At 72.0% G+C, this 56,141-nt stretch carries 52 protein-coding genes and 1 riboswitch (1 of these 53 running past the window's edge); of the genes, 33 read left to right on the plus strand and 19 right to left on the minus strand.

The window, feature by feature from the left end:
- Positions 1-204 precede the first annotated feature (204 nt).
- The 3 genes from AB0316_RS20635 to AB0316_RS20645 form a co-directional block, all read right to left on the minus strand.
- A complete protein-coding gene (locus AB0316_RS20635; protein ID WP_366275100.1) occupies positions 205-519 on the minus strand; it encodes an AzlD domain-containing protein in 315 nt (104 codons plus the stop codon).
- Positions 516-1,292 carry an AzlC family ABC transporter permease gene (locus AB0316_RS20640; protein ID WP_366275183.1) on the minus strand — a complete coding sequence of 259 codons (777 nt, stop codon included), beginning with the start codon at positions 1,290-1,292 and terminating at the stop codon, positions 516-518. Before AB0316_RS20640 ends, AB0316_RS20635 begins: the two co-directional genes overlap by 4 nt.
- A 95-nt stretch (positions 1,293-1,387) precedes the next feature.
- The gene (locus AB0316_RS20645) at positions 1,388-2,053 is read right to left on the minus strand and encodes a GNAT family N-acetyltransferase (protein ID WP_366275102.1); all 666 of its coding nucleotides are present in this window, start codon (positions 2,051-2,053) and stop codon (positions 1,388-1,390) included.
- Between the two features lie 102 nt (positions 2,054-2,155).
- On the opposite strand from AB0316_RS20645, the gene paaA reads away from it, so the two are divergent.
- The 10 genes from paaA (at position 2,156) to AB0316_RS20695 (ending at position 11,410) form a co-directional block, all read left to right on the plus strand.
- Positions 2,156-3,205: a 1,2-phenylacetyl-CoA epoxidase subunit PaaA gene (gene paaA / locus AB0316_RS20650; RefSeq protein ID WP_366275104.1), complete on the plus strand. Its 1,050-nt coding sequence runs from the start codon at positions 2,156-2,158 to the stop codon at positions 3,203-3,205.
- Positions 3,202-3,510, plus strand: coding sequence for a 1,2-phenylacetyl-CoA epoxidase subunit PaaB (gene paaB / locus AB0316_RS20655; RefSeq protein ID WP_366275106.1), 309 nt, complete (start codon positions 3,202-3,204; stop codon positions 3,508-3,510). Before paaA ends, paaB begins: the two co-directional genes overlap by 4 nt.
- Positions 3,507-4,289: a 1,2-phenylacetyl-CoA epoxidase subunit PaaC gene (paaC, locus tag AB0316_RS20660; RefSeq protein WP_366275108.1), complete on the plus strand. Its 783-nt coding sequence runs from the start codon at positions 3,507-3,509 to the stop codon at positions 4,287-4,289. Before paaB ends, paaC begins: the two co-directional genes overlap by 4 nt.
- Entirely contained in the window at positions 4,286-4,795 is a 510-nt protein-coding gene (gene paaD, locus AB0316_RS20665) for a 1,2-phenylacetyl-CoA epoxidase subunit PaaD (RefSeq protein WP_366275110.1), read from the plus strand. The genes paaC and paaD overlap by 4 nt, the downstream gene beginning before the upstream one ends.
- A complete protein-coding gene (gene paaE, locus AB0316_RS20670) occupies positions 4,796-5,953 on the plus strand; it encodes a 1,2-phenylacetyl-CoA epoxidase subunit PaaE (RefSeq protein WP_366275112.1) in 1,158 nt (385 codons plus the stop codon).
- A gap of 206 nt (positions 5,954-6,159) precedes the next feature.
- On the plus strand, positions 6,160-6,975 hold the full coding sequence (locus tag AB0316_RS20675; protein WP_366275114.1) for a thymidylate synthase: 816 nt from the start codon (positions 6,160-6,162) through the stop codon (positions 6,973-6,975).
- 28 nt (positions 6,976-7,003) lie between these two features.
- Positions 7,004-7,483 carry a dihydrofolate reductase gene (locus AB0316_RS20680; protein WP_366275115.1) on the plus strand — a complete coding sequence of 160 codons (480 nt, stop codon included), beginning with the start codon at positions 7,004-7,006 and terminating at the stop codon, positions 7,481-7,483.
- 233 nt (positions 7,484-7,716) lie between these two features.
- Positions 7,717-8,610 carry a 4-hydroxy-tetrahydrodipicolinate synthase gene (gene dapA, locus AB0316_RS20685; protein WP_366275117.1) on the plus strand — a complete coding sequence of 298 codons (894 nt, stop codon included), beginning with the start codon at positions 7,717-7,719 and terminating at the stop codon, positions 8,608-8,610.
- A 66-nt stretch (positions 8,611-8,676) separates the two neighbouring features.
- A complete protein-coding gene (locus AB0316_RS20690) occupies positions 8,677-10,362 on the plus strand; it encodes a ribonuclease J (RefSeq protein ID WP_366275118.1) in 1,686 nt (561 codons plus the stop codon).
- A gap of 1 nt (position 10,363) precedes the next feature.
- Complete coding sequence (locus AB0316_RS20695) at positions 10,364-11,410, plus strand: endonuclease/exonuclease/phosphatase family protein (protein WP_366275119.1); 1,047 nt, start codon at positions 10,364-10,366, stop codon at positions 11,408-11,410.
- Between the two features lie 10 nt (positions 11,411-11,420).
- Here AB0316_RS20695 and AB0316_RS20700 read toward each other — a convergent pair whose 3' ends face one another.
- Positions 11,421-12,848, minus strand: coding sequence for an aminotransferase class V-fold PLP-dependent enzyme (locus AB0316_RS20700; protein WP_366275121.1), 1,428 nt, complete (start codon positions 12,846-12,848; stop codon positions 11,421-11,423).
- 36 nt (positions 12,849-12,884) lie between these two features.
- Positions 12,885-13,011: riboswitch (SAM riboswitch) on the minus strand.
- A gap of 106 nt (positions 13,012-13,117) precedes the next feature.
- Positions 13,118-14,401 carry a hypothetical protein gene (locus tag AB0316_RS20705; RefSeq protein ID WP_366275122.1) on the minus strand — a complete coding sequence of 428 codons (1,284 nt, stop codon included), beginning with the start codon at positions 14,399-14,401 and terminating at the stop codon, positions 13,118-13,120.
- Positions 14,402-14,516: 115 nt separating this feature from the next.
- Between AB0316_RS20705 and AB0316_RS20710 the strand changes: the two genes are divergently transcribed.
- A complete protein-coding gene (locus AB0316_RS20710; protein ID WP_366275124.1) occupies positions 14,517-17,444 on the plus strand; it encodes a DNA translocase FtsK in 2,928 nt (975 codons plus the stop codon).
- 17 nt (positions 17,445-17,461) lie between these two features.
- Here the strand turns inward: AB0316_RS20710 and AB0316_RS20715 are convergent, their stop codons facing one another.
- From AB0316_RS20715 to kdpF, 6 genes are read right to left on the minus strand one after another with little or no spacing between them, the layout of a single operon-like run.
- Positions 17,462-18,139, minus strand: coding sequence for a response regulator transcription factor (locus AB0316_RS20715; protein WP_366275125.1), 678 nt, complete (start codon positions 18,137-18,139; stop codon positions 17,462-17,464).
- Positions 18,136-20,955: a DUF4118 domain-containing protein gene (locus tag AB0316_RS20720; RefSeq protein ID WP_366275126.1), complete on the minus strand. Its 2,820-nt coding sequence runs from the start codon at positions 20,953-20,955 to the stop codon at positions 18,136-18,138. The genes AB0316_RS20715 and AB0316_RS20720 overlap by 4 nt, the downstream gene beginning before the upstream one ends.
- Positions 20,956-20,972: 17 nt before the next feature.
- Complete coding sequence (gene kdpC / locus AB0316_RS20725) at positions 20,973-21,554, minus strand: potassium-transporting ATPase subunit KdpC (RefSeq protein ID WP_366275127.1); 582 nt, start codon at positions 21,552-21,554, stop codon at positions 20,973-20,975.
- A 5-nt stretch (positions 21,555-21,559) separates the two neighbouring features.
- Positions 21,560-23,740 carry a potassium-transporting ATPase subunit KdpB gene (gene kdpB, locus AB0316_RS20730; RefSeq protein ID WP_366275129.1) on the minus strand — a complete coding sequence of 727 codons (2,181 nt, stop codon included), beginning with the start codon at positions 23,738-23,740 and terminating at the stop codon, positions 21,560-21,562.
- Positions 23,737-25,383: a potassium-transporting ATPase subunit KdpA gene (gene kdpA, locus AB0316_RS20735; protein WP_366275130.1), complete on the minus strand. Its 1,647-nt coding sequence runs from the start codon at positions 25,381-25,383 to the stop codon at positions 23,737-23,739. The genes kdpB and kdpA overlap by 4 nt, the downstream gene beginning before the upstream one ends.
- Positions 25,383-25,469 carry a K(+)-transporting ATPase subunit F gene (gene kdpF / locus AB0316_RS20740; protein WP_366275185.1) on the minus strand — a complete coding sequence of 29 codons (87 nt, stop codon included), beginning with the start codon at positions 25,467-25,469 and terminating at the stop codon, positions 25,383-25,385. The genes kdpA and kdpF overlap by 1 nt, the downstream gene beginning before the upstream one ends.
- A 114-nt stretch (positions 25,470-25,583) precedes the next feature.
- On the opposite strand from kdpF, the gene AB0316_RS20745 reads away from it, so the two are divergent.
- The 3 genes from AB0316_RS20745 to AB0316_RS20755 all read left to right on the plus strand — a co-directional run bounded on the left by AB0316_RS20745 (position 25,584) and on the right by AB0316_RS20755 (position 30,157).
- Complete coding sequence (locus AB0316_RS20745) at positions 25,584-26,324, plus strand: ion channel (RefSeq protein ID WP_366275132.1); 741 nt, start codon at positions 25,584-25,586, stop codon at positions 26,322-26,324.
- 142 nt (positions 26,325-26,466) lie between these two features.
- Positions 26,467-27,336, plus strand: coding sequence for a polyphosphate kinase 2 (ppk2, locus tag AB0316_RS20750; protein WP_366275134.1), 870 nt, complete (start codon positions 26,467-26,469; stop codon positions 27,334-27,336).
- A gap of 43 nt (positions 27,337-27,379) precedes the next feature.
- Complete coding sequence (locus AB0316_RS20755; protein WP_366275136.1) at positions 27,380-30,157, plus strand: HAD-IC family P-type ATPase; 2,778 nt, start codon at positions 27,380-27,382, stop codon at positions 30,155-30,157.
- Here the strand turns inward: AB0316_RS20755 and AB0316_RS20760 are convergent.
- Together AB0316_RS20760 and AB0316_RS20765 are read right to left on the minus strand one after the other, a co-directional pair.
- The gene (locus tag AB0316_RS20760; protein WP_366275137.1) at positions 30,076-31,185 is read right to left on the minus strand and encodes an alpha/beta hydrolase; all 1,110 of its coding nucleotides are present in this window, start codon (positions 31,183-31,185) and stop codon (positions 30,076-30,078) included. The genes AB0316_RS20755 and AB0316_RS20760 overlap by 82 nt on opposite strands.
- Entirely contained in the window at positions 31,182-31,529 is a 348-nt protein-coding gene (locus AB0316_RS20765; RefSeq protein ID WP_366275139.1) for a hypothetical protein, read from the minus strand. Before AB0316_RS20765 ends, AB0316_RS20760 begins: the two co-directional genes overlap by 4 nt.
- Before the next feature lie 69 nt (positions 31,530-31,598).
- Here AB0316_RS20765 and AB0316_RS20770 point away from each other — a divergent pair, with 69 nt between their 5' ends.
- Positions 31,599-32,120: a helix-turn-helix domain-containing protein gene (locus tag AB0316_RS20770; RefSeq protein WP_366275141.1), complete on the plus strand. Its 522-nt coding sequence runs from the start codon at positions 31,599-31,601 to the stop codon at positions 32,118-32,120.
- An 8-nt stretch (positions 32,121-32,128) separates the two neighbouring features.
- Here the strand turns inward: AB0316_RS20770 and AB0316_RS20775 are convergent, their stop codons facing one another.
- Positions 32,129-33,175 (minus strand): AsnC family transcriptional regulator, encoded by a 1,047-nt coding sequence (locus AB0316_RS20775; protein ID WP_366275143.1) that lies wholly within the window; start codon positions 33,173-33,175, stop codon positions 32,129-32,131.
- A 187-nt stretch (positions 33,176-33,362) separates the two neighbouring features.
- Here AB0316_RS20775 and argE point away from each other — a divergent pair, with 187 nt between their 5' ends.
- Together argE and AB0316_RS20785 are read left to right on the plus strand one after the other, a co-directional pair.
- Positions 33,363-34,625 carry an acetylornithine deacetylase gene (gene argE, locus AB0316_RS20780; protein WP_366275145.1) on the plus strand — a complete coding sequence of 421 codons (1,263 nt, stop codon included), beginning with the start codon at positions 33,363-33,365 and terminating at the stop codon, positions 34,623-34,625.
- 25 nt (positions 34,626-34,650) lie between these two features.
- Positions 34,651-35,937, plus strand: coding sequence for an MFS transporter (locus AB0316_RS20785; protein WP_366275147.1), 1,287 nt, complete (start codon positions 34,651-34,653; stop codon positions 35,935-35,937).
- A 24-nt stretch (positions 35,938-35,961) separates the two neighbouring features.
- Here AB0316_RS20785 and AB0316_RS20790 read toward each other — a convergent pair whose 3' ends face one another.
- Positions 35,962-36,747 (minus strand): LLM class flavin-dependent oxidoreductase, encoded by a 786-nt coding sequence (locus AB0316_RS20790; RefSeq protein WP_366275149.1) that lies wholly within the window; start codon positions 36,745-36,747, stop codon positions 35,962-35,964.
- Positions 36,744-37,964: a dipeptidase gene (locus AB0316_RS20795; protein ID WP_366275150.1), complete on the minus strand. Its 1,221-nt coding sequence runs from the start codon at positions 37,962-37,964 to the stop codon at positions 36,744-36,746. Before AB0316_RS20795 ends, AB0316_RS20790 begins: the two co-directional genes overlap by 4 nt.
- Positions 37,965-38,001: 37 nt before the next feature.
- Here AB0316_RS20795 and rimO point away from each other — a divergent pair, with 37 nt between their 5' ends.
- From rimO to AB0316_RS20825, 6 genes are read left to right on the plus strand one after another with little or no spacing between them, the layout of a single operon-like run.
- Complete coding sequence (rimO, locus tag AB0316_RS20800) at positions 38,002-39,474, plus strand: 30S ribosomal protein S12 methylthiotransferase RimO (protein WP_366275151.1); 1,473 nt, start codon at positions 38,002-38,004, stop codon at positions 39,472-39,474.
- A complete protein-coding gene (gene pgsA, locus AB0316_RS20805) occupies positions 39,471-40,172 on the plus strand; it encodes a CDP-diacylglycerol--glycerol-3-phosphate 3-phosphatidyltransferase (protein WP_366275152.1) in 702 nt (233 codons plus the stop codon). Before rimO ends, pgsA begins: the two co-directional genes overlap by 4 nt.
- Before the next feature lies 1 nt (position 40,173).
- On the plus strand, positions 40,174-40,779 hold the full coding sequence (locus AB0316_RS20810) for a nicotinamide-nucleotide amidohydrolase family protein (protein ID WP_366275154.1): 606 nt from the start codon (positions 40,174-40,176) through the stop codon (positions 40,777-40,779).
- A gap of 11 nt (positions 40,780-40,790) precedes the next feature.
- A complete protein-coding gene (locus tag AB0316_RS20815; RefSeq protein WP_142183986.1) occupies positions 40,791-41,093 on the plus strand; it encodes a helix-turn-helix transcriptional regulator in 303 nt (100 codons plus the stop codon).
- 17 nt (positions 41,094-41,110) lie between these two features.
- The gene (locus tag AB0316_RS20820; protein ID WP_366275155.1) at positions 41,111-42,010 is read left to right on the plus strand and encodes a serine hydrolase; all 900 of its coding nucleotides are present in this window, start codon (positions 41,111-41,113) and stop codon (positions 42,008-42,010) included.
- Positions 42,007-43,113, plus strand: a complete 1,107-nt coding sequence (locus AB0316_RS20825) for a dipeptide epimerase (RefSeq protein ID WP_366275156.1) — start codon at positions 42,007-42,009, stop codon at positions 43,111-43,113. The genes AB0316_RS20820 and AB0316_RS20825 overlap by 4 nt, the downstream gene beginning before the upstream one ends.
- A 54-nt stretch (positions 43,114-43,167) precedes the next feature.
- Here AB0316_RS20825 and AB0316_RS20830 read toward each other — a convergent pair whose 3' ends face one another.
- Entirely contained in the window at positions 43,168-44,769 is a 1,602-nt protein-coding gene (locus AB0316_RS20830; RefSeq protein WP_366275158.1) for a DUF3352 domain-containing protein, read from the minus strand.
- Between the two features lie 154 nt (positions 44,770-44,923).
- On the opposite strand from AB0316_RS20830, the gene AB0316_RS20835 reads away from it, so the two are divergent.
- The 3 genes from AB0316_RS20835 to AB0316_RS20845 all read left to right on the plus strand — a co-directional run bounded on the left by AB0316_RS20835 (position 44,924) and on the right by AB0316_RS20845 (position 47,289).
- Positions 44,924-45,190, plus strand: a complete 267-nt coding sequence (locus AB0316_RS20835) for a DUF3046 domain-containing protein (RefSeq protein ID WP_366275159.1) — start codon at positions 44,924-44,926, stop codon at positions 45,188-45,190.
- A gap of 222 nt (positions 45,191-45,412) precedes the next feature.
- Positions 45,413-46,462, plus strand: coding sequence for a recombinase RecA (recA, locus tag AB0316_RS20840; protein WP_366275161.1), 1,050 nt, complete (start codon positions 45,413-45,415; stop codon positions 46,460-46,462).
- 2 nt (positions 46,463-46,464) lie between these two features.
- Complete coding sequence (locus AB0316_RS20845) at positions 46,465-47,289, plus strand: regulatory protein RecX (RefSeq protein WP_366275162.1); 825 nt, start codon at positions 46,465-46,467, stop codon at positions 47,287-47,289.
- An 82-nt stretch (positions 47,290-47,371) separates the two neighbouring features.
- Here AB0316_RS20845 and AB0316_RS20850 read toward each other — a convergent pair whose 3' ends face one another.
- Positions 47,372-47,977 (minus strand): YceI family protein, encoded by a 606-nt coding sequence (locus tag AB0316_RS20850; RefSeq protein ID WP_366275164.1) that lies wholly within the window; start codon positions 47,975-47,977, stop codon positions 47,372-47,374.
- A gap of 196 nt (positions 47,978-48,173) precedes the next feature.
- Between AB0316_RS20850 and miaB the strand changes: the two genes are divergently transcribed.
- Genes miaB through AB0316_RS20875 form a run of 5 tightly spaced genes read left to right on the plus strand, consistent with a single transcriptional unit; the run spans position 48,174 to position 52,867 of the window.
- Entirely contained in the window at positions 48,174-49,742 is a 1,569-nt protein-coding gene (gene miaB, locus AB0316_RS20855) for a tRNA (N6-isopentenyl adenosine(37)-C2)-methylthiotransferase MiaB (protein WP_366275166.1), read from the plus strand.
- 42 nt (positions 49,743-49,784) lie between these two features.
- The gene (def, locus tag AB0316_RS20860; RefSeq protein ID WP_366275167.1) at positions 49,785-50,444 is read left to right on the plus strand and encodes a peptide deformylase; all 660 of its coding nucleotides are present in this window, start codon (positions 49,785-49,787) and stop codon (positions 50,442-50,444) included.
- A 50-nt stretch (positions 50,445-50,494) separates the two neighbouring features.
- A complete protein-coding gene (gene miaA / locus AB0316_RS20865) occupies positions 50,495-51,457 on the plus strand; it encodes a tRNA (adenosine(37)-N6)-dimethylallyltransferase MiaA (RefSeq protein ID WP_366275169.1) in 963 nt (320 codons plus the stop codon).
- A 1-nt stretch (position 51,458) separates the two neighbouring features.
- Positions 51,459-52,310, plus strand: coding sequence for a diaminopimelate epimerase (dapF, locus tag AB0316_RS20870; protein ID WP_366275171.1), 852 nt, complete (start codon positions 51,459-51,461; stop codon positions 52,308-52,310).
- Positions 52,311-52,321: 11 nt separating this feature from the next.
- Entirely contained in the window at positions 52,322-52,867 is a 546-nt protein-coding gene (locus AB0316_RS20875) for a GNAT family protein (protein ID WP_366275173.1), read from the plus strand.
- 152 nt (positions 52,868-53,019) lie between these two features.
- On the opposite strand, the gene AB0316_RS20880 is transcribed toward AB0316_RS20875, so the two are convergent.
- A complete protein-coding gene (locus AB0316_RS20880; protein WP_366275175.1) occupies positions 53,020-53,631 on the minus strand; it encodes a methyltransferase in 612 nt (203 codons plus the stop codon).
- Between the two features lie 123 nt (positions 53,632-53,754).
- Here AB0316_RS20880 and hflX point away from each other — a divergent pair, with 123 nt between their 5' ends.
- Both hflX and AB0316_RS20890 read left to right on the plus strand, forming a co-directional pair.
- Positions 53,755-55,254: a GTPase HflX gene (gene hflX, locus AB0316_RS20885; RefSeq protein ID WP_366275177.1), complete on the plus strand. Its 1,500-nt coding sequence runs from the start codon at positions 53,755-53,757 to the stop codon at positions 55,252-55,254.
- A gap of 76 nt (positions 55,255-55,330) precedes the next feature.
- Positions 55,331-56,141, plus strand: the 5' portion of a protein-coding gene (locus AB0316_RS20890) for a GNAT family N-acetyltransferase (RefSeq protein ID WP_366275179.1). 302 nt of this gene lie beyond the right edge of the window; 811 of the gene's 1,113 nt are visible here — the first part of the coding sequence; it begins with the start codon at positions 55,331-55,333; the stop codon falls past the right edge of the window.

A 56,141-nucleotide genomic window follows, 5' to 3' on the forward strand; every position in this document is an offset into this window, starting at 1 on the left:
GATCAAACGCTGCCTCAAGCGCTACATCGCCAGAGACCTCTTCCGAACCCTCGAACACCCACCCGCAACCACTTGACGATCCATAGGAGCGTCGCCTTCTTCTGCGCGTTCCGGCCCGTGCGCGCCCCAGCCGGGGCACGGAGAACGACGTCATCGGCGCGAGGAGCGCGCTCAGGCCTACCCGACCTCAACCCCCGCTGAAGGTCAGCCCCAGCCGAAAGCCCGCAGCAGCGCTGCGGTCCCTGCGCCGAGCACGACGACCACGATGAACGGTGCACGCAGCAGGAGCGCCACGACGGCCACGCCGACAGCGGCCACGCGGGCATCGAGGGTCAGGCCACCGCCGGACACCGTGAAGGTCTGGGTCGCGATGAGGGCGGCGAGCAGGGCCACGGGCAGCGCGGCCGTGACGCGCTTGACCCGAGGGTGCGCGAGCACGCTTGCCGGCACGAGGTAGCCGGCGAGCTTGAGCCCGAACGCGATCGCCGCCGCGACGAGGATCGCCGTCCACAGCGTCATCGGGCATCTCCTTCCTCGGGGACCCGGGTGTCGAGCCGGCCCTCCCCGGCCTCAGGGACGCCGGCCGCCGCCATCCCGGATGCGTCGCCGCGGGGTCGGCGCCAGGCCAGGACGGCGGCGAGCGCGGCCACGAGGACGGGCACTCCGGCCGGGAGGTTCGGCGACAGGACGACGGCGACGACGGCGGCCAGCGCCGCGATGGCAACGGCGTCGCGGCTGCGCAGGCGCGGCCAGAGGAGGGCGGTGAACGCGGCGCATGCCGCGGCGTCCAGCCCGTACCGGCGCGGATCGCCGACCGCGTTGCCGAGCAGGGCCCCGGCGAGCGTCGTGAGGTTCCAGAGTGTGAAGACGGAGGCGCCGGTGAGCCAGAAGCCGAGTCGCGAGGCGCGCACGTCGTCCTGGGACACGGCGACCGCCGTCGACTCGTCGATCGTCAGCTGTGCCGCGGCGATGCGGCGGATGCCGCGGACGCCGAGGAGCTGGGTCAGCTCCAGGGCGTAGAGGCCGTTGCGGACGCCCAGCAGCGACGAGGCCGCGATCGCGGCGGGGGCGGCCTGCAGACCGTTCGCGACGATCCCGACGAACGCGAACTGCGAGCCACCGGTGAACATCAGCAGCGACAGGGCCATCGCCTGCCACACGTCGAGCCCGGCTGCCACGGCGAGGGCCCCGAAGCTGATGCCGTACGCGCCGGTGGCGATGCCGACCGACAGCGCCTCCCGCACGACGAGCCGACGCGAGCCGCGGGGGAGGGCGCTGTCGATCCCGCGCATGGCGCTGGTGGTGGCGCTGGTGGTGGCGCTGGTGGGACCGGTGGCGCGCTCGGGGCCGGCGGGTGGGTCGGGGTCAGCTCCGGCGGACGCGTGGGTCACGGGCTCTCCGGCTCGACCGACGCGGCCAGGCGCAGCTCACTGACGGTACGGCCGTCGGCGTCGACGACGCGCTCACGGTGCGCGCCGTCGGGCTCCATCCCGGCGTCGGTGAGGAAGGCACGCACGGCGTCCTCGGAGGCCAGCAGCCAGGCGGTCAGGTGGTCGCGGCCTCGGGCGCGGGCGGTGTCGACGACGGCGTGGAGCAGGCGCGAGCCGTGGCCCTGGGACCGGGCGTCCGGGTGGACCGCGAGGACGAGCAGCTCCGCGGTCGTGTCACCCGCGTCGGGGTCGCTGGACGCGCCGACCGCGGCGAACCCGACGACCTGCTCGCCCGCGCAGGCGACGAGGAGCACGCCGTCGCCGGCCGCCTCGCCCTCGAGGCTGGCCCGCCAGGCGTTGGTGAACACGCGCGGTTCCAGCTGCTCGAGGACCTGCGGCTCCAGCACGCCCGCGTAGGCCTGCCGGAAGACGACCGCCTGCACGAGACCGACGGCCGGCGCGTCCGAGGTGCGGGCCACCCGGACGCTGGCGTCCGCGACCGGGCCCAGGCCGTCGGCCTGGTCGTGCACGTGGTCATGCCCGTGTTCGTGCGCGTGCCCGTGGCCGTGCCCGTGGCCGTGGTCGTGCGGGTGTCCGTGGGGGGCGTGCTCGTCGTGTGCCACCTCGGCATCCTCTCAGGCCCCGGGGCGCGGCCGATGCGGGCGCCTCGCGGGGCAGCAGCCCCGGCTTTGGACGCCTCCCGTAGCATCTCGCATACTGGACCCATGTATGGCAACGACGTCATCGACCCGAGGCAACCGCTGAACGCGGCCGAGACCGACGCGTACGACGCGGCCACGGCGCACGACGACCAGCGCGATGCGATCGGGGACGACTTCGATGCCCTCATCGCGGCCGACCAGCGCATCGAGCCGCGCGACGCGATGCCCGAGAAGTACCGCCAGACGCTGATCCGCCAGATCGCCCAGCACGCGCACTCCGAGATCATCGGCATGCAGCCGGAGGGCAACTGGATCACCCGTGCGCCGTCGTTGCGCCGCAAGGCGATCCTCATCGCCAAGGTGCAGGACGAGGCGGGCCACGGGCTCTACCTCTACAGCGCCGCCGAGACCCTCGGCATCGACCGGGCCGAGCTGCTCGACCGGCTGCACGACGGGCGGCAGAAGTACTCCTCGATCTTCAACTACCCGACGCTGACCTGGGCCGACTGCGGCGCCATCGGCTGGCTCGTCGACGGTGCGGCGATCATGAACCAGGTGCCGCTGTGCCGCTGCTCCTACGGCCCGTACGCCCGGGCGATGATCCGCGTGTGCAAGGAGGAGTCCTTCCACCAGCGGCAGGGCTTCGAGATCCTCTGGACGCTGATGCGTGGCACCGAGGCGCAGCGCGAGATGGCGCAGGACGCCGCGAACCGCTGGTGGTGGCCGGCGCTCGCGATGTTCGGGCCGCCCGACACCGGCGAGGCCGCCAAGGGCGGCCACACCGAGCAGTCGATGGCCTGGGGCATCAAGCGCTTCAGCAACGACGACCTGCGCCAGAAGTTCGTCGACATGATGGTGCCGCAGGCCGAGAAGCTCGGCATCGTGCTGCCCGACCCGCAGCTGCGCTGGAACTCCGAGCGTGGCCACTACGACTTCGGTGAGGTCGACTGGGACGAGTTCTGGCGCGTCCTGCGCGGCGACGGCGCGTGCAACGCCGAGCGCATCGCCCACCGCCGCCGCGCCCACGAGGACGGCGCCTGGGTGCGCGAGGCCGCCAACGCGTACGCCGCCAAGCAGGCTTCCAGGGACCAGCAGAAGGAGAGTGCCGCGTGACCGACGCAGCCGGGAGCGCGACCGAGAAGAGCTGGCCGCTCTGGGAGGTGTTCGTCCGGGGCAAGCGCGGCCTCTCGCACGTGCATGTCGGATCGCTGCACGCGCCCGACGCGGAGCTGGCGCTGCGCAACGCCCGCGACCTCTACACCCGCCGACAGGAGGGCGTGTCGATCTGGGTCGTCAAGGCCGACGACATCACGGCGAGCAGCCCGGCCGAGAAGGACTCCTTCTTCGACCCGGCGGCCGACAAGATCTACCGCCACCCGACGTTCTACGACGTGCCCGAGGATGTCGAGTACCTGTGACGACACCCACCAGCCCGGCCACGGTCCAGCGGTCGTCTGCCGCCTACCTGCTCGGTCTCGCCGACGACGCCATGGTCTACGCCCAGCGGCTCGCCGAGTGGATGACGAACGCCCCGCAGATCGAGGAGGACATGGCGCTCGGCAACATCGCGCTCGACCTCCTCGGACAGGCCCGCGCCCTCTACCCGTACATCGGCTCCATCGACGGCAGCGGCCGCGGCGAGGACGACTTCGCGATGCAGCGCGACGAGCGCAGCTGGCGCAACGTCCACCTCGTCGAGCAGGAGCGCGGTGACTTCGCCGACGAGATGGCGCGGCTGCTGTGGTTCTCGGCGTACCAGGTGCAGCTGCACGGCTCCCTCGTCCGGTCCACCGACGAGGTCGTGGCAGGAGTCGCGGGCAAGGCGCTCAAGGAGGTGCGCTACCACCTCGACCACGCCTCGCTCTGGCTCGTGCGCCTCGGCGACGGCACCGACGAGTCCCACCGGCGCATGCAGGCCGCCCTCGAGCGCGTGCAGCCCTACCTCGCCGAGCTCTTCGACGACGACGAAGCGTCGGCGCTCGCGGCCGAGGCCGGGGCCGGGGTGCTGCCCTCGACCCTTCGTGACGAGGTCGTGCACCGGGTCTCCGGCGTCGTCGAGCAGGCGACGCTCAGCCTGCCGGAAACGTCCACGTGGCGCTCGCGCGGCGGCCGAGATGGCGTGCACTCCCGCCCCATGGGCTATCTCCTCGCCGAGATGCAGCACATCGCCCGCTCGCACCCCGGTGCCACGTGGTGAGTCCCGTGGCCACGGCAACGACGCTGGCACAGGCGATCTCGCAGATCCCGGACCCTGAGGTCCCCGTCGTCAGCATCGCCGACCTCGGCATCCTGCGGTCGGTCGACGTCGACGAGCAGGCCCACACCGTCGCCGTCACCATCACGCCGACCTACAGCGGCTGCCCGGCGATGGAGGCGATCGCGTCACGGATCGTCTTCGAGGCCGACCAGCAGGGGTATGCCGCCGACGTCCGCACGCAGCTGTCGCCGCCGTGGACGACCGACTGGATGAGCCACGAGGGCCGGGAGTCGCTGCGCCGCTTCGGGATCGCGCCCCCAGGTGCGGTGGCGGCAGGGGAGCCGCGTGGACCCGTGCCCGTCGGGATCAGCCGTCACGTCGTGACCTGCCCGCACTGCGGATCCGCCGACACCACCGAGATCAGCCACTTCGGCTCGACCGCGTGCAAGGCCCTGCGCCGGTGCAACGCGTGCCTCGAGCCCTTCGACGAGTTCAAGGCCATCTGAATGACCGACGTCACCACACCGCCCGCCACCGATCCCGTCGCGAGCGCTCCGGCTCCCGCGGCCCCGGCGCGACACCGCGCCCGCTTCCACCCCCTGACGGTCGCCTCGGTCGAGCGCCTGACCGACGAGGCCGTCGCCGTCACCTTCGAGGTGCCGGAGGGACTCGTCGAGGAGTTCGCCTTCGAGCCCGGACAGCACCTGACGCTGCGGGCGACGATCGGCGGCGAGGACGTGCGCCAGTCCTACTCGATCTGCCAGTCGCGCCGCGCCGACCCCACCGGGCGCCGGCTACGCGTCGCCGCGGCACGCGTGCCCGAGGGGCGGATGTCGACCTGGCTCAACGACGTCGTCACGGTCGGGGACGTCGTGGAGGTCATGACCCCGCAGGGCTCCTTCACCTGCCCGACCCGGCCCGGCGGCATACGCCATCACGTCGCGATCGCGGCGGGGTCGGGCATCACGCCGGTGCTCTCGCTGCTGACCTCCGCGCTCGAGGAGGAGCCCGGCTCGCGCGCCACGCTGCTCTTCGGCAACCGCCGCACGAGCTCGATCATGTTCCTCGAGGAGCTCGAGGACCTGAAGAACCGCTTCCCGGGACGGTTCCACCTCGTCAACGTGCTCTCGCGCGAGGCGCAGGACGTCGAGCTCTTCCACGGGCGTCTCGATTCCGAGCGGCTCACGACGATCTTCGACTCGCTGCTGCCCACCGCGTCGGTGGACGAGTGGTACCTCTGCGGGCCGTTCGGCATGGTCACCGGCGCCGAGGCGCTGCTGACGGGGCGCGGCGTGAATCCGCGGCACATCCACCACGAGATCTTCCACGTCGACGACGGCACCGAGCCCAAGCGGAAGGTCGTCGTCGACGCCGGCGCGCCCCCGGAGGCCACCGTCACGGTCAACCTCGACGGCCGCACCACGGTCATCCCGATGCCGAGCCGCGAGGAGACGATCCTCGACGCGACGCTGCGGGCCCGGCCCGACGCGCCCTACTCGTGCACGGGCGGCGTGTGCGGCACGTGCCGGGCGCGGGTCGTCGCGGGGGAGGTGCGGATGGACCGCAACTACGCCCTGGAGCCGGAGGAGGTCGCGGCCGGGGTCGTGCTGGCCTGCCAGAGTCACCCGGTCACCGCTGAGGTCGGCCTCGACTACGACGCCTGACGCTCGACCGGCAGCCTCGGCCCGTGTGCACCGATCGGTGTCCAGGCACCGAAAGCTGCTTACGGCGTTTCGGGGAAGACGGCGTGCGCACTATTCGGGGTCCTGGCCCCGACTGCTGCACACGGCAGGCGCGAGGCAGCTCGGAGGCGCAGTCCGGCGGCGGGGCGTGACCGGGTCTCGTCACCCACTCGGGCTACGCTTCCCACGTGCGTCAGTACCTCGACCTCCTCGACCACGTCCTGACCGACGGGCAGGAGAAGTCCGACCGGACCGGGACGGGCACGCTCAGCGTCTTCGGCCACCAGATGCGCTTCGACCTGGCCGCCGGATTCCCGGCGCTGACCACCAAGAAGCTGCACCTGCGCTCGATCATCGGCGAGCTGCTGTGGTTCCTGCGAGGCGACACCAACGTGCGGTGGCTGCAGGAGCGCGGCATCTCGATCTGGGACGAGTGGGCCGACCCCGTGACCGGCGACCTCGGGCCCATCTACGGCTACCAGTGGCGCTCCTGGCCCACGCCCGACGGCCGCCGCGTCGACCAGATCGCCAAGGTGATCGAGCAGATCCGCACCAACCCCGACAGCCGCCGGCTCATCGTCTCGGCGTGGAACGTTGCCGACGTCGACGACATGGCCCTACCGCCGTGCCACACGATGTTCCAGTTCTACGTCTCGCCGGCCGGACCCGACGGGCGCCGGCGCCTGTCGTGCCAGCTCTACCAGCGCAGCGCCGACATCTTCCTCGGCGTGCCGTTCAACATCGCCAGCTACGCCCTGCTGACGCAGATGATCGCCCAGCTCACCGACCTCGAGCCCGGCGAGTTCGTGCACACCCTCGGCGACGCGCACCTCTACCTCAACCACGTCGAGCAGGCGCGGCTCCAGCTGACCCGCACGCCGCACCCGCTGCCGACGATGTGGATCAACCCGGACAAGAAGGCGATCGACGACTTCGACCTCGACGACTTCGCGCTGCGCAACTACGTCGCCGACCCCGGCATCAAGGCCCCCATCGCCGTGTGACCCGGATGCGTCTGCGAGCCTTGGCGCCATGAGCGCGCCGCTGCCGAACGTGTCGATGATCGCCGCTGTCGCCCGCAACGGGGTCATCGGCGACGGACGCACCATGCCGTGGCACCTGCCGGAGGACCTGAAGTTCTTCAAGCGCACGACGATGGGCCACCCGATGGTGATGGGCCGGCGCACCTTCGACTCGATGGGCGCCCTCCCGGGGCGTCGCAGCATCGTCGTCACCCGCCAGCCGGACTGGAGCGCCCCCGGCGTCGAGGTCGTGCACTCGCTGCCCGACGCGCTCGCCCTCGTCGACCGGGAGGAGCAGGTCTTCGTCGTCGGCGGGGGAGAGATCTACCGCCAGGCCATGCCGTATGCCGTCCGCCTCCTCGTCACGGAGGTCGAGCAGTCCCCGGAGGGCTCCGTCACCTTCCCCGCGATCGACCCGCAGCAGTGGGTCGAGACGGCTCGCGACGCACGGCCCGGCTTCGCCTGGGTCACCTACGAGCGGCGCGGCTGACACGGCATACGGCTCGGACGAAAAAACTTCGCGGTCGGCTGTAACGCCGTCCCGGGCAGCACGATGTAGGTGGTGGCGAGGCACTACCCGGACCCCCGAGCGGGTAGTGCCTCGTTCGCATGTCCGGAGCCGTTCGGCGAGGCCGAGCCCGGCCCGGCGACCAGCCCGGAGGCGCGCTCATCCGGCGTGGGCGGCGCACCGTGCGCCCGACCGCGGGCGCTAACCTTGGGCGCATGGCTGACGCACCCGCCCTCGGACGTGTCCTCTCGGCGATGGTGACGCCCATGCGCCCCGACGGCTCCGTGGACCTCGACGCGGCCCAGCGGGTCGCCACCCACCTCGTCGACGCCGGGCACGACGGTCTCGTCGTCTCGGGCACGACGGGTGAGTCGCCGACGACCTCGGCGGCAGAGAAGGACGATCTCCTCCGGGCCGTCATCGAGGCGGTCGGCGACCGGTGCGTCGTCATCGCGGGCGCCGGCAGCAACGACACCGCCAAGAGCGTCGAGGCGGTGGGCATGGCGCAGAAGGCGGGCGCCCACGCCGTGCTCGCCGTCACGCCCTACTACAACAAGCCGCCGCAGGCCGGGCTGGTCGCGCACTTCACGGCGCTCGCCGACGCGAGCGACCTGCCCGTCATGGTCTACGACATCCCCGGCCGCTCGGGCATCGCGATCGCCCGCGAGACCTACCTGCGCATCGCCGAGCACGAGCGCATCACGGCGGTCAAGGACGCCCGCGCCGACCTGTGGTTCGCCGGTCGGCTCATGCAGGAGACCGGCCTGGACTGGTACTCCGGCGACGACGCGATGAGCCTCGCGCACTTCCTCAACGGCGCCGTCGGCTTCGTCGGCGTCACCTCCCAGGTCGCGCCGGCGGCCTACCGCGAGCTGGCCGACGCCGTGGTCGCCGGCCGCTGGGACGACGCCCGTGCGGTGCACCGGCGCCTGGTGCCCCTCGTCGACGCCGTCATGAACGTCACCCAGGGCGCCATCATGGCCAAGGCCGCGCTCGCCGAGCAGGGGCTCATCGAGTCGCCCGCCGTCCGGCTGCCACTCGTCCCGGCCGACGACGAGCAGACCGCCCTGCTGCGTGCGGCCCTCTCGACCATCACCGCTGACGGATGACCGTCCCCACGACCTACGACCGAGCCTGCGACAGGCCCGGCGGCACCACCGAATGACAGGACACCTGTGAGCCATCCCCACCCCGAGCTGACCACGCCCCCCGCCCTACCCGACAACGGCCTGCGGGTCGTCGCGCTCGGTGGGCTGGGCGAGGTCGGACGCAACATGGCCGTGCTCGAGACGAAGGGCCGCCTGCTCGTCATCGACTGCGGCGTGCTCTTCCCCGAGGACCACCACCCCGGCGTCGACCTGATCCTCCCGGACTTCAGCTACATCCGTGACCGCCTCGACGACATCGAGGCGATCGTCCTGACGCACGGCCACGAGGACCACATCGGGGCCGTCCCCTACCTGCTCAAGCTCAAGGGCGACATCCCGATCATCGGCTCCACCCTGACGCTGGCCCTCGTCGAGGCCAAGCTCAAGGAGCACCGGATCCGGCCCTTCTCGATGGCCGTCAAGGAGGGGCAGCGCGAGCAGCTCGGCGTCTTCGACCTCGAGTTCGTCGCCGTCAACCACTCCATCCCCGACGCGCTCGCGGTGTTCGTGCGCACCGAGGCCGGCACCCTGCTGCACACCGGCGACTTCAAGATGGACCAGCTGCCCCTCGACGGCCGCCTGACCGACCTGCGCGCCTTCGCCCGGCTCGGTGAGGAGGGGGTCGACCTCTTCCTCACCGACTCCACCAACGCCGACGTGCCCGGCTTCACCACGCCCGAGCTCGAGATCGCCCCGGCCATCGACAAGGTGTTCCGCCACGCCGAGCGGCGGATCATCGTCGCCTGCTTCAGCAGCCACGTCCACCGCGTGCAGCAGGTGCTCGACGCCGCCGAGAAGGCCGGCCGCAAGGTCGCCATGGTCGGCCGGTCGATGATCCGCAACATGGGCATCGCCGCCGAGCTCGGCTACCTCAAGGTCCCCGACGGGATCCTCGTCGACCTCAAGAAGCTCGACAACCTGCGTGACGACGAGGTCGTGCTCATCTGCACCGGCTCCCAGGGCGAGCCAATGGCGGCCCTGTCGCGCATGGCCAACCGCGAGCACCGCATCGACGTGGGCCCCGGCGACACCGTGCTCCTCGCCAGCAGCCTCATCCCCGGCAACGAGAACGCCGTCTACCGCATCATCAACGGCCTGATGCGCCTCGGCGCCAACGTCGTGCACAAGGGCAATGCCAAGGTGCACGTCTCGGGGCACGCCAGCGCCGGCGAGCTGCTCTACTGCTACAACATCGTCAAGCCGCGCAATGTGCTGCCCGTCCACGGCGAGTGGCGCCACATGTACGCCAACTCCCGGCTCGCCATCGCCTCGGGCGTGCCCGAGGACAACGTCGTGCTCGCCGAGGACGGCGTGGTCGTCGACCTCGTCGACGGCCAGGCCTCGATCGCCGGCGTGGTCGACTGCGGCTACGTCTACGTCGACGGAAGCAGCGTCGGCGGCGCCGACGAGGCACTCCTGAAGGACCGTCGCATCCTGCGCGACGAGGGCTTCATCACCTGTGTCGTCGTGCTGGACTCCGCCACCGGCAAGATCGCGAGCGGCCCCCAGATCACGGCCCGCGGCTTCGTCGAGGACGAGGAGATCTTCCAGCAGGTGATCCCGAAGGTCGAGCGCGCCGTCGAGGAGGCCGTGGCCAACGGCGTCCGCGACGACCAGCAGCTCCAGCAGGTCATCCGGCGAGCCGTGGGCTCGTGGGTCGGTGGCAAGATCCGCCGCCGGCCGATGATCATCCCGGTCGTGCTGCAGGCCTGAGGTGGGAGCGCAGGAGGCCGACGGCGCAGGGCTGCCCGAGCCGGTCCGTCGGCCTCGTGGTCGCCGTCCGACGCGGCCCGGCTCCCGGGTCCGTCGTGCGCTCGACCTCGCCATCGCGCTCGTCCTGGTCGTGCTCGTCGCGGTGGGTGCGCTGCGCTGGCTCGACTCGACGGCATACGTCGTCGTCGTGCTCCAGACGACCGGGCCGTTCGTCGTCGTGGGGCTGGGACTGCTCACGGTGGCCACGCTCCTGCTGCGCCGCTGGTGGATGCTGGTGCCCGTCGTCGCCGCCCTCGCGGTGGCCGCCACGGTGGCCGCGCCGGCGTTCCGGACGACGACGACACCCAAGGCCGAGCGGGCCCTGACCGTCATGGCGGCCAACACGTGGATCGGCTCCGCGAACGCCGAGCAGCTCATGGAGGCCGTGCGCTACCGCTCGGTCGACGTGCTCGTCCTGACCGAGGCGACGCCCGCGATGCTGCGCCGCCTGGACGAGGTGGGCGCGAGCGACTACTTCAGCCGCCGCGAGGGGGTCGCGCGCCCCGGCGACTTCACGGGGACCATGGTGCTCTCGCGCTTCCCGGTCACCGTGCGCGACCTCGGCGCCGACCCCGCTCGCCAGCACACGCCGAGCGTGCAGCCGGAGCTCGACGTGTCGACGCCGCGCGGGCAGGTCCGCCTCAAGGTGGCGCACCCGGTCGCGCCCCTGCCGGGCGACACCGGCCAGTGGCGCGCTGGGCTGCGCACCCTGCAGGCGTGGGTGCAGGCCGCCCCCCGTCAGGAGCCGCTCGTGCTGGCCGGCGACTTGAACGCCGACTTCGGGCACCCCGGTTTCCGCGACCTCGCCGACGGCCTCGTCGACGCCCAGCGGGCTGACGGGGACGGCTGGGTGCGCACGTGGCCGTTCGCCGGACAGCGGCTGCCCGCGTACGTCCAGCTCGACCACCTGCTGAGCCGCGGGCTGACCGTGATCGCCGCGGGGCAGGTGGCCTACAACCACGCCGACCACGCCGCGGTGTGGGCGAGCTACGCCCTGCCGGCCGGCTGAGCCGCGGCCGTCACCAGGGGCGCTCGACCTCGACGTCCCGCGGGTCGGGTCCCTCGACGACCCAGCCGGCCGACGTCCGGGTCCACGTCGCGGCGGGGCCGTGCTCCACGAGCCCTGCGACCGCGGTGATAAGGCGCTCGACGCCCTCGAGGGTGCTGCCGAGGCCGATGCTGGCCCGCACGGCAGTGGCGGGCCCCTCGCCCCACGGGTCCTCGAGGAGCTCGTCCACGAGCAGGTGGGCGCAGAACTTCCCGTCGCGCACGCCGATCCCGTGCTCGACCGAGAGCACCTGCGACACCAGGGCCGAGTCCCAGCCCTCGACCGTGAACGCGACGACGCCGACCCGGTCGCTGTCGTTCCCGAAGATCGAGAGCACCTCGACCCCCGGCACGCCATCCAGGCCGTCGCGCAGCCGGGCGAGGAGTCGGCTCTCGTGCTGCTCGATGGCCCGCGCGTGCCGTCGGAGCGTCGCGCACGCCGCCGCCAAGGCGATGGCGCCGATGACGTTGGGGCTGCCGCCCTCGTGCCGGGCGGCGCCGGTGGCCCAGGCGGTGCCGTCCTCGGTCACCGAGCGGGTGGCGCCCCCGCCGAGGAGGTAGGGGGTGCCGGCGTCCAGCCAGTCGGACCGTCCGGCCAGCACGCCGGCGCCGTAGGGGGCATACGTCTTGTGCCCCGAGAACGCGACGTAGTCGGCGTCCCACGCCGCGAGGTCGATGCGGCGGTGGGCCGAGAGCTGGGCGGCGTCGACGGCGATCCGGGCTCCGTGGGCGTGCGCGAGGTGGGCGAAGCGCGCGACGGGCCAGACCTCGCCGGTGACGTTCGAGGCGGCCGTGACGACCACGAGACGGTGCCGGGACGCGTGGTCGACGAGCGCCTCCTCGAGGAGGGCGTACGCGTCGTCGAGCGTCTGCGGAACGGGCAGCCGCACGGTTCGGGAGCGGCCCCACGGCAGCAGCGTCGAGTGGTGCTCGCTGCCGAAGACGAAGACCGTGGTGCGGCTCGGCAGCGCCTTGCTCAGCAGCGCCCAGGAGTCGGTCGTCGTGCGGGTGAAGAGAACCGTGTCGTCCGGGCGAGCGCCGACGAACGTGGCGACCTCGGCACGCGCCTGCTCGTACCACGCGCTCGTCAGGCGGGAGGCGAAGCCGGCCCCGCGGTGCACCGAGGAGTATGTCTCCAGCGCCCGGTCGACGGCCGCCTTGACCGTCTCGAGCGCGGGCGTCGAGGCCGCATGGTCCAGGTTGGCGTATGCCGTGTCGCCGTGGAGCGTGGGCACCCGCAGTCCCGCGCCGACGACCGTGGGGAGCGCCTCCACCGTGGGCACGGCGTGCAGCACACGCGTACGGACCGCCGGTGCGGGCGAGCCGCCACACGGGGTTGCCGAGGGGGCCGCGGGGACGGCGGGCGAGGGGAGGACGTGGGTCGAGGGAAGGACCGACATGGCTGTGCTCCTGGGTCGTGGGACCCACCCGGTGCGGGTCCGCGCTTGCCCACCTCGATCACGCGAACGGAGCCGAGGTCGGCCTGGTCGTCACCCGGAGCACCCCACCGCGGAGGAGGGTTGCTGGCCAGCGAGCCGGGGCTTGTCACTGGCACTCATGACCTGCGCAGGACGATAGGCGTGCGGCTCTCGCCCTGTCCACCGGTCGGTCCAGCTGTGTCGCCATCCGAGACGAGGGGGTCGGTGCCGGTCGGCGCCGGTCCGGCCGGTCAGGGCGGGCCGCCGCGGTCCGAGAGCCGACGGCGGCGCCGCACGTCGCGCACCTCGGCAAGGACGCTCAGCCCGGGTCTGTCGTTCATCGTGCGCCAGGCGGCCAGTCCGGCACCGACCAGGGCGAGGCCGGCGAGCAGGTAGGCGGCCGTCGCGCCGGTATAGGTGGGGCTGAGCGGCCCGAGGCGGAAGCGGTGGGGCAACGGCAGGAGCGCCTCGAAGGCTGCCGCGAGCAGTGGCGCGGCGGCGAGCACCAGCACGAGGACGACACGGTCGAGCGACTGGACGAGGGCGAAGGTGCGGCCGCGCACCTCGTCCTCCATGGTGAGGCCGAGCAGGGTGTAGCCGACGACCCACGCCACGCCGATCACGGCGCCCAGCAGCACGGCCAGCGGCAGGGCGGCCGCCATCGCGGGCAGCAGTGCGAGCAGCAGGATGAGGACCCCTGCGCTCGCGAGGGCGGCACCGAAGACGCGCGGGCGCGAGAAGCCGGCGAGCAGCCGCGGACCGCCGACGATCCCGGCCGCCATGCCGGTGAAGACGGCGAGGAAGAGCAGGCCGTAGCCGGGAGCGCCCGCCCCCAGGTCCGAGGCGAAGCGCGTCGCGAGACCGATGACCAACCCTCCTGCGGCGAAGGTGCCCGTCATCCCGGCGAGGAGGCCGCGCACGAACGGCCGCTCCCTGACGACGACCAGCCCGTCGGTGACCGTGCGCAGGATCGACTCACCGGCGAGCGTCTCGCCGGCCCCACGCTCCGGAAAGGTCGTGCGCCAGACGATGACGGCGCTCAGCACGAACGTCGCGCCGTTGACGTACATCGCGAGGAAGGTGCCCTGAGGGTCGAGCCCCGGCAGGAGCGAGTGCGGGGGAGCCGCGAGCAGCGACAGGCCGGAGAAGGCGACGGCCGCGACCGGCGCGGTGCCGTAGCTGCCGACGAGGCCGAGCTGGTTGGCCAGCTCGAGACGGTCGGGCGGCACAAGGCGGCGGTCGAGGCGGTCCGCGACGACTCCGGCGAGCGACCCCAGCACGACGGCCGGCGCGATGCGCAGGACGAAGACCCCCGAGACAGCGAGGTACTCGGCGACACCACCGGGCGCGAGCTCGGCGGCGAGGGCCGTCGTCGCGAGCAGGGCGAGCCAGTCGCCGAAGCTCGAGACGGTGCCGGCGGCGAAGAGGTTGCGGAAGGGGCCGATCTCGAGCAGCGCGCGCAGGCCGGCCCCTCCGGACGGTGTGAGGTCCCTGCCCGCGTCCGGTCCCTCGCTCGGGGGTGGCCCCGCGCTCACCTCTCCAGCGTAGGAGCGCCCCTCGGGCCCGGGCCTGCATCGGTGCGGACACCCATCACCCCCTGGTGCGCGTGTGACGCGTGAGTTCAGGGGTGCGGTGACGTACCGTGCCAGCATGGCGTCACGTCCCTCCACCAGCCAGCGACCGACCACCGCCGCGGCCACCCGCGCCAAGGGGTCGTCCGGCGGTGCCTCGTCACGCCCTCCGGCTGCCCGCTCCACCCGGCCCGCGCAGCGCAAGCCCGCCGCGCGCAAGCCGGCCGCCAAGGGCGCGACGAAAGCGCGTGGGGGCGGCCTGCCCTTCCCGCTCGGCGCCGTCCGCAACACCTGGATGGGCGTCTCCCACCTGGCCGGCGGGGCGGTGCGCCGCGTCGGCCACAGCGCTGCAGACCTCGAGCCGGAGCACCGCCGCGACGGGATCGGTTTCGCCCTCATCGCGCTCGCCGTCATCGTGGCCGCCCGCGAGTGGTGGGGCGTTGCTGGCACGTTCGGCGACGTCGTGCACGCCGTCTTCGCCGGCACGTTCGGGCGAGTCGCGTATGCCGTGCCGCTGGTCCTGCTCGCGCTCGGCCTGCGCATGCTGCGCGCACCCCAGGACGACGCGGCGACCAACCGCATCATCGTCGGCACGATCGCTCTGACGTTCTCGGCCTGCGGCCTGGCACACCTTGCAGACGGCATCCCGAACCCGCCCGACGGCGCCGACGGCATGCGCGCCGCCGGCGGCATCCTCGGCTTCCTCGCCTCCAGCCCGCTCGCCGCGGCCGTCTCGCCGGTCGGTGCCCTCGTGCTGCTCGTCCTGCTGGGCATCTTCGGGCTGCTCGTCGTCACGGCCACCCCGGTCGCCATGATCCCCACCCGGCTGCGGCAGCTGCGTGCCCTCGTCATCCACGACGGTCGCTACGACGAGCACGACGACGAGCCGGAGGACGCCCCGGCCGCGGCGGTCAAGCGAGCCCGCCGCAAGCCGGTCGACCTCGGCGACCGCGACGGCGACGAGGCGTTCCGCCAGGCCGCGCAGAAGGCCCTCGAGGACGAGGGGGCCGGTGGTCCCCGACCGGGGGAGAAGCGCCCGACGCCTCCCGGCCTCGTCGTCCCGCGCCCGGGTGGCAAGGGCGAGAAGGTCATCGACGCCACCGACCCGAAGACCCTCGGCGCCCCCGACACGAGCAAGGTGGGCCCGAAGGCCGAGCTCATCCCGCCGCCCATGTCCGAGCTGCCGGCCCGCGTCGAGCAGCTGAGCCTCGGCGGCGACATCACCTACCGCCTGCCCGACCAGGCCATGCTGACACCCGGCGCGCCGCACAAGACGCGCAGCGAGACCAACGACCGCGTCGTGGAGTCACTGTCGAACGTCTTCGAGCAGTTCGACATCGACGCCGCCGTCACCGGCTTCACCCGCGGCCCGACGGTCACCCGCTACGAGGTCGAGCTCGGCTCGGGCACCAAGGTCGAGCGCGTCACCGCGCTGTCGAAGAACATCGCGTATGCCGTCGCGTCGGCCGACGTGCGCATCCTCAGCCCGATCCCGGGCAAGTCCGCCATCGGCATCGAGATCCCCAACACCGACCGAGAGAACGTCGCGCTCGGCGACGTGCTGCGCAGCCACACGGCCCGCAGCAACGAGCACCCCATGGTCATGGGTGTCGGCAAGGACGTCGAGGGCGCCTACGTCATCGCCAACCTCGCGAAGATGCCGCACCTGCTCGTCGCCGGCGCCACCGGCTCCGGAAAGTCGAGCTTCGTCAACTCGATGATCACCTCGATCCTCATGCGCGCCACGCCCGAGGAGGTGCGCCTCATCCTCGTGGACCCGAAGCGCGTGGAGCTCACGGCATACGAAGGCATCCCGCACCTGATCACCCCGATCATCACCAACCCCAAGAAGGCCGCCGAGGCGCTCGCCTGGGTCGTCAAGGAGATGGACCAGCGCTACGACGACCTCGCGGCGTTCGGGTTCAAGCACGTCGACGACTTCAACAAGGCGGTGCGCGCGGGCAAGGTCAAGCCGCTGCCGGGCTCGGAGCGGCAGCTGACGACCTACCCGTACCTGCTCGTCGTCGTCGACGAGCTCGCCGACCTCATGATGGTCGCCCCGCGCGACGTCGAGGAGTCGGTCGTGCGCATCACCCAGCTCGCGCGTGCCGCCGGCATCCACCTCGTCCTCGCGACGCAGCGCCCGTCGGTCGACGTCGTCACCGGCCTCATCAAGGCCAACGTGCCCTCGCGCATGGCGTTTGCGACCTCCTCGCTCGCCGACTCCCGCGTCGTCCTCGACCAGCCCGGCGCCGAGAAGCTCATCGGCCAGGGTGACGCGCTCTTCCTGCCGATGGGCGCCAGCAAGCCGATGCGCGTGCAGGGCGCGTGGGTCAACGAGTCCGAGATCCACGAGGTCGTCAAGTTCGTCACGACCCAGCTCAAGCCCAACTACGTCGAGAACGTCACGGTCGCGGCGCCCAAGAAGCAGATCGACGACGACATCGGCGACGACCTCGACGTGCTGCTCCAGGCCACCGAGCTCGTCGTCACGACGCAGTTCGGTTCGACCTCGATGCTCCAGCGGAAGCTGCGGGTCGGCTTCGCCAAGGCCGGTCGCCTCATGGACCTGCTCGAGTCGCGCGGGGTCGTGGGCCCGAGCGAGGGCTCCAAGGCCCGCGACGTGCTCGTGCGCCCCGACGACCTCGAGCAGACCCTCGCGCTGTTGCGCGGCGAGGACGTGCCGCACCCGAACGAGCCGTCCGACGACCTCGAGGTCGCCGAGCCCGCCCAGCCGTATGCCGCGCCGCCCGTCGACATCGAGCCGCCCGACGTCTCGGCCGGCTATGCCGACGAGGCGGAGGCGGAGCCGGCTCCGGAGCCCGCGACGCAGCGCACCGCCGCGATCGTCGCCGAGCGCGGCGAGCACCGCTTCGACGACGAGACGACCGCGATGCCGACGGCGCGCTGGACGCCGGGCGACATGACGCCGACGGTCGAGGAGGACGACGAGGAGTCCGAGGACGCCTGGAACCTCACCGACCGCGGCGGCCGCGAGCGCTACTGACCGGCGCCCGTCCTCCCTCAGACGACGAAGCGGTAGCCCAGCCCCGGCTCGGTGAGCAGGTGCACGGGCCGGCTCGGGTCGCTCTCGAGCTTGCGCCGCAACTGGTTGGCGTAGACGCGCAGGTAGTTCGACTCCCGGCCGTAGGACGGGCCCCACACCTGGCGCAGCAGGTCCTGCTGGGAGACCAGGTGCCCCGGGGTGCGGCACAGGGTCTCGAGCAGCCGCCACTCGGTCGGCGTCAGGCGCACGTCGTGGCCCTCGACCGTGGCGCGCCGGTCGGCGAAGTCCAGTGTGACCCGGTCGGTGGCGACCGCCTCGATGGCACGACCGCCCTCGCCCGAGCGCCGCACCGCGGCCCGGACGCGGGCCAGCAGCTCCTCGACGCCGAACGGCTTGGTCACGTAGTCGTCGGCCCCGAGGTCGAGCGCCTCGACCTTGTCGTCCGAGTCGTGCCGGGCCGAGAGGACGATGACGGGTACCGCCGAGTCGCGGCGCACCTGCCGCAGCACCTCGACGCCGTCGAGGTCGGGCAGGCCCAGGTCGAGGATGACGACATCGGGCGCGTCCTCGAGCGCGGCCTGGACCGCGCTGCGGCCGTCGGCGGAGGTGAGCACCTCGTGCCCGTGACCGCGCAGCGCGATCGAGAGGGTGCGGAGCAGGCGCGGGTCGTCGTCGACGACGAGGATGCGGCTCACGGCGACTCCCGGCGGCCGGCATCGACGCGGCCACCGCGGTCATGGTCCGGCGTGGCCTTCGAGTGCGGCACTGGTGCTGCCCCGGCCGCGCCGGCGCCCGCTGCGCCGGTGACGTCGACGTCCTGCACGAGCAGGACGTGCTCCGAGGGTGCCGCGGGCAGCTCGACGACCATCGTGAGACCGCCGCCCGGGGTGTCCTCGGGAAGCAGCGTGCCGTGCATGACGGTCATCAGACCACGCGAGACCGCAAGACCTAGCCCCAGGCCCTCACCCCTGGGCGTGTCGCCGACACGCTGGAAGGCCTCGAAGATGCGCTCCTTGTCCTCGTCGGCGACACCGGGCCCGCGGTCCGCGATGCGCAGCTGGACCGTGTCGCGGATGCGTCCGGCCGTCACGCGCACCATCGCGCCTTCGCGGTGGCGCAGGGCGTTCTCCACCACGTTGGCGAGGACCCGGTCGAGCAGGCCCGGGTCGGCCAGGACCGGTGGCACGTCGGGGTCGAGGGCGAGCTCCACCTGGGTCGGGTTCGATGTGGTGCGCAGTGCGGTGATCACGGCGTCGACGAGGTCGACCGCCTGGGTGTGCGGGCGCACCGCGCCGGTCTGGATGCGGGAGAGGTCGAGGACGTTGCCGATGAGCCCGTCGAGCTGGTCGCTCGACTGCTCGATCGACTCGAGCAGCTCGGCCCGGTCCTCGGGCGGCAGCTCGAAGGTCGTCTGGCGCAGGGTCGACACGGCCGCCTTGATGCTGGCCAACGGGGTGCGCAGGTCGTGGGACACCGCGGCGAGCAGCGTGGTCCGGGCGGCGTTGTCGCGGGCCAGGCCCACGGCCCGGCGGGCCTGCTCGACGAGCAGCTCACGGCCGTAGAGGATCGCCGCGTGCGCCGCGTAGGCGTTGACCACCCGCTGGTCCTCGGCCGCGACGGGGTCGCCGTCGAGGAGGAGGTGGACGTCGTCGTCGAGGGCGACGTCGACGGCCCAGGCCTGCTCGGTCGGCAGCGGGGAGCCCGGGGGGAGCGCGGGGTCGGTGGACGCGATGACCTCTCCGACGACGGCTCCGGCGGCAGGGACCGTCTCCGCGCTGTCGAGGCGGGCCAGCGAGGCGGACCGCATGCCGAGGGCGACGCGGGCGCGCTCGAGGACGGCCGGGAGCGGCCGTGGCTCGGCGAGCAGGTCCCGGCTGAGGGTGGCCAGCGCTGCCGACTCGCGTTCAGCGGCCAGCGCCTGCTCGGTCCGCCGAGCCACGAGGGCGACGACCGCGGAGACCGCCATCGCGACGAGGACGAAGACGGCGAGGGCGAGGGCGTTGGGTGCATCGGCGATCGTCAGCGTCCCGCGGGGTTCGGTGAAGAACCAGTTGACGACCAGTGACCCCACGACGGCGCAGAAGAGCGCGGGCCAGATGCCTCCGACGAGGGCGCACGCGACGGTGAGGGCGAGGTAGAGCAGCAGGTCGAGGGACAGTGCGAAGCCCTGACGGGTCTCGACGAGCACGACCGTGAGGACCACGAGCCCGACCAGGGCGATGCCGAAGCCGCCGGCCACCCGGGCCCGGGGCAGCGCCCACGTGCGCCCGGTCCGCCGGGACCCGCGGCTGATCCTCGAGCCCTCGTGGGTCACGAGGTGCACGTCGATCTCACCGGAGGCGTCGGCCACCTCCGACGCGATGCTGGGGCGCAGCGCGTGCTGCCAGCGGCTGCGCCGACTCACTCCCACGACGATCTGCGTCGCGTTGACCCCTCGCGCGTGGTCGAGGATCGCGGCGGGGACGTCGTGGCCGGACACCTCGTGGAACTCCGCGCCCACGTCACGGGCGATGCGTCGCACCCGGGCGAGCTCGGCCGGGTCGGTGGTGGCCAGGCCTTCGGACGATCGCACGTGGCAGGCGATGAGCTCACCGCCGGCGACCCGGCTGGCGATACGGGCCCCGCGCCGCAGCAGCGTCTCGCTCTCGGGCCCACCCGTGACCGCGACGACCACCCGCTCACGGGCGGGCCAGGCGACCGCGATCCCCTCGTCGGCGCGGTAGCGCTCCAGGGCCTCGTCGACGCGGTCCGCGAGCCACAGCAGTGCGATCTCGCGCAGCGCCGACAGGTTGCCGATGCGGAAGTAGTTGGCGAGGGCGGCATCCACTTTCTCCGGCGCATACACGTTGCCGTGGGCGAGCCTGCGGCGCAGGGCCTGCGGAGTCATGTCGACGAGCTCGATCTGCTCGGCCCGGCGCACGACCTCGTCGGGGACGGTCTCGCGCTGGCGCACCCCGGTGATGGACTCGACCACGTCGTTGAGCGACTCGAGATGCTGGATGTTCACCGTCGAGAGCACGTCGATGCCCGCCTCGAGGATGGTCTCGACGTCCTCCCAGCGCTTCTCGTGGACCGGCGAAGCCGTCGCGCTGCCGGGATCGGTTCCGCCTACAGGTCCGGGGCGATCCCCGGGCAGGACATTGGTGTGGGCCAGCTCGTCGACGAGGACGACCTGCGGTCGGCGCCGCAGGACGGCCTCGACATCGAGCTCGGTCAGCTCGTTGCCCCGGTGGCGCACCGTGCGCCGGGGGAGCAGCTCCAGACCCTCGAGCAGCGCGGCGGTGTGGGGCCGCCCGTGCGTCTCGACGAGGCCGACGACGACGTCGGTGCCGCGCTCGCGGCGCCGGTGCGCCTCGTCGAGCATGGCAACCGTCTTGCCGACGCCCGGCGCGGCCCCGAGGTAGATCCGCAGGGACCCGCGCGGTCGGCCACGGCCGTGCACCCGGACCGGCGCGGCCTCGGACCGGTCGACAACCTCACCGGTGGTCGGCGGCTGCCCTCCTGCTGCCATGTCCTGATCCTCGCAGGTCAGTGCGCTGACGGAGCAGCGAGAGCGTCGAGGGCGAGGTTGAGCTCCAGCACGTTCACGCGCGGCTGTCCCAGGAACCCGAGCTGGCGACCGCTGGTGTGCGCGTCGACGAGGGCGCGTACGCGGGTCGGGTCCAGGCCACGGGCCGTCGCTACCCGTGGGACCTGGCTCAACGCGTACGCAGGCGACACGTCGGGGTCGAGCCCGCTGCCGGACGCGGTGAGCGCATCCGCGGGGGCGGTCCCCGGGTCCAGCCCGGCGGCCTGGGCGCGCTTGCCGACCTCGGCGGCGAGCGCGCTCCCGGAGAGGTTCGAGCCGCCGCTCGTGTCGCCCGAGTAGCCGCTCGCGGAGGGGCGCCCGTGGAACCACTGGTCGCCGGCCCACTGCTGGCCGAGCAGGCTGGACCCGACGACGGCGCCGTGGACGCGTACGAGCGAGCCGGCCGACTGGTCGCGGGCGACGACCTGCCCGACACCCAAGATCACGGCGGGGTAGAGCAGGCCGAAGAGGGCAGTGAGCACGAGCATGGCCCGCAGGGCGGCCCAGGACTGCTTGACGAAGGAGCTCAGGGTGCTGGTCACGTCGGTCACATCATTCCGGGGAGGTGGCTCACGACGAGGTCGAGCAGCTTGATCCCGAGAAACGGGGCCACGATGCCGCCCAGGCCGTAGACCCAGATGTTGCGCCGCAGCAGGGCGGTGCTGCCGACGGCGCGGTAGCGGACCCCCCTCAGCGACAGGGGAATCAACGCGATGATGATGAGCGCGTTGAAGATGACGGCGGAGGTGATGGCCGACCTGGGTGAGGCGAGGCCCATGACGTTGAGCGCGCCCAGGCCGGGGAAGATCACGACGAACATCGCCGGGATGATCGCGAAGTACTTCGCGATGTCGTTGGCGATCGAGAAGGTCGTCAGCGCGCCTCTGGTGATGAGCAGCTGCTTGCCGATCGAGACGATGTCGATGAGCTTGGTCGGGTCGGAGTCGAGGTCGACCATGTTGGCCGCCTCCTTGGCCGCGGACGTGCCGGTGTTCATCGCCACGCCGACGTCGCTCTGGGCCAGGGCAGGGGCGTCGTTGGTGCCGTCGCCCGTCATCGCGATGAGCCGACCGCCGTGCTGCTCCTGCTTGATCAGGGCCATCTTGTCCTCGGGGGTGGCCTCGGCGAGGAAGTCGTCGACGCCCGCCTCCGCCGCGATCGACTTGGCCGTCAGGGGGTTGTCCCCGGTGACCATGACGGTCTTGATGCCCATGGCCCGCAGCTGCGCGAACCGGTCACTCATACCTGGTTTGACGACGTCCTTGAGGTGGATGACGCCTAGGACGCGTGGGGCCCGGCCGGGCTCGTGCACCGCGACGACGAGGGGAGTGCCCCCGGAGGAGGCGATCCCGTCGACCACGGTCGTGACACCCGTGGCCAGCTCGCCGCCGTTGCCCCGCACCCAGCGGGCGACGGAGTCGGCCGCACCCTTGCGATAGGCGGTCCCGTCGGGGAGGTCGACGCCCGACATGCGCGTCGTCGCGCTGAACTCCACGAAGGACGCGCCGTCCCGGGGGAGTCGGTCGAGGTCGCTGCGGGCCTTGTCGTCCAGGGAGCTCGCGGCCAGCTCGACGATCGAGCGCCCCTCCGGGGTCTCGTCGGCGAGCGAGGAGATGTAGGCGGCGCGGTTGACCTGCACGCTCTCGAGCCCCGGGGCGGCCAGCAGCTCCGTGGCCCGCCGGTTGCCGAAGGTGATGGTGCCGGTCTTGTCGAGCAGCAGGGTCGACACGTCGCCGGCGGCCTCGACGGCGCGCCCGGACATGGCGAGCACGTTGTGCTGCACCAGGCGGTCCATGCCGGCGATGCCGATGGCCGACAACAGCGCGCCGATGGTCGTCGGGATGAGGCACACGAGCAGGGCGACGAGCACGACGGGCGACTGGGCCTGCCCGGAGTAGACCGCCATCGGCTGCATCGCCATCACGGCCAGCAGGAAGATGATCGTCAGCACCGTGAGCAGGATCGTCAGGGCGATCTCGTTCGGCGTCTTCTGCCGCGACGCACCTTCGACGAGGGCGATCATCCGGTCGATGAAGGTCTCGCCCGGCTTGGTCGTGATGCGCACCGTGATGCCGTCGGAGAGCACCGTGGTCCCGCCGGTGACGGCGCTCCGGTCGCCGCCGGACTCGCGGATGACCGGGGCGGACTCGCCGGTGATGGCGGACTCGTCGACCGTCGCCATCCCCTCGATGACGTCGCCGTCGCCGGGGATGACCTCGTGGGGTCGCACGACGACGACGTCACCGATTCGCAGGTCGGAGGCGGCGACCGTCTCGAGCGAGCCGTCGTCGTCGAGCCGGCGCTGGGCGGTGGTGGTCCTGCGCGCAGCCCGCAGGGTGGCGGCCTGGGCCTTGCCGCGGCCCTCGGCGACGGCTTCGGCCATGTTGGCGAAGAGCACGGTGGCCCAGAGCCAGATGGTCACGGCCCAGGCGAACCACGACGGTTGGACGAGGGCCTGGACGGTGGTCACCACCGAGCCGACCCACACGACGAACATGACGGGGCTGTGCCACACGTGTCGTGGGTCGAGCTTGGCGACGGCCTGGGGGAAGGTGGCGACGAGCTGCCGGCCCAGCTGCCCGTACGAGGTGGTGGCCCGCCCTGGACGGATCAGCTCCGCACCGGCCGGGTCACGTCGGGGGCGACGTCCGTGCCGTTCGGGGTTACCGGGCTCTTCACGCTGCGTGGGAGCGGCGCCGGCAGTGGTGGTCGTGGACGACCGGGTCATGAGAGTGCCTCCGCGAGGGGACCGAGGGCCAGCGCCGGGAAGAAGGTGAGCCCGCCGACGATGACGGCCACCCCGACGAACAGGCCCACGAAGGTGGGGGTGTGGGTGGGTAGGGTGCCCGCGGTCACCGGCCGGCGACGCTGGGCCACGAAGGAGCCCGCGAGCGCGAGCACGAGCACGATGGGGACGAAACGGCCCAGGAACATGCACAGCGCGAGCGTGAGGTTGAGGTAGGGCGTGTCGGCTGAGAGCCCGGCGAAGGCGCTGCCGTTGTTGTTGGCGGCGGAGGTGTACGCGTACATCACCTCCGTGAGGCCGTGCGGTCCGGTGGCGAGCATCTGCGACGACACGAGGGGCGCGACGATGCCGATGCCGGTGAAGACGAGCACGAGGAAGGGCATGACGAGCACGGCGAGTGCCACCAGCGTGATCTCGCGGCGCCCGACCTGCTTGCCGAGCAGCTCGGGGGTGCGCCCGACCATGAGACCGGCGAGGAACACCGCGAGGACGGCGACGAGCAGCGCGCTGTAGAGCCCGGTGCCGACACCACCGGGGGAGAGCTCACCGAGCATCATGTTGAAGAGGGCGCCGCCGCCACCGAGGGCCGAGAAGCTCTCGTGCATCGAGTCGACGGCGCCGGTCGAGGTGGCCGTTGTGCTGCTGGCGAAGAGGGCCGAGGGCCACACGCCGAAGCGCAGCTCCTTGCCCTCCATGCCGCCGAGCGGGCCCGTCGCCGCGTGCACCTCGGCCCAGGTGACGGCGGCGAGCATCAGGCACCACAGGGTCGCCATGAAACCGAGCACGGTCCAGCCCTGGCGCCGGTCGCCGACCATGACACCGTAGGTGCGCGGCAGCGAGAAGGGGATGACGAGGAGCAGGAAGACTTCGACGAGGTTGGTGAGCGGGCTGGGATTCTCGAACGGGTGGGCGGAGTTCGCGTTGAAGTAGCCGCCGCCGTTGGTCCCCAGCTCCTTGATGGCCTCCTGCGAGGCGACGAGGCCGCCCTGGACGACCTGGTGGCCGCCCGAGAGCGTCGCGACGGCCGTCGGCTCGGCAAGGTTCTGGACCACGCCGCCGAGCAGCAGCACGACGGCGGCCACCACCGCGAGGGGCAGGATGACGCGGACGAGGCCGCGCGTCAGGTCGACCCAGAAGTTGCCGAGGGTCGTGCCGGTGGAGCGCGCGAGACCGCGCACCAGCGCAACGGCAACGGCCAGCCCGACGGCGGGGGAGGCGAAGTTCTGGACGGTGAGCCCGACGGTCTGCACGAGCGGCGACGTCCCGAACTCACCGGCATACGACTGCCAGTTGGTGTTCGTGACGAACGAGACCGCAGTGTTGAGGGCCGTGTCCACGTGCATCGTGGCGCCACGGGCGAACGGCAGCACGCCCTGCAGGACGATCATGAGGAACAGCAGCGCGACCCCGACGACCGAGAACGCGACGACGGCGACGGCATACGTCGGCCACCGCTGCTCGGAAGCGGGGTCGACGCGGACGAGGCGGTAGACGAGCCGCTCTGCCGTCCAGTGCTTCTCGTCGGTGAAGACCCTCGCCATCCAGTTCCCGAGCGGCACGTGCACGATCGCGAGGGCGGCGACGAGGACGGCGATGGTGAGCAGCCCGCTGAGCGTGTCGCTCATCAGAAGCGGTCCGCGTGCAGCAGGACGTGGACGAGGTAGGCGAGCAGGCCGAGCGCCACGAGGCCCAGGAGGATGTCGGTGACCATGGGTCAGTCCTATGCCCGGCCGCGGCGGCCACCTGCGGGGTTGATGCCCGGCTGACGGGGCCTTGACGGCTTCTTGACGGCGGCCAGGCGCGGTGCCGGGATAGGCTCCCTCGCGTGACTGCGTCGCTGGAGCTGTGGCCGCCAACGCCGCGAGGGAGTGCTCCCTCGCGGCTCGACCGCGTCCGGCGCAAGATCGCCGAGCTGCCGTGCGCCCTGCTGCTCTTCGCCCAGCTGACGGCCCTGCTGACCTATCCCTTCATCGAGACCCGCGCCGTCGACGTGCGCGAGACCGGCCGTGCGGTCTTCGGCATCATCGGGCTGCTCGTGCTCTTCCTCGCGGTTCGGGCCGTGCGCGCGACGCCGGCCCTGACGTGGATCGCGGTGCTGCTCGGCGGACCGGTGGTGCTGCTCACCGTGGCCGAGGCGATCTGGCCGTTGAACGACGTCGTCGCCTTCTGGAGCGCCCTGCTTCACGCGCTCTTCTACCTCTACACGGCCTACGGCCTGATCCGCTACATGTTCGCCGACAACTGGGTGACCCGCGACGAGCTCTATGCCACCGGGGCGACGTTCACCGTGGTGGCCTGGGGCTTCGCCTACCTCTACTCCGCCGTCCAACTGGTGTGGGGCCACTCCTTCACGATCTACGGCGAGGCCGACCCGGGGACGCGCACCTGGTTCGAGCTGCTCTACCTGTCCATCACCACGATGACCTCGACCGGCCTGTCCGACATCATCGCCGTCGAGGCGCACGCTCGGGCTTTCGTCCTGCTCCAGCAGATCGTCGGCATGCTCTACGTCGCGCTCGTCGTGGCCCGCCTCGTCGGCCTCACGATCGCCCGCTTCCGCCAGTAGGGTGCTGCCCCGCCGCGGACGTATGCCGTGTGCCCGGTGAAGCGCGGACGCCGCGCCGACGCCGGGGTTAGCCTACGAAGGCGGTCGAGGTTCGAGGGGAACGCGACCGCAGACGCGACCGGCGGCATGCGGGAGGCCGGCGATGGGCAAGAAGCACAAGGGGCGGGGCGCGAAGGCGCAGGCCGCGGAACAGCAGCCGCGCGGGCCCACGGCGGACCGCGAGCGGGGCCAGCGCGGTCACAGGCTCCCGCGCCGGACCTACGAGTCCGAGCTGGCCGTGCTCCACGGGGAGCTCGTGGCCATGCAGGAGTGGGTCAGGGCGACGGGGGCCAAGGTCTGCATCGTCTTCGAGGGGCGTGACACCGCCGGCAAGGGCGGCACCATCAAGCGGCTCGTCGAGCGGGTGAGCCCCCGGGTCTTCCGCGTCGTGGCCCTGCCGGCACCCACCGAGCGGGAGCGGTCGCAGATGTACATCCAGCGGTACATCAGGCACTTCCCGGCCGCCGGCGAGGTCGTCGTCTTCGACCGGAGCTGGTACAACCGGGCCGGGGTGGAGCGTGTCATGGGCTTCTGCACACCGGCGCAGACCGACCGCTTCCTCGAGCAGGTCGCCGCGGTCGAGAAGGCGATGACCGACTCGGGGATCCTCCTGCTGAAGTACTGGCTCGAGGTCGGACCCGAGGAGCAGACCCGTCGGATCGAGAGCCGGATCCACGACCCCCGAAAGGTCTGGAAGCTCTCGCCGATGGACCTCGAGTCCTACGGCCGGTGGTACGACTACTCCCGCGCTCGCGACGCCATGTTCGCCGCCTCGGACACCCCGTGGGCCCCGTGGTTCGTCGCGAACACCGACGACAAGCGGCGCGGCCGCCTCAACATCATCAGCCACCTGCTGAGCCAGGTGCCCTACGAGCCGCTGGAGCTCCAGGAGGTCGAGCTGCCGGAACGCCAGGACGCCGGCGACTACCAGCCGCCGACCCTGCCGCCGCGCGCCATCCCCACACCGTTCTGACGGCTGGTCGTCCAGAGCCGCCCGTCGTCCCAGGGAGGAACCGATGTCCCAGAAGGTGAGTGCCGAGACGGTCACCGCCCAGCCGGAGGGGACCGTGGCCTGGTGGACCCTGACGGTCGACGAGGCCGCGCACCGGCTGGAGGTCGACGTGGCCGGGGGCCTGACGCAGGAGCAGGCGCAGGACCGCCTCGCCGCCTCCGGGCCCAACGTGATCGCCGAGGAGGAGCCGGAGCCGGTGTGGCGGCAGTTCCTCAGGCACTACGGCGACTACATGCAGATCGTGCTCGTCGTGGCGGCCGTCGTGAGCCTGCTGATCGGCGAGTGGGGCACTGCCATCGGACTCGCCCTGCTGACCCTGTTCAACGCCTGGCTGGGATACCACCAGGAGGGCAAGGCCCACGCCGCAGCATCGGCCCTCGGGGCCATGTTGCAGGCGGTCGCCAAGGTGCGCCGCGGCGGTTCCGTCCTCGAGATCCCCGCCGAGGAGATCGTGCCCGGTGACGTCGTGCTGGTCGACGCGGGTGACCGGGTCCCGGCAGACGGCAGGGTCGTCGTCGCCGCCACGCTGCAGATCGAGGAGGGAGCCCTGACCGGAGAGAGCCTGGCCGTCGAGAAGGGCACCGAGCCGCTGCCCGTGGCCGCCGTGGCGATCGGCGACCGGACGTGCATGGCCTTCATGAACACGAACGTGACCCGCGGTCACGGCGAGATCCTCGTGACCACCACGGGCATGGGCTCGGAGGTCGGGCACATCGCTCACCTGCTGGCGGGCCAGAAGGCCGAGAAGACGCCCCTGACCAAGCAGGTCGACCGGCTCACCGTCTTCATCATCGCCGCGGCGCTCTTCGCCTTCGTCGCGATCCTCGTCCTGGGGCTCGTCCAGGGCGAGTCCTTCACGGCGCTCTTCGGCATCGGCGTGGCGCTGGCTGTCGGGTCCATCCCCGACGCCCTTCCCGCCGTCGTGACGACCATCCTGTCGGTGGGGTCGGTGAACATGGCCCGCCGGCACGCGATCATGAAGGTGCTGCCCGCCGTCGAGACCCTGGGCTCCACCTCTGCCATCAACTCCGACAAAACCGGCACGTTGACCCGCAACGAGATGACCGTCCGTGAGCTGACGACAGTGGCGCACCACTACACGGTCAGCGGCGAGGGCTACGGCTTCGAGGGCCAGGTGCACCGCACCGCGGGTGACGCGGAGTCGGACCTGGACTACATCTTCTTCCCCTGTGCGCTCTGCCAGGACGCCGACATCCAGGAGGGCGCCGTCGTCGGCGACCCCACCGAGGGTGCCCTCTACGTGCTGGCGGAGAAGGGCGGCATCGACGTGCGGCAGTTCCGCCAGAGCCACCCGCGCATCGCGACGCTGCCGTTCGACTCCGACTACAAGTTCATGGCGACGTTCCACGAGATGCCCGGGGGCAATGGGCGACCCGTGGTGCGGGCCTACGTCAAGGGCGCGCCGGACGTGGTCCTGGAGCGGTCCACGAGTGCCCGGATGCCCGGGGGAGTGAGTCAGGCGCTGACCGTCGAGACCCGCGCGAAGGTCTCCGCCGAGAACGAGCGCATCGCCGCGCAGGGAAGGCGGGTCCTGGCCTTCGCCCAGCGAGAGTTCGACCCGGCCACCTTCGACCCGTCAGCCGACCTGATGCCGCTGATGCAGGATCTCGAGATGGTGGCCCTCGTCGGAGAGGTGGACCCGCCCCGGGCCGAGGCGAAGAAGGCCGTCGCGGAGGCGAAGCGGGCCGGGATCCGGGTCCGCATGATCACCGGGGACCACGCCGTCACCGCTGCCGCGATCGCCGAGGAGCTCGGCATCGAGGGCCGGACCATGACCGGCGCCGAGTTCGCGGCGCTCGACGACGAGCAGGCGGCCCGGCAGGTCGAGGAGCTCGGCGTGATCGCGAGGGTGGCTCCCGAGCACAAGGTGAGGCTGGTCGAGGTGCTCCGGCGCAACGGCCACGTCGTGGCGATGACGGGGGACGGCGTCAACGACGCCCCGGCGATCGGGGCCGCAGACATCGGCATCGCCATGGGCATCACCGGCACGGACGTCGCCAAGGGCGCCGCCAAGATGATCCTCGCCGACGACAACTTCGCCACCATCGTGGCCGCGGTCGAGGAGGGGCGGTCGGTCTACGACAACCTGCAGAAGTTCCTGCGGATCCAGATCGCGAACCTCTTCATGTTCATCCTCGCGTTCCTGGGGTCGAGCCTGTTCCGGGTCGCCGGCACCGCGCTGCTGATCCCCTCCCAGGTGCTGTGGATCCACATGGCGGTGGTGGCCCCCCTCGGCGCCGTGATGGGCCTGGACGTGGCCAACCCGGGGATCATGCACAGACCGCCCCGGCCCTCCGACGAGCCGATCATCGTCAGGTCGATGATGGTGCGGCTCCTGGTCAACGGCCTCTACATGGCTGCCGCGACCCTCGTGCTGGTGCAGATCGGCAAGACCACCTACGGCTCGCTCCAGGTCGGGCAGACCATGGCGCTGGTCGGGCTGTCCCTCATGAACGCCTTCCTCGCCCTCAACCTTCGCTTCCCCGAGGACAGCGCGTTCGGCAGCGCGACACTCTCGAACCCGAAGCTGCTGTGGGCGCTGGGCTGGACCGTTGTCAGTGCCATGCTCATCACCCAGATGCGCGTGTTGCAGGACCTCTTCGACACCGTCCCGCTGACCGGGCGGCAGTGGGCGATCGTGCTGGTCCCCGGGGTCCTGCTGCTGCTCCTCGGCGAGCTCTACAAGCTGGCGTTGCGCGCCCGTCGCGGGTCCGATGCGGTCACCGTTCCCGCCGAGGCCGGGGCGTCGCCGGTGGCCTGACGCTGCTGCGGGGCGCCCTCCGTCGCGACACCGGGGCGGGCGCGGGCCACCATCCAGGCCGTGACGCGTTCGAGGACCGCCGGCTCGACCGGCCGGCGAACGTCTTCCTTGTAGGCGCGCAGCGACGCCGGACCCGACTGGGTGCGCAGCACGTGTGAGACGTCCGGTGCGCACCAGGTGTCGATGGGGCCCGGGACGAGCGCGGCGACGACGTGGAGGTCGGCCGGGTCGACCTGCAGGTCCTTGCTGCCGGTCACGGCCAGCACGGGCACGGTCAGGGCCCGCAGGTCCTGGCGCGGGTCGTGGTCGAGGAACTCGCGGAACCACTTGGCGTTGATGGTCGCGCCCCCGATGCGGGCGACGTCGGTCGTGGTCGCGCGGATCCGGTCGTGGTTGCGCGAGACCTTCGCGACGACGTCGACCCGCATCAGGCGCAGGATGGCGCGGACGGGCGCCGGCAGGGTGGGCAGCACCGCGGAGGTCTGCCAGCGCAGCACGACGTCACCGGGCACGGCGGCCAGCGAGAGCAGCACGATGCCGGCCGGGCGGGGCCCGGCGCCCTGTGCGAGCAGCCGGGCACCGACGTGGGCCACCAGGGTGGCGCCCTCGGAGTGCCCGACGAGGAAGAGCCGGGAGGCGTCGACCTCGGGCCGGCCGGCCAGGGCGGCGTACGCGGCGGCGACGTCGTCGGCGTTGTCGAAGAGGCCGACCCGCTTCCAGGCGTGCTTGCCCTCGGTGCTGCCGTCGCGCAGCAGCCTGCTCCCGCCCACGCCGCGCTTGTCGTAGCGCAGCGAGGCGATGCCGGCCTCGGCGAGTGCGTCGGCGAGCTGCCGGGTGGAGTCGATGGCCAGCTGCGGGGCGTTGGAGTCCCGGTCGACGGGACCGGAGCCGCTGACGAGGACCGCCGCGGGGAAGGGGCCCGGGCCGTCCGGCACGACCAGCGCCGCAGCCAGGTCACGGTCCGGTCCGGCGAAGCGCAGCTCGACCGCGCGGGCCGAGCGGGCTGCGCCGCCCGCGGAGGTGCTCACAGCGCGGTCCGGATGCGGGCGGCGAGCGCGTCGGCGTCGTCGTCGCCGAGCAGGACCGAGGCGAGGTCCTGGCCGGTCAGGGTGAGCCTGACACCACGCTGGCCACGGCCGGCCACGACGAACTCCGAGCCGTTCCTGGTGCGCCACGTGCCGACCTTGCGCACTCCCGGCAGGGCGAGGCCCGGCGCGCGCAGCCCGTGGGCCGCCGCGAGGGCATCCGGCACGACGTCGACGGCGCGGATGGCAGCCAGGGGGATGGTGATGTCGCCGTGGAGTCCGGCGACTTTTTCCGCGCGGGTGAGCTCGACGGTGAGCTGCGAGGAGGTCAGGTGTACAGCGCTCATGAGACGAAGTATTCTCATGAGTGAAACCAATGTCAACTATGAGAATGGATAGCCCGTGAGAGATCGACGATGACCTCGGCCGAACTGCTCCTGCACCCGGTCCGCCTGCGGGTCGTGCAGGCCTTCCTCGGGGACCGGGCCCTGACGACCAGCCAGCTGCGCGAGCTGCTGCCGGACGTCTCCACCGCGACCCTCTACCGGCAGGTGTCCACGCTGGCCGATGCCGGCCTGCTCGAGGTCGTCGAGGAGCGGAAGGTGCGCGGCGCCACCGAGCGCACCTACCGGCTGCGCACCGAGGCCGCCCACGTCGGTCCCGCGGAGGCCCGCCGGCTCTCGCCCGACGAGCACCGCCAGGCGTTCACCACCTTCGTCGCGGGCGTCCTCGACGACTTCGACCACTACCTGGCCGGGCCCGACGTGGACCTCGGCCGCGATGGCGCCGGCTACCGGAAAGCTGCCCTCTACCTCACCGACGAGGAGCTGCTGGACCTCGTCACCGACCTGCGCGAGGTGGTGTCGCGGCGGATGTCGCTGCCACCGGAGGGGCGCACCCGTCGCCTGCTGACGACGGTCCTGATGCCGGGGGAGTGAGCCCGGGGTCACCCCGGCGCCGGCGTGGAGGGGTCGGCCCAGATGTCGAGGGGGACCGCCCGGATGCTCCGGCCGTCCGCGCCCAGCGCCCGACCCATCCGTTTGATGGACCGCAGCACCATGGACCGGTCGAGGATGGCCATGCGGGGCACCTCCGCGGCCAGCCGCGCCTCCACGAGGGCCAGCTCGTGCAGTGAGTGCGTCGTGAGGGCCAGCATGAGGTTGGGCCTGCCGCCGGAGATGCGCCAGCACACCCGGATGCCGGGGAGGCGCCGGAGCGCCATGGCCACCGCGTCCACGTCGCCGGCATCGGCGTAGGCCCAGAGCCAGCTGATCACCGGCCATCCCGAGTCGGGCAGCGCCATGTCACAGCGCAGGACCACCCGCCCGTTGTCGACCAGCCCCGCGAGACGTCGACGCACGGTGCTCTCGCTGAGCCCGGCGCGGGCTGCGATCGTCGCCACCGGCATACGCCCGTCCTCGCCGAGCAGCAGCGTCACCTTCCGGTCGACGGCGTCGAAGGGGCGGGCGAGGTCCGCGTGCTCCGAGGTCAGGCCGTCGACGCGGGGCGACCGGGCCCGCATCATGATCGCGCGCTGCCGGGAGTCGAGGACGTGCAGCTGCCAGTGGTCTCCCATCGAGTAGACCTTCGTCACCGCGTGGCTACTCGTGGCGACGACTCCGGGGATGGAGCCGAGGGACTCGAGCAGGAAGCGGGACAGGAAGGCGAGGTCCTTCACCTCGACGAGGACCGTCAGCGACCGGGGACCGCTGGTGTGCTCGACGCTCAGGACGTGGGGGAGCTCGGTGACCCGCGCCGCGATGGCAAGGGTCTCGGCGGCAGTGCAGCTCAGCTCGATCACCGCGAGGCACGACTCGGGCAGTCCCTGCCCGGCCGCCCGGCCCGAGACCCAGGCGATGCCGGCCGACGACAGGCGCTGCCAACGACGCGCGACCGTGACCGGGTCGACGCCCAGGGCCGACGCCACGAGCGTCCACGAGGCGCGCGGCTCCAGTTGCAGGCAGTTGACGATCGCCAGGTCCACCTCGTCCACGGCTATGGCGGAATCCTGCGCAGTCTCAGCAGTCGTCGCGTGATCCTGCGCCGGAGCGCCTCTCGTCGGCATGGCTGACATGGTGTCCTCAGGAATGGAACGCCGCAAATGCCGCGGCTGCCCTCGCGACACCGGTGGCGTGCGCCGACCGTCGCCGCGCCGATCCCTTACCCCCTGGAGCTGTCGTATGCCGCCCGAGACCACCGCTGCCGAGACCGCCGCCTCTGCGGGGGAGGCCCATGCCGGGACGCCCGGCCTCGAGTGGATCCTTCGGCTCCTGCGCATCGACACGACGAGCCGCAACAGCAACCTCGAGGTCATCGACCTGCTGGCCGCTGAGGTCCGCGCCCACGGCGTCGAGCCCGTGATCATCCCCAACGAGGACGGCACCAAGGCCAACCTGCTGGCGACCTTCCCCGCGGCCGACGGCACCACGACCGGTGGGATCGTGCTGTCTGGCCACACGGACGTCGTGCCCGTGGACGGGCAGGACTGGGCGAGCGAGCCGTTCGTCCCCGAGGTGCGCGACGGCCGCCTGTACGGCCGCGGCACCTGTGACATGAAGGGCTTCGTGGGCTCGGTCGCCGCGAAGATGCAGCAGTTGGCCGACACGCCCCTGCGCGAGCCCGTGCACCTCGCCTTCTCCTATGACGAGGAGGTCGGCTGCGTGGGCGCCATCTCCCTCGTCGACGAGATCGTCCGACGTGGGCTCGAGCCCCGCGCCTGCATCGTCGGCGAGCCGACGAGCATGCGTGTCATCCGCGGGCACAAGGCCCTGACGATGATCCGCATGACGCTGCACGGCGTCGCCGCGCACTCCTCGCGGACTCCCTTCGGCGTCAACGCGATCGAGTATGCCGCGCTCCTGGTGCGCTTTGTGCGCGAGGTGGCCGACGAGTTCCGCACCCAAGGTCCGTTCGACGAGCACTACGACGTACCGTTCACCACCGCCACCGTCAACCAGATCGAGGGCGGTATCGCCGTCAACACCGTCCCGGCCGAGTGCACGCTCACCTTCGAGTTCCGTGCCGTCGCAGCCGTCGACGTCGAGGCGACCGTCGCCAGGTTCCGGGCCGAGGCCGCCCGCGTCGAGGCGCTGATGCGCGACGAGAACCCGGCGGCACGGGTCGAGGTGTCCATCGGCGCACAGGCTCCGGGCCTCGAGACCGAGGACGACGCGGACGTGATCGAGCTCGTCACCGCGCTCGGGGGGCTCCCGTCGTCGGAGAAGGTCGCCTACGGCACCGAGGCTGGCCTCTTCCAGCGCGCGGGCATCCCGACTGCCGTGTGCGGACCCGGCGACATCGCCCAGGCGCACGCCCCTGACGAGTTCGTCGAGCTCGACCAGCTCGACCGCTGCGACGCCCTCCTCGACAGCCTCCTCACCCACCTCCGTAGCGACCCGCCCGCCGACCTGCCCGCCGACCTGCCCGCCGACTCGCAAGCCTGACCGGCCGTCCCGGCCAAGGAGCACCATGACCGTCCTGACCCACACCCCCTCGGACGTGACGCCCGAGCGCCTCGCCCAGGCCCGCAAGGCCGTGCTCAGCAGCTCGATCGGGGCCGCCCTCGAGTGGTTCGACATCATCGTCTACGCCTCGTTCGCGCTCGTCATCGCGGAGAACTTCTTCCCCGAGACCGACAAGACCCTCGGTCTCATCCTGACCTTCGCGACGTTCGCCATCTCCTACCTGGTGCGGCCGCTCGGCGGCATGCTCATCGGGGGCTACGGCGACCGGCACGGCCGCAAGAAGGCGCTCACCCTGACCCTGCTGCTCATGATGGTGGGCACGCTGCTGATGGCCGCCGCACCCACGCACGCCATGGTCGGCGCCTGGGCCGGTGTCATCATCCTCGTCTCGCGCCTCATCCAAGGTTTCTCCGCAGGCGGCGAGTTCGGCTCCGCCACGACGTTCCTCATCGAGACCGCCCCGCACCGCAAGGCGTACTACGCCTCGTGGCAGGTGGCGAGCCAGGGCATCTCGATGTTCCTCGCCTCCGCCTTCGGCTACGTCCTCTTCAACCAGCTCTCCAAGCAGGACCTCTACTCCTGGGGCTGGCGCATCCCGTTCGTGCTGGGCCTGCTCATCGGCCCGGTGGGCCTCTACATCCGCGCCCGTCTCTCGGAGACCCAGGAGTTCACCGACCGGACGCCGCACGAGGCGCCCATCCGCGCGGCCTTCACCCACCACCTCGGTCGGGTGCTGACCGGCTCCGCCTGCGTCGGCGTCGCGACGATCTCCGTCTACCTCATCCTCTTCATGCCGACGTATGCCGTGAAGAACCTCGGCGTGCCCGCGAGCGCCGCGTACCTCGGCGGTGTCGTCGCCGGGGTCGTCACCATGGTCGGCGTGCCGCTCGTCGGCCGCCTCGCCGACCGGGTCGGCCCCGCGAAGGTGATGGTGTGGGCGGCGCTCGGTGCGCTGGTGCTCGCCTGGCCGCTCTTCGCTGTCGTCATCGCCTCACCGACCGTCCCGGTGCTCGTCGTCGCGATCGGTGTCCTCGGCGTCATCATGGCCTTCTACTTCGGCCCGCTGCCCGCGCTGCTCTCGGTGCTGTTTCCGAGCGACGTTCGAGCCACCGGCGTCTCCGTCACGTACAACATCGGGGTGACGGTCCTGGGCGGCATCGCCCCGCTTGTGCTCACGTGGCTGATCGGCCTCACCGGCTCGCTCAGCGCGCCGAGCTTCTACTACATGGCCGTCGCCGTCATCTCGCTGGTCGGGTTGGCCTTCGCGCGACGCCGCTACGGCGCCGGCTGACGCCACGGGCCTGGATCGGCGGGCTCAGGGTCCGGCGGCGACGATGCGCCGGACCTGCCCGAGGTCGAGGTCGTAGGGGCCGACGCGGGTCAGCACCCACGACGCGCCGCGGTTTAGCCACGGGGTGGGGTCCTGCTCCGGCTTCAGGTCCAGCACCACGTCGAAGCCGGGTGCCGTGCCCTGCGCGGCCAGCTCGTCGGTGAGCACGTCCAGGTCGTCCGGAGTCGCGAGGTCGATGACGAAGAACCCGTCGTACCTCACGGCGCGGCGCACCGGGGCGCGGTTGCCGAACCGTCCCGCCAGCCAGATCGGCACGTCCGGTGCCGGCCGGAAGCGGACGTCACGTGCGGTGTAGTGCTCGCCGACGTGGTGGACCTGCTCGCCGGAGAGCAGGCCGGTGAGGACCTCCAGCCCGTCGTCGAGCATGCGGCCGCGGGCCCTGGGGTCCCCCTCGTCGCCGTAGGCGCTGAACTCGCCCACCCAGTCGTCCCCGAGGCCGAGGCCGAGCACGAAGCGGCCTCCGGAGAGGACCGCCAGGCTGGAGGCCTGTCGGGCCAGGACCTGGGGTCGGCGCCGGGCGAGCGGCGTCACCATCGGCCCGAAGAGCAACCGCTCGGTCCGCATCGCGACCGCGGCGCAGCAGGTCCAGACGTCGGCGATCTCGGTGACGCGCTCGCCGTACTGCAGGTGGTCCCAGACGAAGAAGCCGTCCCAGCCCGCCGCCTCGGCGTCGGCCGCCAGGTCGCCGACCACGCGCGGGTCGGCCAGGGCGTCGAAGGGCGCGACGAAGAGCCCGCGGCGGGTCGTCACGGCGCGGAGCGCTCGCCGTCGAGCTGGGCGTACGTCTGGAGGCTGGGACTGCGCGTCTGCTGCAGGTCACGGGCCACCGCCTCCACGTCGCGCATGACGCGAAGGGTATTGCCGCGTACGAGCTGGGCGACGTCGGCCTCCGACCACGACCTCTCGAGCAGGGCAGCCACGAGGCGGGGATAGCCGCTCACGTCCTCGAGCCCGACGGGGAAGGTGTCGGTGCCGTCGTAGTCACCGCCGATTCCGATGTGGTCGATGCCGGCGACCTCGCGCACGTGCTCGAGGTGCGCGACGACCTGCTCGACGGTGGCGTCCGGCTTGGGGTGCTCGCGCTGCCAGGTGGCGGTGAACCGCCCGAACGCCTCCCAGTCGCGGGCCTCGACGCCGACCTCGGCGGCCGCGGCGGCGGCCTCCACGCGCCACGCCGCGGTGGCGGGGGACACGAACTCGGGCACGAACGTCACCATGCAGACGCCGCCGTTGCCGGGCAGGGCGCCCAGCACGTCGTCGGGGACGTTGCGCGGGGTGTCGCACAGCGCCATTGCGGAGGAGTGGCTGAAGATCACGGGCGCGTCGGTCGTCTCGAGGGCGGCCCGCATCGTCCTGGCGGCGACGTGGCTGAGGTCGACCATCATGCCGAGGCGGTTCATCTCGCGGACGACCTCGCGCCCGAACTCGGTGAGACCCCCGACGACAGGGACGTCCGTCGCCGAGTCGGCCCACGGGGTGTTGTCGTTGTGGGTCAGGGTCATGTACCGCACCCCGAGGGCGTGGAGCATCCGCAGCGCCCCGAGCGAGCACCCGATGGAGTGGCCACCCTCGGCGCCGAGGAGCGACGCGACCCGGCCCGATGCCGAAGCCGCCTCCACCTCGTCGGCGGTGCGTGCGAGGGCCAGCCGGTCGGCATACGCCCCCACCATGCGGTGGACGGCGTCGACCTGCTCGAGCGTCGCGGTCACTGCGGAGTCGCCCTGCAGGGTGCTCGGCACGAACACCGACCAGAACTGGCCGCCGACGCCACCGTCGGCCAGCCGCGGCAGGTCCGTCTGGGTGGTCGTGAGCCGGTCGGCGATGCCGAGCGCGTCGAAGTCGTAACCAGCGAGCTCACGTGCGGCCCAAGGGAGGTCGTTGTGGCCGTCCACGAGCGGGTGGCTGCGCAGCAGCTCCCGTGCCCTCGTGAGCGCGTCGTCGTGGCCGATGGGGGCGGTTGCCGGCATGTCGGCCATTGAACACCCCGCCATCTAGAGTGGACGCATGACCCCTCCCCACCCGAGCGCCGACAAGAGCGTCGCACTCGTCACCCTCGGGTGCACGCGCAACGAGGTCGACTCCGAGGAGCTGGCGGGCCGCCTGCTCGCCGAGGGGTGGCGTCTTGTCGACGACGCGTCCGAGGCCGACGTCGCGGTGGTCAACACCTGCGGCTTCGTCGAGCAGGCCAAGAAGGACTCCATCGACGCGCTCCTCGAGGCCTCCGACCTCAAGGGCGAGGGGCGCACGCAGAAGGTCGTGGCCGTCGGCTGCCTCGCCGAGCGCTACGGCAAGGAGCTGGCCGACCAGCTGCCCGAGGCCGACGCGGTGCTCGGCTTCGACTCCTACCGCGACATGAGCGCCCACCTGCAGACGATCCTCGCGGGCGGGCACGTCGAGAGCCACACGCCCGGCGACCGGCGCACGCTGCTGCCGCTCACGCCGGTCGAGCGCCAGCAGGGCTCGGCCGGGGTGTCCCTGCCCGGACACGGCGACGCGCGCCCCGACCTCGCCGACGCCGCGGTGCCTGTCCCCGCCTCGGGCCCGCGCGTCATCCGCGCCCGCCTCGACGGCCGGCCCTGGGCGCCCCTGAAGATCGCTTCGGGCTGCGACCGGCGCTGCGCCTTCTGCGCCATCCCGATGTTCCGCGGCGCGTTCGTGTCGCGCCGCCCGGCCGACATCGTCGCCGAGGGCCGCTGGCTCGCCGAGCAGGGCGTCAAGGAGCTCTTCCTCGTCTCCGAGAACTCCACCAGCTACGGCAAGGACCTCGGCGACCTCGCCCTGCTCGAGAAGCTGTTGCGCGAGCTGACGGCCATCGAGGGCATCGAGCGGGTCCGCGTCTCCTACCTGCAGCCCGCCGAGATCCGCCCGGGCCTGCTCCGCGCCATGGCCGACACCCCCGGCGTCGTGCCCTACTACGACATCTCCTTCCAGCACGCCTCGGAGCCGCTGCTGCGCTCGATGCGCCGCTTCGGCTCGCGCGAGGCCTTCCTCGACCTGCTCGCCCGGGTGCGCGCCGACGCCCCGCAGGCCGGCATCCGCTGCAACGTCATCGTCGGCTTCCCCGGCGAGACCGAGGCCGACCTCGACGAGCTCGAGGCCTTCCTCACCGAGGCACGCCTCGACGTCGTCGGCGTGTTCGGCTACTCCGACGAGGACGGCACCGAGGCCGAGGGGTATGCCGGACACCTCGCTCCTGAGGTCGTCGCCGAGCGCCTCGACCGCTTCACCCGCCTCGTCGAGGAGCTCAACGCGCAGCGGGCCGAGGAGCGCATCGGCGAGCACGTCGTGGTCCTCGTCGAGGAGATCGACGACGAGGACGGGTCGGTCATCGGTCGCGCCGACTTCCAGGGCCCCGACGTCGACGGGGTCACCATCGTGCAGGTGCCTGACGGGGCGCCGGTTCCCGCAGTGGGCGAGCTCGTCGAGGCCGTCGTCGTCGGCACCGAGGGGATCGACCTGCTCGCGGAGCCGCGATGACGCCACAGACCTTCCACCGGGGGGAGGGGCCGGCGCCCCGTCCCACCGACTGGAACCTGCCGAACGCCCTGACGGTGCTGCGGTTCCTGCTCGTCCCCGTGTATGCCGTGCTGCTGTTCCAGGACGGCGGTTCGGAGCCGTGGTGGCGGTTCTGGGCGTGGGTCGTCTTCGCGCTCGCTGCCGTGACCGACGGCGTGGACGGCAAGCTGGCGCGCCGCCGCGGCGAGATCACCAACTTCGGCAAGGTCGCCGACCCCATCGCCGACAAGGCCCTGACGGGCACCGCCTTCATCGGGCTCTCGGTGCTGGGCGTGGTCTGGTGGTGGGTGACCGTGGTCATCCTCGTGCGCGAGATCGGGATCACCGTGATGCGGTTCGTCGTGATCCGCCACGGCGTCATGCCGGCAGGGCGCGGCGGCAAGCTCAAGACGATGCTGCAGACGCTGTCGCTGGGCGCACTGACCTTCCCGCTGTGGGTGCTGCCCCTCGGCGAGGTGTGGCTGTTCGTGTCCTACGTCGTGCTCGGCGCGGCGCTCGTCCTGACGGTCGTCACGGGGATCGACTACGTGTTCAAGGCCGCCCGGCTGCGCGAGACGAGTGAGCGCACGCGCGCTCGTCGTGCCGCCAAGGACACCGACCCCGTGACCGGTGCCGCGGGGGAGACGACCCCGCCCGGGCGTCCGGCCAACCTGGACTGACATGGCCGCGCCGACTGACGCCCACGCCGGCGAGGACCCCACGCCCGGTGCCCGCCTCGTGGCGCTGCTCACCGGCTCGGGCGAGACCGTGGCGTGCGCCGAGTCGCTCACGGCCGGCCTCGTGTCGGCGACCATCGCCGACACCCCCGGTGCCTCGGTGGTGCTGCTCGGCGGCGTGGTCGCCTACGCCGCGCGCGTCAAGACCCTGCTCCTCGACGTCCCCGCCGAGCTGGTCGCCCGGGTCGGTACCGTCGATCCCGCGGTGGCGGTGGCCATGGCCGAGGGCGTATGCCGCAGGCTCGGGTCCACGTGGGGCCTGGCCACCACCGGGGTGGCGGGCCCCGGACCCAGCGAGGGCAAGCCCGCGGGCACCGTGCACGTCGCGGTGGCCGGTCCGCGGGGAACAGTGACGCGCCCCCTGGAGTTGAACGGGACCAGGGCGCAGATCCGCTCGGCGACCGTCGAGGCCGTCATCCGCCTCGCGGTGGACGAGATCGGCGCCACGACCCGAACCCCTGCCACGCCGTCGGCGGCTCGGGGTACGGTAGGCCTGTCGGGTCACCCCGGCGGTGGCTCTGCTTCCGACCGCACGACACCAGCGACCTGAAGGAGGACGGCATGACGACACTGTTGCGACGCGAGCTCGGCGACGTGCTGCGCGAGCGCCGGCGCGCCCAGGGCCGCACCCTCCGCGAGGTGTCCGCCACGGCATCGGTCTCCCTCGGCTACCTCAGCGAGGTCGAGCGTGGCGAGAAGGAGGCCTCCTCCGAGCTGCTCGCCTCCATCTGCGGGGCGCTGCGGCTGCCGCTGTCCGAGGTGCTCGTCGACGTCTCCAACCGGATGGCCGAGAGCGAGGGGCTCGCCCCGACCGTCGCGCTGCCGGTCCCCAGCAGCGACGTGGTGTCCGCCTCCGCCGCCTGATCTTCTAGCCTTCTGGGGTGCCGACCCCACTCCCAGCGCTGCAGACCGAGCTCGACCCACGCCTCGACGACGCGATCGCCCGCCTGACCGGGCACCTGCGCGACGGGGACCACCCGGACCCGGTGGTCTCCGTCTGGCTCGGTGACCTCGACGGCCGCTCCCGCTACGAGCGCTCGTCCCTCGCCCCGCACTACGCGGCCTCCACGATGAAGCTGCCGCTGGTCATCGCAGCGTTCCGGCGCGTCGCCCGCGGAGAGATCGACCTGGCCGCGCCGGTGCAGGTCACCGCCACCTTCGCCTCGGTCCTCGACGGGTCCCCCTTCTCGCTCGACGAGTCCGAGGACCAGGACCCGCAGACCTGGGGTGCGGTGGGCGCCACGCGCACGGTCCTCGAGCTGGCCGAAGCGGCCATCACCCAGTCGAGCAACATCGCCACCAACCTGCTCATCGACGTGGTCGGCCTCGGCGAGGTGGCCGAGGTGCTGCGCATCGTGGGCTGCTCCCCGGCGACCGTCGTGGCAAGAGGCATCGAGGACGCGGTGGCCCGGCAGGCAGGCATCACGAACACCGTCACCGCCGCCGACCTCGGGCTCGTGATGGCCGCCGTCGGCCGACGCGAGCAGGCTCTCGGCGGTGAGGCCGTGCTCGGTCCGGTCGAGGAGCTGCTGAGCCGCCAGGTGCACGTCGACCAGGTCCCGGCCGGCCTGCCCACCGGGACGCCCACGGCGAGCAAGTCCGGCTGGATCCCCGGCGTCTCGCACGACGTCGCCCTCGTGCGCCCGGTGGGCGAGGACCCGTTCGTCCTCGCCGTCTGCACGACCGTCGACCTCGACGAGACCTCAGCCGCAGCGCTCGTGGCGGAGGTGGCCCGCGAGGTGTGGGCGGCCGAGCACCCGGCGGGGGAGGGGCAGGCATGACCACGATCGACCGCGTCACCACGACCAGCTCGTCCGTCCGACTGCACACGCCCTTCGTGACGTCGCTGCGCCGCACCGAGACCACCGACACCGTCGTGGTCACCATCACCGACAGCGATGGCCGCACCGGCTGGGGGGAGGCCCCGCAGGTCTGGCAGGTCACCGGCGAGTCCCTGGCCAGCGCCACCGCCTGCATCGAGCTCATGCTCGCCCCGGCGGTCGTGGGCCGGCGCCTCGACGACCGCGACGACCTGGCGGCGGCCGGTGCTGTCGTGCAGCGCGCCGTGGCCCGCAACTTCGGCGCCAAGGCGGCGGTGGACGCGGCCCTGCACGACCTGTTCGCGCAGGCGGAGGGCACCTCCGTCGCGGCGGTCCTGACGACCCGGGCGGACGGCATACGTGATCTGCTGACGACCGACGTCACGCTCTCGGCGGGCGCCGCGGATGCGCTGGCCGACACGGCCCGGAGCCGCGTCGCCGACGGTTTCACCACCCTGAAGATGAAGGTCGGCACCGACGCCGGCACCGACGTGCAGCGTGTCGCCGCGGTGCGCGAGGCCGTCGGTCCCGACGTCGCCATCCGCCTCGACGCCAACCAGGGGTGGACGCGCGAGGAGGCCGTCGCGGTGATCCGGGCCCTCGAGGTCGCCGACCTCGGCGTCGAGTTCGTCGAGCAGCCCGTCGTCGCCGAGGACGTCGAGGGACTCGCCTGGGTGCGCGAGCGCGTCGGGCTGCCGGTCATGGCCGACGAGTCGTGCTACGGGCCCTACGACCTCGAGCGCATCATCCGGCTGGGGGCCGCCGACCTGGTCAACGTCAAGCTCGCCAAGTGCGGCTCGCTGACCGTGGGACGCGACATGCTGCGCCGGGCGCACGAGGAGGGCCTGCGGACCATCGTCGGCTCGATGATGGAGAGCCACATCGGCGTCGGGGCCGCCGCGGCGCTCGTCGCTGCGGAGCCGACGACCGAGGTGAGCGACCTCGATGCCGGCTGGTGGTCGGTGGCCTCTCCGGTCGTCGGCGGAGTCTCCTACTGCCAGAACCAGATCCGCCTTCCGACGACGGGCGGCTTCGGCATCTCCGGCTTCGTCACGGCGGGCTGACCCGCGCGCACGAAGGGCCCCGCCGGAGCGGGGCCCTTCGTGGTGTTGCGTGGCTCAGTCGCCGACGAGACGGAGCGTGAACGTGCCCTCGCCGCTGCCCGTCGAGGAGGCGTTGGCGCCGAAGGCGCGCAGGGACTCGAGGAACGACTTGGCCTGGCCGTGCACCTGCCCCTTGACGAGGTCGTCGACCTTGTCGAGGTCGACGAACAGGGTGGCGTTGGAGCGGCTGACGTCGCCGACCGCGAGCTTGAAGGCGTCGGTGTCGCCGAGCTTGCCGCCCGCCTGCAGGTCGTCCGCGTAGCCGGGCGTCGTCGCCACGAACAGCTTGTCGCCGTCGGCCTTGTGGGTCAGGGTGCCACTGGGCGCGCCGGCGGTCTCGAGGAGCCGACCGACGAGCTCGTCGGCGCGCTTGGCGTCGCTCGTGAGGACCTTGGCCCCGATGGTGGGCATGTCGGACCCGAAGGTCTGGCCCGGCATGGCCAGGGTGAACGAGCGACCGAGGAGGATCTCGAGGTCGTCGGGCAGCTTCATCCCGAGCTGCTGCTCGATCTCGCCGGTGATGTCGCTCGAGCCGGTGCCGGCGGACCCGAGGCCCTGCAGCTGCTTCTCGAGAGTCGGCCAGCCGTTCTTGAGCATCTGGTCCGCGCCGGAGATGTTGATGGCCGCCAGGGTGTTCGCCGGCAGGGAGGCGAGCTCCGCGCCGTCGCCCTTGGCCGTCATCGACCCGTCGGCCCCGCGGACGGCGCCGGCCAGCTCGACGTAGTCGGCCTGGAAGCGCACGGCCACGGCGACGCGCCCCTTGGCGCCGGCCGCAGTCGTCATCGAGCCCATGCTGCCCATGTCACCGAGGGTGCCCAGCGCGGCGGTGCCGCCGAGCTTCTGGATCTCGCTCGCACCCTTGCCCATGTCGAACCAGCCCGACATGACGCCCTGCTCGCCGAGGGCCGCCATGTCCTGCGTGAAGGTGGTGTTGGTGGCCAGCGAGCCCTTGTCGACGGCCGCGAGGGTGGCGTCTCCCGCCCCCGGGGCCGTCACGATGGCGTAGCCGCCCCGCATGCGCACGTCGGCTCCGTCCTTGCTGCAGGCGAACAGGCGCGTCAGCGTGTCCTTCGCCGCGCCGTCGTCCTTGACCTGCAAGGCGATCGCGAAGTTCGGGTCCTTCTTCGTGCCGCCGGGGCGCACGGCGACCCCCACGCGGTCCCCGAGCCAGGGTGCGATGTCCTTGTCGAAGTCGAACTTGGAGACGCAGCTGTTCTTCGCGTCCTTGGCGGCGAGGTCCCACAGCTTCTTGCGGGGGTTGTCGGTGTCGAGGGTGTCCTTGACCTGCGGCAGCTTGCCGAGGAAGCGCACGGCGGCGATCTTCTGCCCGGCGGACGGGTCGATGTCGAGGCGGAAGTACGCGTAGGCGTCGCCGGGCAGGACCTCTGCCGGCTGGGACCCTCCGCCGCTCAGCTTCTGGAAGGCGAGCGCCCCGGCGCCGCCGAGGGCGAGCGCCGCGACGAGCGCGCCCACGAGCAGGGCGGGACGCCTGCGGCCACCCGGAGTCGGCGACTGGGGGTCGTCCGAGAGGGACACCTCCCCGGGCACCGTCTGCGCCGTGCCGGCGGGCACCGGATAGGTGTAGGGCTGGCTGCCCCCGGAATTGGGCTCGGTCATGCTGTGCTCCCCTGAAGAGTCGATGGGCCGCGCGCGTCGGCGCGGGACGAATGGACCATACCGGCCGCGTGGGAACCCCGTGGCCGGTTGCGTGATCTTGCGACGCCGGGAGCGAGCGTCCCGGTTCCGCCGTGGCCGGTGGCAGACTGCTGGGGTGCGGATCAGCCACTTCTGGACTTTGATGGACGACGAGTTCGGCGCGGCGTATGCCGGGTCGCTCGCCCGCGACCACGTGCTGGGTGCGCTGGGCAACCGCACGGTGGTGCAGGCGCTCGCCGACGGCGAGCCGCCGCGGGAGGTGTGGGAGGCGATCTGCGTCGACATGGACGTGCCGCCGGAGCGACGCCTCGGCCGCGACACCCGGGTGGCGCGCGGTGCGCAGGGCGGGCAGGCGGGGCAGGGCGGCCGGTCGAGCCGCTGACCGGCGTGTCGGGTGCGCATTTCGAACACGTGTTCGGTAGTGTGTTGTCCACAGGTCCTGCGCCACCACCCGCATCGTCCACAGGCCGTCTCGTGGTCCACCCGATGTCGGCGCCGGCACCTAACGTCTGACCCGACAGCGAATCTCATTCGATCTCATTCGAAGCCGTCGCCCGGGTCGAAGGTAGACGACCGCAGCGCAGACGGCAGTTAGGTGACCGACATGGCATCGGTGCAGGAGAAGGACAAGGACAAGGCCCTCGCCTCGGTGATGGGCCAGATCGAGAAGAGCTACGGCAAGGGTGCGGTGATGCGCCTCGGCGACGACGTCCGGCCGCCCATCGAGGTCATCCCGACCGGCTCGATCTCGCTCGACGTCGCGCTCGGCATCGGCGGACTGCCGCGCGGCCGCGTCATCGAGGTCTACGGCCCGGAGTCCTCGGGCAAGACGACGGTCGCGCTCCACGCGGTGGCCAACGCGCAGCGGGCCGGCGGCATCGCCGCCTTCATCGACGCCGAGCACGCGCTCGACCCCGACTACGCCAAGAAGCTCGGCGTCGACACCGACGCCCTGCTCGTGTCCCAACCCGACACCGGTGAGCAGGCCCTCGAGATCGCCGACATGCTCATCCGCTCGGGCGCCATCGACATCATCGTCATCGACTCGGTCGCGGCCCTGGTGCCCCGCGCCGAGATCGAGGGCGAGATGGGCGACAGCCACGTCGGTCTGCAGGCCCGCCTGATGAGCCAGGCGCTGCGCAAGTTGACCGGTGCCCTCAACAACACCGGCACGACGGCGATCTTCATCAACCAGCTCCGCGAGAAGATCGGCGTGATGTTCGGCTCGCCCGAGACCACCACCGGTGGCAAGGCGCTGAAGTTCTACGCCTCGGTGCGCCTCGACGTGCGCCGCATCGAGACCCTCAAGGACGGCACCGAGCCGGTCGGCAACCGCACCCGCGTCAAGGTCGTCAAGAACAAGGTGTCCCCGCCGTTCAAGCAGGCCGAGTTCGACATCCTCTACGGCCAGGGCATCTCCCGCGAGGGCGGCCTGATCGACATGGGTGTCGAGCACGGCTTCGTCCGCAAGGCCGGCGCTTGGTACACCTACGAGGGCGACCAGCTCGGTCAGGGCAAGGAGAACGCCCGCAACTTCCTCAAGGACAACCCCGACCTCGCCGACGAGATCGAGAAGAAGGTCAAGGAGAAGCTGGGGGTCGGTCCCCGTGTCGACCAGCCCGCCCAGGTCGCGGACGTGCCCGTCGACTTCTGATCATGGGCTCCTCCGACCAGGAGACCTCGCAGGACCGTCTGGCCCGCGCTGCGGCCGCCCTCGCTGACGCCGAGGTCGTGGCCCGGGCGCGGGCCAGCGGTCTGCCACCCGCGACTGGCACGGCGTTGGGCGCAGCGCAGCGCCCGGCTGCCGGGCGCCGGGCTGCTGGTCGCGCGCGTTCACGCCCGTCACCGGCGAAGGCCCCCGGCACCGGTTGGGGGTCGCAGGACCCGGGGGAGCGGCCGGACTGGGCGCCGCCGCCCGAGGAGTCCGACCTCCCCACGCCCGGGGCTGACGCTGTGCGCGAAGATGGCGCCGCGCCCGAGCCTGACGAATTGTCCGACGGGGAGGCCGAGTCGGTCGCCAGGGCCATCGTGCTGCGCCAGCTCAGCATGGCGCCTCGGAGCCGGTCACAGCTCGAGAAGAAGCTGCGGCAGCGCGGGTGTGACGACGATGTGGCCGCCAAGGTGCTCGACCGCTTCACCGAGGTCGGTCTCGTCGACGACGAGGCGTACGCCCAGATGCTGGTGCGGTCCAAGCAGTCCGGCAATGGATTGGCACGCAAGGCACTCGCCCACGAGCTGCGCAAGCAGGGCATCGACCAGGAGATCGCCGACGAGGCACTCGGCCAGGTCGGTGCCGGCGACGAGCGGGCCCGGGCCGAGCTGCTCGTGGAGAAGAAGCTGCGCACCATGCGAGGCCTGGATCCGGCGGTGCAGGCTCGACGGCTCGCCGGGATGCTCGCGCGCAAGGGCTACTCCGGCGAGGTGGCCTGGCCCGTCATCCGGGACGCCCTCGACGGCCTCCCCGAGCATCGGCGCGACTGACGCCGAGCCCCGGCGGGGGACGACGAAGGGGTGAGGACCTCTCGGTCCTCACCCCTTCGGGTGGAGCTGGTGTCGCCGTGACTCAGACGGCGGCAGGCACGTTGGCGATGGCCGAGACGTCGAACTCGAGCTTGACCTTCTCGCTGACCAGCACGCCGCCGGTCTCGAGGGCCGCGTTGAAGGACAGGTTCCACTCGGTGCGGTCGATGGTGACCTCGCCCTCGAAGCCCACGCGGGTGTTGCCGAACGGGTCCTTGGCCGAGCCGGTCTCCTCGAAGGGGATGGTGACGGACTTGGTGACGCCGTTGATCGTCAGGTCGCCGGTGATGGCCCACTCGGAGCCGTCGCGCTCGACGTCGGTCGAGACGAAGGTGATCTGCGGGTAGTTGGCGATGTCGAAGAAGTCCGGCGTCTTGAGGTGGCCGTCGCGCTGCTCGTTGCCCGTGGTGACGCTGGCGGCCTGGATGGTCACGGTCACGGACGAGGCGGCGGGGTTGACGGTGTCGACGTGTGCCGAGCCCTCGAACTCCTCGAAGTTGCCGCGGACCTTGGTCACCATCGCGTGACGGGCCGAGAAGCCGATGCGCGTGTGGCTCGGGTCGATCGTGTAGTCGCCGGAGATGTTCTCGACGGCGACCGAGGGGGTCTCGGTGACGGTCTCGTCCTTGGTGCGGTTGAACAGGCCCATGATGTGTCCTTGTCAGTAGTCATTGAACTTTCAACAACTATGATGATGCTGAGTTGTTGAACTGTCAAGCACTGCAACGGGGCGGTGCGCCTTGCTATTCCCGCTGACCCAAGACGGTGCGTCAGACGGCGGCCCGAGGCGTACGGAGCCGTGTCGTCAGGAGGTGCACACGGCGGGTCGTACCCTTGTCGGTGCCATGACTTCGCAGAACACGACCTCCGCAGCCGTCGACCCCGCCCCCGCACCCGTGCGGAGCAGGACGTATGACGTGCGCACCCACGGGTGCCAGATGAACGTCCACGACAGCGAGCGGCTCTCCGGCCTGCTCGAGACCGCGGGCTACGTCGACGTTGCCAGCCTGCCGGAGGCGGAGCGGCCCGAGGTGGCCGATGTCGTCGTCTTCAACACCTGTGCGGTTCGCGAGAACGCCGACAACAAGCTCTACGGCAACCTGGGCCAGCTGCGCCCGGCCAAGCAGAAGAATCCCGACATGCAGATCGCCGTCGGCGGCTGCATGGCCCAGAAGGACCGCGGCACCATCGTCCAGCGCGCCCCGTGGGTCGATGTCGTCTTCGGCACGCACAACATCGGCTCCCTGCCGGCGCTGCTCGACCGGGCGGCCCACAACAAGAAGGCCGAGGTCGAGATCCTCGAGAGCCTCGAGGTCTTCCCCTCGACGCTGCCGACCCGCCGCGACTCCGCCTACAGCGCGTGGGTCTCGATCTCGGTCGGCTGCAACAACACGTGCACCTTCTGCATCGTCCCCAGCCTGCGCGGCAAGGAGCAGGACCGCCGGCCGGGGGAGATCCTCGCCGAGATCGAGGCCCTCGTGGCGCAGGGCGTCGTCGAGGTGACGCTGCTCGGCCAGAATGTCAACACCTACGGCGTCGAGTTCGGTGACCGGCTCGCCTTCGGCAAGCTCCTCCGGGCCTGTGGCGAGATCGAGGGGCTCGAGCGGGTTCGCTTCACCAGCCCGCACCCGGCCGCGTTCACCGACGACGTCATCCTCGCCATGGCGGAGACGCCCAACGTCATGCCGAGCCTGCACATGCCGCTGCAGTCCGGTTCGGACAAGGTGCTCAAGGACATGCGCCGCTCCTACCGCAGCACGAAGTTCCTCGGGATCATCGAGAACGTCCGCCGCCACATCCCCGACGCCGCGATCACCACGGACATCATCGTCGGCTTCCCGGGCGAGACGGAGGAGGACTTCCAGGGCACGCTCGACGTCGTGCGCGAGTCGCGCTTCTCCAGCGCCTTCACCTTCCAGTACTCCATCCGCCCCGGCACCCCAGCCGCCACCATGGACCGCCAGGTGCCCAAGGAGGTCGTGCAGGAGCGGTTCGAGCGGCTCATCGCCCTCCAGGAGGAGCTCAGCTGGGCCGGCAACCGTGCCCTCGAGGGCCGTGAGGTCGAGGTGCTCGTCGCCCCCTCCGAGGGCCGCAAGGACCAGGAGACCAAGCGGCTCTCCGGCCGGGCCCGCGACAACCGCCTGGTGCACTTCGCCGTCCCCGACGGCGCCGAGGTGCCCCGCCCGGGCGACATGGTCACCGTCGAGGTCACCTACGGTGCGCCGCACCACCTCGTCGCCGACTCGGGGGTTCAGGGCGGCACGTATGCCGTCCGGCGCACTCGCGGGGGAGACGCCTGGGAGGCCCTGCAGGACGCCCCGCAGGGCACCGGCAAGCCGGCCGTCAGCCTCGGGATGCCCTCCATCGGCAGGCCCGCCGTCGCGCCCGCGGCGCAGGGGTGCTCGATCGCCTGAGCCGATTCGGGAGGGTGCCCTCGCTCATGCTTGACTTGGCGCATGAGCGTGCGTCCCATCGTCATCACCGGTGAGCCCGTCCTGCACCGCGCGGCGGCCCTCGTCACGCAGTTCGACGACGAGCTGCGCACGCTCGTCGAGGACATGTACGAGACCAACGTCGCCGCCAACGGCGTGGGCCTGGCGGCTCCGCAGGTCGGCGTCGGGCTGCGCGTCTTCGTCTGGAAGATGGCCAACGACGACGGCGTCCCGGAGCAGGGCCACGTCATCAACCCGACCGTCACGACCCCGCGGATCCCGCAGGAGCGACCGAACCCCGACGAGGACACCGAGGGCTGTCTCTCGGTCCCGGGAGAGGCCTTCCCGCTGAAGCGCGCCGACCGCGCCCACGTCGTCGGGGTCGACCTCGACGGCAACCAGGTCGAGTTCGACGCGACCGGCTGGTTCGCCCGGTGCATGCAGCACGAGTACGACCACCTCAACGGCACCCTCTACGTCGACCGGCTCGACGACCGACAGGCCAAGAAGGCCCGTAAGGCCGTCAAGCGCAACGGCTGGGGCAAGCCCGGCAACTCGTGGCACCCCGGGGTGGACCGAGACCCGTTCGGCCACGACGAGCACGAGGACGAGGACGACGCTGCGCCCGCGCACGAGCACGCCGAAGGCGCCGACCACCGGCACTCCGACGAGCTCATCGGCTGAGTGCCCGGAACGGTGACGCCCCGCCAGGATCGCCCCCTCGGGCGTATGCCGTGACGCCTGAGTCCGCCCCGCCGGCCCTGCCCGTCGTCGCGGTCGTCGGGCCCACCGCGACCGGCAAGTCCGACCTCGCGCTCGACCTGGCCGAGCGTCTCGGGGGAGAGGTCGTCAACGCCGACGCCATGCAGCTCTACCGCGGCATGGACATCGGCACGGCCAAGCTGCCCGTGGAGCAGAGGCGCGGGGTCCCGCACCACCAGCTCGACGTCCTCGACGTCACCCAGGAGGCCAGCGTCGCCGGCTACCAGGCCGACGCGCGCGCCCACTTCGGCGACATCGCCGCCCGAGGGCGCCGCCCGCTGCTCGTCGGTGGGTCGGGCCTCTATGTTCGCGCCGCCCTGGACCGCCTCGAGATCCCGCCGACCGACCCGCAGGTCCGCGTGCGGCTCGAGGCGGAGGCCGGCGAGATCGGCGCGGATGCCCTGCACGCGCGGCTGCGCACGCTCGACCCGGCTGCCGGGGCGGCCATCCTCCCGGGCAACGTGCGGAGGGTGGTCCGGGCCCTGGAGGTCATCGAGCTCACGGGTCGCCCGTTCAGCGCGAGCATGCCCAAACGCGAGCTGGCCTGTCCGGCAGTTATTCTCGGTCTCCGTGTCGAGCGCCCGGTGCTCGACGAGCGGATCGCCCGGAGGGTGGATCGCATGTGGGACGACGGGCTCCGGGCCGAGACGGAACAGCTGCTCACCGCCGGCCTGCGCCGGGGCGTGACCGCGAGCCGGGCCATCGGCTACAGCCAGGCGATGGCGGTCATCGACGGAGCGATGGGGGAGCGGGAGGCCCGAGAGGACACCGCCCAGGCGACCCGCCGCTACGCCCGCCGCCAGGAGGCATGGTTCCGCCCCGACCCGCGCATCGTCTGGCTCGATGCTCAGGCCCCCGACCTGCTCGACCGAGCCCTCGCGGCAGTGCGCGAGGCGGACGAGAGCCCGCGAGCCGGCATACCGGAGAATGTCTGACATGACGCGCTTCACGAAGGGCCACGGCACCGAGAACGACTTCGTGCTGGTCCCGGACCTCGAGGGCACCCTCGAGCTCACGCCTGCCCAGGTCCAGCGGATCGCCGACCGGCACGCCGGCCTCGGCGCCGACGGCGTGATTCGCGTCGTGCGCACCGCGCTGTCCACCGACGAGTCGGTGCGCGCCCAGTCGCGCGAGGCCGAGTGGTTCATGGACTACCGCAACGCCGATGGCTCGCTCGCCGAGATGTGCGGCAACGGCACGCGCGTCTTCGCCGACTACCTGCGCCGAGAGGGGCTCGCATTCGGCAGGCAGTTCACGATCGCCACCCGCGCGGGGATCAAGACCGTCCGCGTCGTGGAGGAGGGGTATGCCGTCGACCTCGGTCCGTGGCGCCTGGCCGACGAGGCCGCCGCTCGCGCCGACGGCTTCGACGTCATGGTGCGGCCGCGCCACGGCAAGCCGGTCCCCGCTCTGTCGCTCGACCTGGGCAACCCCCACGCGGTCGTCATGCTGCCCGAGGGCATCGAGCTCGAGCACCTCGACCTGACTGCGGCCCCTGAGGTGCAGCCCGAGCAGCTGGACGGGGTCAACGTCGAGTTCGTCCGCGCCGTCGGCCCCGGCCACATCGCGATGCGGGTGCACGAGCGGGGTGTCGGCGAGACGCGATCGTGCGGCACCGGAGCCGCCGCGGCTGCCCTCGCAACGCGCTTCTGGTCGGGCGTCGAGGACCTCGAGCCCTGGACCGTCGACGTCCCCGGCGGCCGGCTCACCGTGACCCCGCTGCCCGGCCAGCGGGTCGAGCTCGCCGGTCCGGCCGCCCTCGTCGCCGACGGCGACTTCCCGTTGTGACACAACCGTCGATGAGCTTCCCCTCGGCGACGATCCGGGGGGACGGCTTCGTGCTGCGCCCCTTGTCCCATGCCGACGTCGACGACATCACCGCGGCGTGCCAGGACGCACAGACGCTCGAGTGGCTTCCGCTCCCGCGGCCCTACGAGAGGCGGCACGCCGAGGGCTTCGTCGGGGAGATCGCGCCGGCGGCACAGGAGTCCGGGCGGGGGATCGTCTTCGCCGTCGAGGTCGACGAGCGTGTCCACGGGTGCATCGACCTCAAGGCGACGAACTGGCTGTCAGGGACGACCGAGATCGGCTACTGGGTGGCACCCTGGGGCCGCGGGCGGGGCCTTGCCGGGCGCGCCACCCGGCTGCTCGCCGAGTGGGCTCTGCTCGAGCACGGCCTCGAGCGGGTCGTGGTGCGGGCGGCCACCGGCAATCTCCCGTCGCAGCGCGCCGCCGAGTCCGCCGGCTTCGTCAGCGAGGGTGTGGCGCGCAACGCCGGCTTCGTTCACAGCGGACGGGTCGACCTGGTCATCTACTCCCTGGTTAGGGACGACCTGCGCCTCTGAGGAGCGCCAGGGCGCGGTGGAGGTGATTACTCGCGGCGGGGCGCGACGGCATACCTCGACCCGGAGGTGCGCGGGAGCGGTGGAGGTGATTTGTCGCGGCCGGGTGCGACGGCATACCTCGACCCGCGGAAGGCGGTGGAGCGCGACTCGCGTCAGGCGCGGCGGACCTCAAGGATGCGAAACGCCTTCGCCGAGGACAGCCGAGTGCAGACCAGTCCCCAGTCCTGCTCGTTGAGCCACTTCTGCAGCGAGTCCGAGCCGAGGTGCTTCTGCACGACGAGGTGGGCAACGCCGTCGTCGGCCAGCCGCGGCAGCCAGCGCTCGAGGAGGGCGTGCAGCGCCGGCTTGCCGACGTGGATCGGCGGGTTGGACCAGATCGTCGAGAATCGTAGGTCGCCCGGCACCTCGTCCGGCTCGCAGAAGGTGACGTTGCCGACCCCGGCAGTGGCGGCGTTGTCCCGCGCGAGGTCGAGGGCGCGGCGGTTGACGTCGACGCCCCAGACGTGCGCGCCGGGGGAGCGCAGCGCGAGCGTGATCGAGATGGGTCCCCAGCCGCAGCCGATGTCGAGCAGCTCACCGGTCGGGCTCGGGTCCGGCGCACCGGCGAGCAGCACGGCGGTCCCGGGGTCCAGGCGGTCCGGCGAGTAGACGCCGCGGGCCGTCTGCAGCCGAAGCCGGCGTCCGTCCAGGGACACCTCGATCTGCCGGCGCTGCTCGGGCGTGGCCGGCTCGGCGGTGAAGTAGTGGTCGGTCGGCTCGCTCATCAGGGGTCACGGTACCGGCCGGCGGTCGCCCTTCCGGCGTGGCCACCGGCGTCCGCGGGTATGCCTCCGGTGGGCACAAACGAGTGGCTCGTGGCGTTGGACCAGTGGGACGATAAGGAGAACATGACCAGCAACCACATGAAGCGCACCAGCGACACCGCCCGGGCCGGGCGCGACCAGGACCTCTTCGCCACCCGCGCCGAGGCCCTCGCAGCAGAGGCGGACGGGTTCGACGGCGCGGTCGCCCTCTACGACGGCGACCAGCTCGACCGCGAGGAGCGTGCAGCGCTGCGGCGCGTCCACGGCCTCTCGACCGAGCTCGAGGACATCACCGAGGTCGAGTACCGCCAGCTGCGGCTCGAGCGTGTCGTCCTCGCCGGCGTCTGGACCGACGGCAGCGCCGCAGACGCCGAGAACTCCATCCGCGAGCTCGCGGCCCTCGCCGAGACCGCCGGCTCGACCGTGCTCGAGGGCGTCATCCAGCGCCGGCAGCGGCCCGATCCCGCCACCTGGCTCGGCAAGGGCAAGGCCCTGGAGCTGCGCGACATCGTCGTCGCGGAGGGCGCCGACACCGTCATCTGCGACGGCGAGCTCGCCCCCAGCCAGCGCCGCGCGCTCGAGGACGTCGTCAAGGTCAAGGTCATCGACCGGACCGCGCTGATCCTCGACATCTTCGCCCAGCACGCCAAGAGCCGTGAGGGCCGCGCCCAGGTCGAGCTCGCCCAGCTGCAGTACCTCCTGCCGCGCCTGCGTGGTTGGGGTGAGTCGATGTCCCGGCAGGCCGGTGGCCGTGTGGCCGGCGGTGAGGGCATCGGTTCGCGTGGACCCGGTGAGACGAAGATCGAGCTCGACCGTCGTCGCATCAACACGCGCATCGCCAAGCTGCGCCGCGACATCAAGGGCATGAAGACCAGCCGCGACACGCGCCGCCATTCGCGCCACGCCGGTGGGGTGCCGTCCGTGGCGATCGCCGGCTACACCAACGCCGGCAAGAGCTCGCTGCTCAACCGCCTCACCGGCGCCGGCGTGCTCGTCGAGAACCAGCTCTTCGCCACCCTGGACCCGACGGTGCGGCGCACCGAGACGGCCGACGGCCGCATCTACACGCTCGCCGACACCGTCGGTTTCGTCCGCAGCCTGCCGCACCAGCTCGTCGAGGCCTTCCGGTCGACGCTGGAGGAGGTCGCCGACTCTGACCTGCTGCTGCACGTCGTCGACGGGTCGCACCCGGACCCCGAGGGGCAGATCAGCGCGGTCCGTGAGGTGCTCGCCGAGGTCGGCGGCGACCAGATCAAGGAGATCATCGTCGTCAACAAGGCCGACATCGCCGACCCGGAGGTGCTCGACCGCCTCCGCCGTCACGAGCGGCACTGCATCACGGTCTCGGCCCGCACCGGCGCCGGCATCGACGAGCTGCGCGCCCTCATCGACGAGGAGCTGCCGAAGCCGGACGTCGAGGTCGAGGTGCTCGTGCCCTACGACCGCGGTGATCTCGTCTCACGCCTGCACCAGGAGGGCGAGATCCTCGAGAGCGAGCACGTGGCCGAGGGGACCCGGCTGCGCGCGAAGGTCACTCCGACCCTGGAGCCCGACCTCGCCGCATACGCCGTCGTCGCCAGCTGAACGACAGCAGTGGAGGGAGGGCCCCGGACACCGGGGCCCTCCCTCCACTGTCGGTGGGATGGGTGAGGATGACCGCATGGACGTCATGGACGCGGACTCGCCGGCCCCGGTGATGGCAGGGGAAGGCCTGGGCACACCCGGCGACGTGTGGCTGACGACGCGTCGCGTCGTGCTGCGCCGCCCTCGACCCGACGACCTCGACGACTACGTGCGCCTGCACACCGATCCCCGCACGTACGCGCACGCGCCCTCGAGCATGCCGAGTGCCGAGCGCTGCCGTGAGCGCCTCACGGACGACCTGACCGACTGGGAGCGCGACGGGCTGGGGTATGCCGCCGTCGCCGATCGGGTGTCGGGCGAGGTCATCGGGTGGGCCGGGGTGAGGCACAAGGACTCGGACCACGCCGCGCTCAACCTCTACTACCGCCTGGCGCACGACCGGCTCGGGGGCGGCCTCGGTCGCGAGATCTCCAGGGCGCTCGTCGCCTGGACCGTCGAGCACCGCCCGGAGGCCCTCGTGACCGCCATGGTGGACGAGGTCAACACCGCGTCGCTGCGCACGGCGGCCGCGGCCGGGCTGGTCCAGGTCGGGGTGCGCCCGATGCGGGACGAGCCGGACGGCAAGCCGATGGCGTACTTCGAGGCCCCTCGGGTCGAGCCGGTGACGGCGGCCGAGGTGGGGGAGCCGCTGCGGGAGGAGCTCGTCGACCTCTGGGTGAGAGTGAACGACGCGGGCGGGGCGGTGGGCTTCCTGCCCGGTGCCTCGCGCCAGGACGTCGGTGCGGCGCTCGACCGGCACCTCGACGACGCACGCGGCGGCCGGTCGGTGCTGTGCGTGCTGCGCGACCCCGATGGCCCGCTGCGCGGGCTCGGCTTCTGGCAGCACT

This window comes from Terrabacter sp. NPDC080008 (assembly GCF_040702505.1).
Classification (GTDB): Bacteria; Actinomycetota; Actinomycetes; order Actinomycetales; family Dermatophilaceae; genus Terrabacter.

What these genes read in the sequence shown, in the direction of transcription:
- AB0316_RS20680 (WP_366275115.1), top strand. Translation starts at nt 7,004, where the DNA reads ATGAGCGCGCCGCTGCCGAACGTGTCGATGATCGCCGCTGTCGCCCGC.
- AB0316_RS20635 (WP_366275100.1), bottom strand. Translation starts at nt 519, where the DNA reads ATGACGCTGTGGACGGCGATCCTCGTCGCGGCGGCGATCGCGTTCGGG.
- AB0316_RS20785 (WP_366275147.1), top strand. Translation starts at nt 34,651, where the DNA reads ATGACCGTCCTGACCCACACCCCCTCGGACGTGACGCCCGAGCGCCTC.
- AB0316_RS20700 (WP_366275121.1), bottom strand. Translation starts at nt 12,848, where the DNA reads ATGTCGGTCCTTCCCTCGACCCACGTCCTCCCCTCGCCCGCCGTCCCC.
- dapF (WP_366275171.1), top strand. Translation starts at nt 51,459, where the DNA reads ATGACGCGCTTCACGAAGGGCCACGGCACCGAGAACGACTTCGTGCTG.
- AB0316_RS20830 (WP_366275158.1), bottom strand. Translation starts at nt 44,769, where the DNA reads ATGACCGAGCCCAATTCCGGGGGCAGCCAGCCCTACACCTATCCGGTG.
- AB0316_RS20720 (WP_366275126.1), bottom strand. Translation starts at nt 20,955, where the DNA reads ATGGCAGCAGGAGGGCAGCCGCCGACCACCGGTGAGGTTGTCGACCGG.
- miaB (WP_366275166.1), top strand. Translation starts at nt 48,174, where the DNA reads ATGACTTCGCAGAACACGACCTCCGCAGCCGTCGACCCCGCCCCCGCA.
- def (WP_366275167.1), top strand. Translation starts at nt 49,785, where the DNA reads ATGAGCGTGCGTCCCATCGTCATCACCGGTGAGCCCGTCCTGCACCGC.
- kdpF (WP_366275185.1), bottom strand. Translation starts at nt 25,469, where the DNA reads ATGGTCACCGACATCCTCCTGGGCCTCGTGGCGCTCGGCCTGCTCGCC.
- AB0316_RS20880 (WP_366275175.1), bottom strand. Translation starts at nt 53,631, where the DNA reads ATGAGCGAGCCGACCGACCACTACTTCACCGCCGAGCCGGCCACGCCC.
- kdpB (WP_366275129.1), bottom strand. Translation starts at nt 23,740, where the DNA reads ATGACCCGGTCGTCCACGACCACCACTGCCGGCGCCGCTCCCACGCAG.
- AB0316_RS20810 (WP_366275154.1), top strand. Translation starts at nt 40,174, where the DNA reads ATGGCCGCGCCGACTGACGCCCACGCCGGCGAGGACCCCACGCCCGGT.
- AB0316_RS20845 (WP_366275162.1), top strand. Translation starts at nt 46,465, where the DNA reads ATGGGCTCCTCCGACCAGGAGACCTCGCAGGACCGTCTGGCCCGCGCT.
- paaA (WP_366275104.1), top strand. Translation starts at nt 2,156, where the DNA reads ATGTATGGCAACGACGTCATCGACCCGAGGCAACCGCTGAACGCGGCC.
- recA (WP_366275161.1), top strand. Translation starts at nt 45,413, where the DNA reads ATGGCATCGGTGCAGGAGAAGGACAAGGACAAGGCCCTCGCCTCGGTG.
- dapA (WP_366275117.1), top strand. Translation starts at nt 7,717, where the DNA reads ATGGCTGACGCACCCGCCCTCGGACGTGTCCTCTCGGCGATGGTGACG.
- AB0316_RS20850 (WP_366275164.1), bottom strand. Translation starts at nt 47,977, where the DNA reads ATGGGCCTGTTCAACCGCACCAAGGACGAGACCGTCACCGAGACCCCC.
- AB0316_RS20875 (WP_366275173.1), top strand. Translation starts at nt 52,322, where the DNA reads ATGAGCTTCCCCTCGGCGACGATCCGGGGGGACGGCTTCGTGCTGCGC.
- rimO (WP_366275151.1), top strand. Translation starts at nt 38,002, where the DNA reads ATGACCCCTCCCCACCCGAGCGCCGACAAGAGCGTCGCACTCGTCACC.
- AB0316_RS20770 (WP_366275141.1), top strand. Translation starts at nt 31,599, where the DNA reads ATGACCTCGGCCGAACTGCTCCTGCACCCGGTCCGCCTGCGGGTCGTG.
- paaE (WP_366275112.1), top strand. Translation starts at nt 4,796, where the DNA reads ATGACCGACGTCACCACACCGCCCGCCACCGATCCCGTCGCGAGCGCT.
- ppk2 (WP_366275134.1), top strand. Translation starts at nt 26,467, where the DNA reads ATGGGCAAGAAGCACAAGGGGCGGGGCGCGAAGGCGCAGGCCGCGGAA.
- AB0316_RS20815 (WP_142183986.1), top strand. Translation starts at nt 40,791, where the DNA reads ATGACGACACTGTTGCGACGCGAGCTCGGCGACGTGCTGCGCGAGCGC.
- AB0316_RS20795 (WP_366275150.1), bottom strand. Translation starts at nt 37,964, where the DNA reads ATGCCGGCAACCGCCCCCATCGGCCACGACGACGCGCTCACGAGGGCA.
- AB0316_RS20640 (WP_366275183.1), bottom strand. Translation starts at nt 1,292, where the DNA reads ATGCGCGGGATCGACAGCGCCCTCCCCCGCGGCTCGCGTCGGCTCGTC.
- AB0316_RS20825 (WP_366275156.1), top strand. Translation starts at nt 42,007, where the DNA reads ATGACCACGATCGACCGCGTCACCACGACCAGCTCGTCCGTCCGACTG.
- kdpA (WP_366275130.1), bottom strand. Translation starts at nt 25,383, where the DNA reads ATGAGCGACACGCTCAGCGGGCTGCTCACCATCGCCGTCCTCGTCGCC.
- AB0316_RS20765 (WP_366275139.1), bottom strand. Translation starts at nt 31,529, where the DNA reads ATGAGCGCTGTACACCTGACCTCCTCGCAGCTCACCGTCGAGCTCACC.
- pgsA (WP_366275152.1), top strand. Translation starts at nt 39,471, where the DNA reads ATGACGCCACAGACCTTCCACCGGGGGGAGGGGCCGGCGCCCCGTCCC.
- AB0316_RS20755 (WP_366275136.1), top strand. Translation starts at nt 27,380, where the DNA reads ATGTCCCAGAAGGTGAGTGCCGAGACGGTCACCGCCCAGCCGGAGGGG.
- hflX (WP_366275177.1), top strand. Translation starts at nt 53,755, where the DNA reads ATGACCAGCAACCACATGAAGCGCACCAGCGACACCGCCCGGGCCGGG.
- argE (WP_366275145.1), top strand. Translation starts at nt 33,363, where the DNA reads ATGCCGCCCGAGACCACCGCTGCCGAGACCGCCGCCTCTGCGGGGGAG.
- AB0316_RS20710 (WP_366275124.1), top strand. Translation starts at nt 14,517, where the DNA reads ATGGCGTCACGTCCCTCCACCAGCCAGCGACCGACCACCGCCGCGGCC.